This is a genomic window from Rathayibacter sp. Leaf185 (assembly GCF_001423885.1).
Taxonomy (GTDB): domain Bacteria; phylum Actinomycetota; class Actinomycetes; order Actinomycetales; family Microbacteriaceae; genus Rathayibacter.
In genome coordinates, this window is record NZ_LMPP01000004.1 from 339,502 (window position 1) to 389,974 (window position 50,473).

Here is a 50,473-nt window from a genome sequence, read left to right on the forward strand (position 1 = left end):
CCTCGGAGGCGGCGATGATCGCATCGGCGTCGGCCGCGGTCGGCACGAACGGCTTGTCGACGATCACCGCGACTCCGGCCGCGAGGACCGCCTCGGCCTGCGCGCGGTGCACAGCGGGAGGAGTGGCCAGCACCACGACATCGGGCTGCTCGGCGAGCACGCCGTCGAGGTCGGGCACGATCCGGGCCCCGGGGTGCGCGGAGGCGGCCCCCGCCACGCGTGCCGCATCGGAGGTGGCGATCGCCACGATCGAGAAAGCCGGATCGGCGGCCAGGAACGGCGCGTGGAAGACGCTGCCCGCGAGCCCGTAGCCGACGATGCCGACGCGGATCACGCCGACGCCCCCGGCACGTCGACCGCCCCGCCGAAGCGGCGGGTGCGCCCCGCGTAGTACTCGACCGCCTCCCACAGGTCGGTGCGGCTGAAGTCGGGCCACAGCCGGTCGAGGAACACCATCTCGGCGTAGGCGCTCTGCCAGAGCAGGAAGTTGCTGGTGCGCTGCTCGCCCGAGGAGCGCACGAAGAGGTCGACGTCGGGCATGTCGGGCACGTAGAGAGCACGCGCGATCGTCTTCTCGGTGATGCCGGAGGGCTTGAGCCTTCCCGCGGCGACCTCGGTCGCGAGCCGCTGGACCGCATCCGCGATCTCGGTGCGGCCCCCGTAGTTGACGCACATCGTCAGCGTCAGCACGTCATTGCCCGCCGTCAGTGTCTCGGCGAACTGCAGCTCGTTGATCACGGAGGCCCAGAGCCGCGGCTTCCGGCCCGCCCAGCGCACGCGCACGCCCCACTCGTTGAGCTGGTCGCGCCGGCGGTGCAGCACATCGCGGTTGAAGCCCATCAGGAAGCGCACCTCGTCGGGCGAGCGCTTCCAGTTCTCGGTCGAGAACGCGTAGACGCTGAGGTGCTTCACACCGATCTGGATCGCTCCGGCGACCACGTCGAGCAGCGCCGCCTCGCCGCGCTTGTGCCCCTCGACGCGGGTGAGGCCGCGGGAGTTGGCCCAGCGGCCGTTGCCGTCCATCACGATCGCGACGTGTCCGGGCACCGCCTTGCGCGGCAGCTCGGGCGGATGGACCCCCGTCCAGTCGAGGGGGCGGAAGGGCTCGGCGTCCTTGTGGGTGAAGGGCTTCATCGGGTGACGTGCTCCAGGGATCTGAGTCCGCGTTCGAGGTGGAACTGCGTGTAGGCGGCCACGACACCGCTGGCCCGCGATCGGGTCGACGGCTCGGTGGTCTCGGCGTGCGCCCAGTCTCCCGTGAGCAGCGCACCGAGCAGGACGACGACCTCGGGCGCGACCCTCGGAGCGCCGGGCGGGGTGCAGTCGGCGCAGACGACTCCGCCGAGCTGGATGACGACGGCGCCGTGCGGGCCCGGCGTGCCGCAGCGGGCGCAGTCGTCGAAGCTGGGGGCCCAGCCCGCGATCGACAGCGCGCGCAGGAGATAGGAGTCGAGGGTGAGCACGGCCTCGTGCTCGTGCCGCGAGAGCGAGCGCAGGGCACCGACGAGCAGCAGGTACTGCTGGAGGGAGGCGTCGGCGTCGGTCAGCCGATCGGCGGTCTCGACCATCGCGTTGGCGGCCGTGTAGCTGTCGTAGTCGGCCGCGATCAGCGCACCGTAGGCGCCGATGGACTCGGCCTGCGTGACGATGTCGAGACTCCGGCCCTCGTAGAGCTGGAGGTCGGCGACCATGAACGGCTCGAGCCGCGAGCCGAACTTGGAGCCCGTCTTGCGGACGCCCTTGGCGACGGCACGGATCTTGCCGTGCCCGCGCGAGAGCATCGTGACGATGCGGTCGGCCTCGCCCAGCTTGTGCGTGCGGAGCACGACGGCTTCGTCACGGTAGGTGGGCATGCCCCGATTATCCTCCCGACCACCGACACCCGCCTGGACGCGGAGCCGGGCGTGGAACGATGGACTCCGTGGCAGCGACCCTCTTCGTGATCCCGGCCTGGGCGGATCTGCTCGCGATCGCCATCGGCTGCCTGCAGGGCGCGATGTTCGCGGGCGAGTTCCGCGACCGCCGGATCGACCTGCTCGGCGTCACGATCATCGGTACCGCGACCGGGCTGGGCGGCGGCGTGCTGCGCGATCTGCTGCTGCAGACTCCGCTGGTCGCGCTGCACACGAACGCCTACCTGCTGGTGGCGGTCGCCGCCTCCCTGCTCGGGATGCTTCTGCAGCACGTGCTGAACCGGGTGGACGGCACCATCACGGCGCTCGACGCGCTCACCCTGGGCCTGTTCGGTGCGATCGGCACGACGAAGGCGCTGTCGCTGGGCGTTCCGGAGGTGCCCGCCGTGTTCGTGGGCACCGTCTCGGCGGTCGGCGGCTCGGTGGTGCGCGACATCCTGCTCAACCGGCCGATCGCGCTGATGCACGTCGGCTCGCTGTACGCGGTGGCCGCGACCGCGGGGACCGTGGTGCTGGTGACGGGGTTGCGCTTCGGCATGCTGATCGATTTCGCAGCACCGATGGCAGTGGGCGTCACCACCGTGATCCGGCTGCTGGCGGTGCGCTACGGCTGGAGCCTGCCGGAGCAGCGGGCTCTGAACCGCGTGCCGCGCCTGCGCTGGCGCCGCTCCACCTGACCCCCGCCGACCAGGGAACCCCGGCGCGTCGAGGGAGCCTCTGGTGAGTGGCTCCCTCGACGCTCCGGGGTTCCCTCGCGAGGGCCGGCGAGCGACGGGTCAGACGGAGGCGCCCGCCAGCTCGAGGGCCGGCGTGGTCTCGCGCAGAGCGCGGTTCACGGCCGACACGATCGCCTTGAGGGAGGCGGTCGAGATGTCGGCGTCGACGCCCACTCCCCAGAGGGTGCGGCCGTTCACCGAGCACTCGACGTACGACGCGGCGAGCGCGTCGCCGCCGGCGCTGAGAGCGTGCTCGACGTAGTCGAAGACGCGGACCTCGATGCCGTGCTGCGCCAGCACCGCCTCGAACGCGTTGATCGGGCCGTTGCCGGTCGCGCTCGCCGTGATCATCTCGTCGCCGACGCGCAGCACGGCGTCGAGGGCGATCGATCCGCCCAGGTCGCTCGACGTGCTGGTGCGGGTCAGCTCGAAGCGGCCCCACTTCTCGTCGGCGCGGTGGGCGGGCGCCGGCAGGTACTCGTCCTGGAAGATCGCCCAGATCTGCTCGCTGGTGACCTCGCCGCCCTCGGCGTCGGTCTTGGCCTGGACGACTCCGGAGAACTCGATCTGCAGGCGGCGCGGCAGGTCGAGCGCGTGGTCGGTCTTCAGCAGGTAGGCGACGCCGCCCTTGCCCGACTGCGAGTTGACGCGGATGACAGCCTCGTAGGAGCGACCGAGGTCCTTCGGGTCGACCGGCAGGTAGGGCACGGCCCAGGTCAGCTCGTCGACGCTGCGGCCGGTGCGCTCGGCCTCGGCCTCCATCGCCTCGAAGCCCTTCTTGATGGCGTCCTGGTGCGAGCCGCTGAACGCGGTGAAGACCAGGTCGCCCGCCCAGGGGCTCCGCTCGGGCACGGCCAGCTGGTTGCAGTACTCGGCCGTGCGCTTCACGGCGTCCATGTCGCTGAAGTCGATCTGCGGGTCGATGCCCTGCGTGAACAGGTTGACCCCCAGCGCGACCAGGTCGACGTTGCCGGTGCGCTCGCCGTTGCCGAAGAGGCAGCCCTCGATGCGGTCGGCGCCGGCCAGGTAGCCCAGCTCGGCGGCGGCGACGGCGGTGCCCCGGTCGTTGTGCGGGTGCAGCGACAGGATGATGTTCTCGCGCTGGGCCAGGTTGCGGCTCATCCACTCGATCGAGTCGGCGTAGACGTTGGGCGTGGCCATCTCGACCGTTGCGGGCAGGTTCAGGATGACCTTGCGCTCGGGAGTCGGCTCGAAGACCTCGACGACGCGGTCGCAGATCTCGCGGGCGAACTCCAGCTCGGTGCCGGTATAGCTCTCGGGCGAGTACTCGTAGTACACGGAGGTGCCGGGGACGGACGACTCCATCTCGCGGCACTTCCGCGCACCCGCCAGGGCGATGTCGATGATCCCCTGCTTGTCCTTGCGGAACACGACCTCGCGCTGCAGCACGCTGGTCGAGTTGTAGAGGTGCACGATCGCCTGGCGGGCTCCGCGGATCGACTCGTAGGTGCGCTCGATCAGGTGGTCGCGCGCCTGGGTCAGCACCTGGATGGTGACGTCCTCGGGGATCGCGCCCTCCTCGATGAGGCTGCGCACGAAGTCGAAGTCGGTCTGGCTCGCGCTCGGGAAACCGACCTCGATCTCCTTGTAGCCCATCGAGACGAGCAGGTCGAACATGATGCGCTTGCGCTCCGGGCTCATCGGATCGATGAGGGCCTGGTTGCCGTCGCGCAGGTCGACGGCGCACCAGCGCGGCGCCTGCGTGATGCGCTTGGTCGGCCACGTGCGGTCGGGCAGCTCGACGGTGATCTGCTCGTGGAAGGGCTTGTACTTGCCGATCGGCATGGGCGACGGCTTCTGGGTGTTCTTCATGGGGTGCTCTCCTGCGCGCACATGCGCGTCTCTCGTGTCGCGGGGATCCGGATGCGGATCAGACCACGCGGGTGGAACTCGGTTCAGCCGACGACGGACACCGCGACGAGGGAGGCCTGAGGATCAGATCTCGTCGCGGCGGCTAAGAAGGAGCAGACCGTAACGCACGGGGCCAGGGTAGCACTGCCCTCCCGGGCCGCGCGGTGTCAGGCGACGAGACCGTTCTCGTAGGCGTAGACCACGAGCTGCACCCGGTCGCGCAGGCCCAGCTTGCCGAGCGTGCGGCTGATGTGCGTCTTCACCGTCGCCTCGCTGAGGAACTCGGCTCGCGCGATCTCGGTGTTGCTGAGCCCGCGGGAGGCGAGGTGGAAGATCTCGCGCTCGCGATCGGTGAGCGTCTCGAACTCGGCCGGCGTCTCGCGGCCGCTGCCCGGCGCGCCGAAGTGCTCGAAGAGCTCACGGGTGGCGGAGGCGGCCACCACCGCGGTCCCGGCGTGGACCGTCCGCACCGACGCGAGCAGGAAGCCGGGCTCGGTGTCCTTGAGGAGGAAGCCGCTCGCGCCCGCGCGGATCGCACGCGCTGCCGCCTCGTCGAGATCGAAGGTCGTCAGCACCAGGATCCGCGGAGGTGCGACTCCCGCCTCGGCGGCGTGCGCGAGGATCCTCCGCGTCGACTCGATGCCGTCGACGCCGGGCATCCGGATGTCCATGAGCACGACGTCGGGTGCGACGCGGCCGACGAGCTCGGCACCCTCCGCACCGTCCGACGCCTCACCGACCACCTCGAGATCGGGCTGCGAGCTGAGGAGCATGCGGATGCCGGCGCGGAAGAGCGCCTGGTCGTCGACGAGGACGATGCGGATGGGATCGGTCATGCGGGGCTGCCTCCAGAGGCGAGGGGTCGGGTGAGGGGCGGCGGGTCGAGGGGGACCAGCGGGATCGGAGAGGTCGCGAGCGCGGGCAGGCGGGCGTCGACGACGAAGTGCTCACCGTCGGGGCCGGCGGTGAGGACGCCGCCGACGAGGGTGGCGCGCTCGTGCATGCCGACGAGGCCGTGGCCCTCCCCCGGCACCGTGACGGTCTCCTCATCCGAGCAGCGCGCGTTCCGCACGATCAGGACGACCTCGCCCGCCTCCCGCCGGAGCGAGACGTCCAGCGGGCTGCCGGGGCGGCCGTGGCGGAGTGCGTTCGTGGTCGCCTCCTGCGCGATCCGGTAGAGCGCCAGGCCGGTGGCGCGGGGGACGGAGTCGAGATCGACCTCGAGATCGGAGTGCACCCGCGCACCGGCACCCGAGACGCTGTCGAGCAGCGCGGGGAGATCGCGGGCCTCGGGCTGCGGGCCGTCGCTCTGGCTGTGCCGCAGCTGGGCGAGCAGCACCCGCACGTCTCCGAGCGCGTCTCGGGCGACACTCGAGATCGTCAGGAGGGCGGCATCGGTCTGCTCGGGGCTCGCCGCCCCGAGGTAGCGGGCTCCGTCGGCCTGCGCGATGACGACGGCGAGCGAGTGCGCCACGACGTCGTGCATGTCGCGCGCGATCCGGTTGCGCTCCTCGACCGTGTCGAGCTCGCGCTGCGCCCGGGCGCGCTCGCGCTCGGCCTCGGCACGGAGGCTCTGTCCCTCCCGCGCCCGGCGGACGGAGCGGGACAGCAGCCCGACGGTCCACGAGAGGCCGAGAGTCGCGAGGATCCCGCTGAAAGTCGCCCCCAGAGTGAGCACGGAGTCGACCGTGTTCGCGATCAGATCGAAGGCGAGGACCAGATAGGCGACCGCGACGACGGAGCCGGCGATCGCCGAGATCGCGCCGGCGGCTCGCACCCGGCGCGACGAGGCTGCTCCGGCGCCGAACAGCACGACGAGGATCGCGAGGTCCGCGGAGCCGGGAGCGAGGTGCAGCGCCATCTGCAGGGCGGCACCGATCCAGGCGATGGTGAGCGCGAGACCCGGGGAACGACCGTGGAGGACGAGCGCCACCGAGAGGACGCCGGCGACGAAGACGTCCAATGTGTCGTTGAGCGCCGTGATCGACAGGCCCGTCAGCGCCAGGAGGAGGACCGCCTGGCCCCCCGCAGCGCCGACCGCGAACGGATCCTGGGGTCCGGCGACGCGAGTCAGGAGTCGCTCGACCTGGTCGTCGGGGCCGACCGGGGAGCGTACTCCGAGCACGAAGGAGAGCACCTTCAGTCCGCACAGCACCGAGGCGACGAGGAGCGCGACGACGGCGCGGACCAGGAACTCGATGTTCGACGGCAGCGCGTCGAGCCCGGGCAGATCGAGGCCGGCCGAGAGGCCGCCGATCCCCGAGAGGAGCAGTGCGCCCGCGAGGGCGAGTGACCTCGTCCACGGTCCGAGCCTGCGAGCCGTCGACCAGAGCACGACCATGCCGACGAGGACGCCGTCGACCGGTACGCCGACGACGGTGAAGCCTCCGCCGGCGATCACCGCGAGCGCGATGAGCGTGGGGGCGAGGGCCGGCAGGAGAGCGGCGACCGCGAGAGCCAGACCGATCAGCAGTCCGGCCGGCACGGTCTCCATCGGCTCGACGGCGACGAGACCCGCGATCAGGTGCAGGGCGGCGAGGGCCGCCCCGGCGACCGGGAGCGCCGCCGGACGGTCGAGGAGGGCACGCATGCTTCTCACGCTAGGGGGCGGAGGGCGTGCTGTCGTCGTCCTGCGGGGTGATCGGCGTCACCCTCCGGCCGAGGGCGTGGATCAGAACCCGAGGCGCCCGAGCAGCTTCGGGTCGCGCTGCCACTCCTTCGCGACCTTCACCCTGATCGAGAGGAAGACGCGCTTGCCGAGGAGCCGCTCGATCTGCTCGCGCGACACCGCGCCGACCTCGCGGAGCCGCTGACCGCCCTTGCCGATGATGATGCCCTTCTGGCTGTCGCGCTCGACGAAGACGTTCGCGTAGATGTCGATCAGGGAGCCGTCCTCGCGCTCGACCATGTCGTCGAGCGTCACGGCGAGGGAGTGCGGGAGCTCGTCGGACACGCCCTCGAGCGCGGCCTCCCGGATGAACTCGGCGATGCGCGAGAAGAGGTCCTCGTCGGTCACCGCCTCCTTCGGGTAGAGAGCGGGTGACTCCGGCATCAGCGAGAGCAGCTCGGAGGCGAGGACGTCGAGCTGCTCGGCGGTCACGGCGGAGATGGGGACGATGGTGTCCCACTCGCGGAGCTCGGAGACGGCGAGCAGCTGCTTCGCCACGGACTTCTTCGACATCAGGTCGACCTTCGAGACGATCGCGACCTTGCGCGCCCGCGGGAAGGAGTCGAGCTGCTCGTTGATGAAGCGGTCGCCGGGGCCGATCGGCTCGTCGGCCGGGAAGAGCATCCCGATCACGTCGACGTCGCCCAGCGTCGAGGTGACGAGCGAGTTGAGACGCTCGCCCAGCAGGGTGCGGGGGCGGTGGATGCCGGGGGTGTCGACGACGATCAGCTGGCCCTCCTCGCGGTGCACGACTCCGCGGATCGCGCGCCGCGTCGTCTGCGGCTTCGAGCTGGTGATCGCGATCTTCTCGCCCACGAGCGCGTTGGTCAGCGTCGACTTGCCGACGTTGGGACGGCCGACGAACGACACGAATCCCGCCCGGAAGGGCGTCGTGGGAGGGGTGGTGTCGGTCATCGTGCGTCCTCGTTCGGTGCTGTCGTCGTCGGTGCTGCGGTGGTCGGTGCCGCGGTGGGCGCCGGTGCGGTGGTCATGGGGTGATCGCGTTCTCGGTGGTCGTCGTCGGGGACTCGTCGACCGGAGCCTTCTTCCGGTTCTTCCCGTCGTCGGCCCTCGGCTTCTTGGACTTCTTGGACCCGGAGGGCTTCGGCTTCTCCTGCGAGGGATCCGCGTGGTCGCTGCCGCCATCGGTGTCCCCTCCGTCGTCGGCGACGACGGGGATCGGGCCGGTACCGGGCTCGCGTGACGGATCGTAGTCCGGATCGCGGCGGACGATGACCGTCGAGATGGTGCCTCGGCGGGGATCCGCCTGCTCAGCCTCGAGGATCACGCCGTCGATGCGAGCGACGGCACCCCGTTCGGGCAGCCGGCCGTAGGCCTTGGTGAGCAGACCGCCGACGGAGTCGACGTCGTCGTCCTCGAGGTCGAGCTCGAACAGCTCGCCCAGCTCGTCGACCGGCAGCCGCGCCGAGACGCGGTAGACGCCGGGCTCGGTCTCCTCGAAGAGGTCGACCTCGCGGTCGTACTCGTCCGAGATGTCGCCGACGAGCTCCTCGATGAGGTCCTCGAGTGTGACGAGGCCGGCGATGCCTCCGTACTCGTCGACCACCATCGCTAGATGGTTCGACTCGAGCTGCATCTGGCGGAGGAGCTCGTCGGCCTTCTTCGACTCAGGCACGAAGAGCGCCGGCCGGGCCAGCTCCGAGACGGCGTCGGCGTCGTCGGGCCGCTCGTAGGTGTGCCGCGCGACGTCGCGGAGGTAGAGGACGCCGAGCACGTCGTCCACTCCGTCGCCGATCACGGGCAGTCGCGAGATCCCGCGGCTGAGCAGCAGGCCCATGCCCGCGCCGACCGAGGCGCTCGCCTCGATGGTCACCATGTCGGTCCTCGGGACCATGACCTCGCGGACGAGGGTGTCGTTGAACTCGAAGATCGAGTGGATGAGCTCGCGGTCGTCCTGCTCGAGGACGTCCTGCTCGGTGGCCTCGTCGACCATGCTGAGGAGCTGTTCCTCGGACGAGAAGCCGGCCGAGCGCCCGGTGCCCGGGGTGACCCGGTTGCCGAGGGCGACCAGCCCGTGCGCCACTGGGCCGAGGCCGACCCGCAGGACGTGGACGAGCGAGGCGCTCGTGCCGAGCACGGCGCGCGCGTGCGCTCGCCCGACGCTGCGGGGGCTCGATCCGACGAGCACGAACGAGACGGCCGCCATGATCAGGATCGCGAGCAGCAGCGCCAGCCAGAGCTGCTCGATGACGACGACGAGAACGGCGGTCACGAAGACGGCCGCCGTCGTCTCGGCGGCGATCCGCGAGAAGTTGACGACGTTGACGTGCGCGCTGAGGTCGCCGGCGATGGCCCGCAGCGACCGCGCGCTTCGGGAGTGGTTGGCCATGTCGAGCAGATCGCTCCGCGAGAGGACGCCGAGCGCGGCGTCGGTCGCCGCGAGCCAGCCGCCGACGGCGACGAGGGCGAGCGCGGCGACGAGCAGCTGGAGGGTCAGCACGAGGCGCCTATCGTCGTCGTTCGCTGATGTGGAAGCCCACGAGGATGTCGCGCTGGATGCCGAACATCTCGCGCTCCTCCTCGGCCTCGGCGTGGTCGAAGCCGAGCAGGTGCAGCAGCCCGTGCGCGGTGAGCAGCTGCAGCTCGTCGAGCACCGAGTGACCGGCCGCCTCGGCCTGCGTCTGGGCGACCTGCGGGCACAGCACGATGTCGCCGAGGAGTCCGGCGGGAGTCTGCTCGTCCTCGGTGCCCGGGCGCAGCTCGTCCATCGGGAAGCTCAGCACGTCGGTGGGCCCCGGCTCGTCCATCCACTGGACGTGCAGCTGCTCCATCGCCCCCTCGTCGACCAGCACGATCGCCAGCTCGGCGTCGGGGTGCACGTGGAGCGAGTCGAGCGCGTAGCCGGCGAGGCGCAGCAGTGCCGCCTCGTCGACGGGGACGCTCGACTCGTTGTTGATCTCGATGCTCACGGGGCGCGGAAGTCCTTCTGTCGGGCGGGGTCAGCCGCGGGGGCGCTGGGGCTGGCTGTCGCCGCCGGTGCGGGTGGATCCGCGCCGCTCGGCGCGGTTCGCGAACTCGCGCGCCTGCTCGCGCTCGAAGTTCTGCGCCTGCTTCAGCTGGTCGTACTCGGTGTACGCGTCGACGATGCGGCCGACGAGGTTGTGGCGCACCACGTCCTCGCTGCCCAGGCGCGAGAAGTGGATGTCGTCGATGTCGTCGAGCACCCGGGTGACGAGCCGGAGCCCGCTCGATCCGGTGGGCAGATCGACCTGGGTGATGTCGCCGGTGATCACCATCTTCGAGCCGAAGCCGAGGCGGGTGAGGAACATCTTCATCTGCTCGGGCGTGGTGTTCTGCGCCTCGTCGAGGACGACGAACGAGTTGTTCAGCGTCCGCCCGCGCATGTAGGCCAGGGGCGCGACCTCGATGACGCCCGCGGCCAGCAGCTTCGGGACGTTCTCGGGGTCCATCATCTCGTTCAGCGCGTCGTAGAGCGGGCGCAGGTACGGGTCGATCTTGTCGGTGAGCGAGCCGGGGAGGTAGCCGAGCCTCTCGCCCGCCTCGACGGCGGGACGGGTCAGGATGATCCGCTCGACCTCCTTGCGCTGGAGGGCCTGCACCGCCTTCGCCATCGCGAGATAGGTCTTGCCCGTGCCCGCCGGGCCGATGCCGAACACGATGGTGTTCTGGTCGACGGCGTCGACGTACTCGCGCTGACCGACGGTCTTGGGGCGGATGCTCTTGCCGCGCGCCGTGAGGATCGCCTGCCCGAACGCCTCCGCCGGCGACACCGGGCCGCCGTTCTCGAGGATCCGCGCGGACTCTCGCACGCCGTCGGGGTCGAGATCGTGGCCGCCTGCCGTCATGAGCACCAGTTCTTCCACCAGGCGCGCCGCAGCCGCAACCGGGGCGTGCTCGCCGTCGAGCGTCACCTCGTTGCCGCGCACGTGCACCCGGACGTCGGGGAATCGTCCTTCGACCGCCCGGATGAGGCGGTCCTGAGGTCCGAGGAGGCGCACCATGGCGACTCCGTCGACGGCGACGACGCGGTGCGCCGGGCCGGTGAGAGGCGGGGTGGTGAACTGCTCAGTGGCGGCGGTGCCGCCGGGGAGGTCGGGAGTCGGAGCTGCCGGGCTGTCGCCCGCGTGGTCAACCGGTGGCAAGAGAGCCTTCCGTCAGGTGTCCGCCCAGGACATGGGCGTGGACGTGGAACACGGTCTGGCCGGCCTCTTCGCCCGAGTTGAAGACGAGGCGGAACTGCCCGCCGGAGTGCGCATCGGCCAGGGTCTGCGCGACCTCGACCATCTCGGCGAGCAGGGAGGCGTCGGCGGCGGCGAGAGCGGCGACGGTCGCGTACTCCTGGGTCTTGGGGAAGACGAGGAAGTGGACCGGAGCCTTCGGCGCGATGTCGGTGATGGCGAGGATCCGCTCGTTCTCGAACACCACGTCGGCAGGGATCTCGCCCCGGACGATGCGGGTGAAGACGGTGGGTTCGCTCATACGACCATCGTAAAGGCGGCTACCCGCACTCGGGCGCGCCGTTCGCCGAGGGCGCGCGTCACCAGCGGCCGAGCCGGGCCGAGAGCACGGCGATCGCGGCGGGCCCGGCGGTCGAGGTGCGCAGGACGGAGTCGCCCAGCGCGACGGCCTCGGCCCCCGCCTCCTCGAGTGCTCGCAGCTCCTCCGGAGCGATACCGCCTTCGGGGCCGACGACCAGCACCAGGTCGCGCTCATCGGGCATCACGGCCGAGAGCCGGGAGGCGGCACCCGGCTCGAGGACGAGGATCCGGGCGGTCCCGGCCCGCTCGACGATCCCTCGCAGGACGGCCAGCGCCGACACCTCCGGCACCCGGGCGCGCAGCGACTGCTTGCTCGCCTCGCGGACGATGCTGCGCCAGCGCTCGCGGCCCTTCTCCTCCTTGCCGCCCGCCCAGCGCGAGACGGAGCGGTTCGCCTGCCAGGGGACGACCTCGTCGACGCCCAGCTCGGTCGCCGCCTGGATCGCGAGCTCGTCGCGGTCCCCCTTGGCGAGGGCCTGCACGAGCACGAGCCGGGGCGAGGGGGCGGCCAGCTCCTCGACCGAGTCGACGAGGAGCGAGACGCGGGACGCCTCCGCCGTCTCGACGGTCGCGGTGGCGACTCGCCCCCGGCCGTCGCCGATGCGCACCGACTCGCCGGCGCGGAGGCGGCTGACCGTGGCGGCGTGGCGCGCCTCCGCGCCGGTCAGCACGAGCCGCCCTCCCCGGACGAAGTCGCCGGAGTCGAGTGTCTCGTCGATGTAGTGGTGCGCCACGCCGGCCTAGCCGAGGAAACGGTCGCGGAGCTTCGAGAACAGCCCCTGCTGGAAGTGGGTGAGCGCCGGCTTCTGCGGCTTGTAGTGCTTGGCGAACTCCTGGACGAGCTCGCGTTCGCGGTGGCCGAGCTTGGTTGGTGTGACCACCTGGATGCCGATGCGCAGGTCGCCGCGACCGTTTCCGCGCAGCTTCGTGACTCCGCGGCCCTTGATCGTGACGATCTCGGTGCTCTGGGTGCCCGGCTTGATCTCGATCTCGATGTCGCCGTCGAGGGCGGCGAGCGTCGCGGTCGAGCCGAGGATCGCATCGGTCATCTGCACTTCGAGGGTGCAGAGCAGGTCGTCGCCGTTGCGGCTGAAGACGTCGTGGTGCTTGACCTTGATCTCGAGGTAGAGGTCGCCGTTCGGTCCGCCTGCGGGGCCGACCTCGCCGCTGCCCGGCATCTGCAGGCGGAGGCCCGTGTCGACCCCCGCGGGGACGTCGACGGGGATCGTGCGGCGCGCGCGGACGCGGCCCTGTCCCTGGCAGGTGGAGCACGGGGTCGCGATGACGGTGCCGTAGCCGCGGCAGGTGCCGCAGGGACTCGCGGTCATCACGTTGCCGAGGAGTGAGCGGACCGTGCGCTGGATCTGGCCCGAGCCGTGGCAGATGTCGCAGGTGACGGGCGAGGTGCCGGGCTGGCAGCACGAGCCGTTGCAGGTCTCGCAGAGCACGGCGGTGTCGACCTCGAGGTCGCGGTGGGTGCCGAAGATGACCTCGTCGAGCGACACCTCGACCCGCAGCAGCGCGTCCTGACCGCGCTCGCGGCGCGACCGGGGACCGCGGGACGACCCCTGCGCGCCCTGGCCGAAGAACGTCTCGAAGATGTCGCCGAAGCCACCGAAGCCCTGAGCGCCGCCCCCGAAGCCCTCCTGCGGGCCGCGGTCGTACTGCTGGCGCTGCTGCGCGTCGCTCAGGACGTCGTAAGCGTGCGTGACGAGCTTGAAGCGCTCGGAGGCGTCGGCGCTGGGATTGACGTCGGGGTGCAGTTCGCGCGCGAGCCGGCGGTACGCCTTCTTGATCTCGTCGTTGGAGGCGTCGCGGGCGACGCCCAGCACTTCGTAGTGATCGGCCACAGGTGGCTTCGTCCTTCGTTCGTGGGTCGGTGCGCCGGGCACGGCGGACCTGTCGGGAGCCGGAGGGACCGGCGGAGGTTCGGGGTCACTCCTCGCCGAGGAGGCGGGAGAGGTAGCGGGCGACGGCTCGGACCGCCGCGATGTTGCCGGAGTAGTCCATCCGGATCGGCCCGAGGACGCCGAGGCGCGAGACCTGGCCGCCCGAGGTGTTGTAGCCGCTCGTGAGCACGGACGTCTCCTGGAGGCCGAACGGCGCGTTCTCACGGCCGATGCGGACCGAGATGCCCCGCGGATCGGGCGTCATCTCGGCGAACAGGCGCAGGAGCTCGACCTGCTCCTCGATCGCTTCGAGGACCGGGTAGATGCTGCCCGAGAAGTCCTCCTCGGTGCGCACGAGGTTGGCCGCGCCCGCCATCACGAGGCGGTCCTGCCGGTTCGCGCCGACCTGCTCGAGCAGGGTCTGCACGATCGGGGTCAGCGTCTCGCGCCGCTCCGGAGCGAACCGCTCGGCAGCCGTCTGCAGGATCTCGGCGGCGGCCTGGAGGCCCAGACCGAGAACGGCGGTGTTGAGCTTGGCGCGGATCTCGCCGAGCAGCTCGTCGTCGACATCGGCCGGCGTCTCGAGCACGCGCTGATCGACCCGGCCGGTGTCGGTGATCAGCACCGACAGGAGGCGCCTGGGCGCCAGAGCCACCAGCTCCACGTGGCGGATGCGCGCGGCTCCGAACGACGGGTACTGCACGAGGGCGACGCTGTTGGTGAGCTGCGAGAGCAGACGCACCGTCTTCACGAGCACCTCGTCGAGATCGGGGCTCTGGCCCAGGAACGTCTCGATCGCCTGCCGCTGGGCCGCGGTCAGCGGGCGCAGATCGGTGAGCTGGTCGACGAAGAGGCGGTAGCCCTTGTCGGTGGGAACGCGGCCTGAGGAGGTGTGCGGGGCCGCGATCAGCTCCTCCTCCTCGAGCTGCGCCATCTCGTTGCGGATGGTGGCGGCAGAGACTCCGAACGCGTGGCGCTCGACGATCGACTTGGAGCCGACCGGCTCGCGGTGCGCGACGTAGTCCTGCACGATGACGCGCAGCACCTGGAGACCTCGCTCCGTCACCATGCGATCGACCTCCCGTCGGGCTCCGTGTGCACTTCATCGCGGACCTTGGCACTCCGCGGGAATGAGTGCCAATCATAACCGCGCGCGCGGAGAGAGGCCGGGGTTGCGTGCGGATCGGCGTGGTGCTCGCTCATTGCCCGCCGTCGGCGACGGCAGTACCGTGAGCGCGCGGTCGGAGGCGGTCGACGCGCGGCCGGCCGGTGCGCACGTCGATCGACGCGCGCCGGAGCGCGTCTTCTGAGAGGAACGACCATGTCACTTCCCGATGCAGGCGGCTCACCGGAGCCCACTCCCCGCCCCGCCGCCGCCCCGCTGACCGAGACCGAGGACCGCCAGTGGGCGTCGTTCGCGCACCTCGGCGGCATCCTGTCCTTCCTCCCGTCGCTGATCATCTGGCTCGTCTTCAAGGACCGCGGCCGCTTCACGGAGGCGGAGGCCAAGGAGGCGCTGAACTTCCAGATCACGCTCCTGATCGTCCACGTGATCGCCTGGATCCTCTCGGCGACGGTCGTCGGAGCGATCATCGGGATCCCGCTGGACCTCGCCGCGTGGGTCGTCTCGATCGTGTTCTCGATCCTCGGATTCCTCAAGGCGAAGGACGGGACCCCCTACCGGTACCCGTTCGCCGTCCGACTCATCAAGTAGGACGACTCGCTGGACGCCCGCGCATGCCACGATGGACGCCGAGCGCACGGGGGTCGCCCGGGGCGCAGACGTCGGAAACGGAGACTCTCATGTCGGCCACCCCTCCCCCGCCCCCCGCTTACGGCACGCCCGCTCCGCCGCTCAACCCGGCGGACGAGAAGACCTGGGCGATCGTGACGCACGTGCTCGGCATCTTCTTCAGCTTCCTGCCGTCGCTGATCGTGTTCCTCGTCTTCAAGGGCCGCGGACCGTTCCTCGAGGCCCACGCGAAGTCGGCCCTGAACTTCCACCTGACGACGCTGATCGCCTACGTCGCCGGCACGATCCTGACCTTCGTGTTCGTCGGCGTGATCGTGTTCTTCGTCGTGCCGATCCTGGTGATCATCTTCGGCATCATCGCCGCGGTACGCGCGAGTGCGGGCGAGTACTACACGTACCCGCTCAGCATCCCGTTCTTCAAGTAGGAACGTCCGCGCGAGTAAGGCCGGAAGCCCCCTTCTTCCCGAGATCTCGGGATCCGGGGATTCCGGCCTTACTGGTGAGACTCAGCCGTCGGTGAGGCGGCGCACGACCGCGTCGGCCAGCAGGCGCCCCCGCAGCGTCAGCACGACGCGTCCCTGCAGGGCGGCGCGGCCGTCCACGAGACCGTCGGCGATGAGACCCGCGACGTCGCGCCTGTGCTCCGGATCGACCGCGTCGATCGGCAGGCCGTCCGAGAGCCGGGATCGCAGCAGCACGTCCTCGACCCGGCGCGTGTCGGCGTCGAGCGTCTCGCGCCCGGCGGCGGGCGAGTCGCCGGCGCGGAGGCGGTCGGCGTAGGCCGCCGGGTGCTTCACGTTCCACCAGCGCACCCCGCCGACATGGCTGTGCGCACCCGGACCGACGCCCCACCAGTCGTGACCGAGCCAGTACGAGAGGTTGTGCCGCGAGCGGTGCGCGTCGTCGCGGGCCCAGTTGCTGACCTCGTACCACGAGTAGCCGGCAGCCGCGAGTCGCGCGTCGGCCAGCTCGTACATGTCCGCGGTGAGGTCGTCGTCCGGAGTCGCCACCTCGCCCCGGCGGATCTGCCGGGCGAGCTTGGTGCCGTCCTCGACGATCAGCGCGTAGGCGGACAGGTGGTCCGGTCGGTTCGCGAGCGCGGAGTCGAGCGAGCGCTCCCAGTCGGCCAGCGACTCTCCCGGCGTGCCGTAGATGAGGTCGAGGCTGACCTGCAGTCCGGCATCCCGAGCCCACTGCACCACGAGCGGCACGCGCTCGGGATCGTGCGTGCGCTCGAGCGTCGCGAGGACGTGCGGGACGGCCGACTGCATCCCGAAGCTGACGCGGGTGAAGCCGGCGTCGGCCAGCGTGCGCAGGTAGGCGGCGTCGACCGAGTCGGGGTTGGCCTCCGTCGTGATCTCGGCCCCCTCGGCGATGCCGAAGTTCGTGCGGAGCCCGTCGAGCATGCGCACGAGGTCGCCGGCCGGGAGCAGCGTGGGTGTGCCGCCTCCGAAGAACACCGTCGCCGCCGGGCGCCGCGGCAGGCCGGCGCGCTCGAGCACGGAGGCGCCGAGCACCATCTCGCCGATCGCCTGGTCGGCGTAGTCCTGCTGCTTCGCACCGCGCAGCTCGGTGGCGGTGTAGGTGTTGAAGTCGCAGTAGCCGCAGCGCACGCGGCAGAACGGCACGTGCACGTAGAGACCGAGGTCGCGCTGCTCGACGCCGTCGGCGACGGACGCGGGCAGGAGGCCGTCGAGCGGAGCGGGATCGGCGAGCGGGGGGGCGCTTCCCACGTCAGCTGACGCGCGCCGGCAGCAGTGCGCGCAGGTACTTCTTGACCTGCCGCTTCTGCACGGAGCGCAGCACCGGGGCACCCAGGCGGTAGAGAGCGGTGGAGGGGCGAGAGAAGACGCGGATGACGAGCCAGACCGAGTCGTCGGCGCGCTTCTCGACGACGAACGACTCCTCGCCGCTCTCGGGGTGGCCCTCGAGCGTGCCGTAGGCGAAGCCGACCTGGTCGGGCTCGTCTACGACGTAGACGACCCGCACCGGGGCGTCCACCGTGCGGCCGAGGAGGGTGACCTTGAGGACCGCGGTGACGCCGGCGGTGATGTAGGGCGTGCCGTCGGGAGCGAAGTGCTCCTCCGTCGGGCGGCTCGCGAGATCGATCGGGGTGCCGGCCGAGTCGAAGTTGACGCCGGTGTACTGCACGCCGCTGCCCGAGGTGATGTCGGAGACCGTGATGCCGCTGCCGCGCTGCACGCCCCAGGTCATCAGCGACGCGGTGGTGATGGCGAAGCGCTCGGCTCCCGAGCCGAGGCGGGCCTCGAAACGCTCGGCGGTGAATCCGTCGGGCGGGTACTCGAGCAGGTCGGGTGCGAGGGTCCCGCCGACCGCCGCGTAGGTGACCTGCGGCTGCCCCTCGAAGCTCGAGCGTCGGATGCTCACGGCGTGCTCCTGTTCTCGACTGCGGTGATCGGGTTCGCAGTGGTGCTCTCGGCGACGGACCGTGGTGGGCTCGTGCGCAAGGCTCCAGGGTATCGGATGCGTCCGGGGAGGAGCCGGATGGGGGTGCGGTCCGCCGCTAGTGTTCAGGAGGCTGCTCCTGCGCTCGCGGGAGGACCGCGGATCGTGGGGGTTCAGTGCGGATGAGGGCGACGACATCGGGGGCGTTCCGGCCTGCGGCGTGGGGCCTCGTGCTCCTGACCGTCGGAGGCGCACTCGCGGGATGCCAGGGCCGCGCCGACGCGGGGCAGGCCGCCGCTCTCGCGCCGTCGACGACGCCGGCGCCCGTGCAGACCACGGCCGAGCCGATCCCCGAGACCCCGGTCTCCGTCGAGCCGACCCTCGCGCCGACTCCGGCACTGCTCGAGACGCTGCCGCGCGAGGACGCCACGGGACAGCCGATCTACGACCTCGACTCCGACACCACGGCCTTCGTCTACCCCGCTTCGTTCGACGAGAGCGAGCGCGCGAACGCGACGATCTGGATCGAGCAGCAGCGGATCATCGCTCAGTGCATGCTCGACAAGGGCTTCGACTACACGTACACGCTCTGGTGGGAGCGTCCGAGCGGCCCGCGCCCGGCCGACGACCCGCTCTCCGCGTCGCTCTACCCTGCGGGGTCAGCGGGGTTCACCGCGCTGTACGGCGAGGAGACCGACCTGCCCTACGACTGGACGACCGCGGGCTGCCACGGGTACGCGGTGCACGTCACCGGCCAGGACGACGCGAACTGAGGCGGAGCTCGACCGCTACTTCTTGTCCTTGGTCTCGACGTCGCCCGAGAGCGCGGCGATGAACGCCTCCTGGGGGACCTCGACGCGGCCGACCATCTTCATGCGCTTCTTGCCCTCCTTCTGCTTCTCGAGGAGCTTGCGCTTGCGGGTGATGTCGCCGCCGTAGCACTTGGCGAGGACGTCCTTGCGCATCGCGCTGATCGACTCGCGCGCGATGATGCGGGCGCCGATCGCGGCCTGGATCGGCACCTCGAACTGCTGGCGCGGGATGAGCTTGCGCAGCCTTCCGGTCATCAGGACGCCGTAGGCGTAGGCCTTCTCGCGGTGCACGATCGCGCTGAACGCGTCGACCTGCTCGCCCTGCAGCAGGATGTCGACCTTGACCAGGTCGGACTCCTGCGAACCTGCGGGCTCGTAATCGAGGGAGGCGTAGCCGGCGGTCTTCGACTTGAGGTTGTCGAAGAAGTCGAAGACGATCTCGCCGAGGGGCATGTGGTAGCGGATCTCGACGCGGTCCTCGCCCAGGTACTCCATGCCGATCAGGGTGCCGCGGCGGCTCTGGCAGAGCTCCATGATCGTGCCGACGTAGTCCTTCGGGGCGAGGATGGCGGCCTTGACGATCGGCTCGGTGACGGAGGCGATCTTGCCGACCGGGAACTCGCTCGGGTTCGTGACGGTGACGGTCTTCTTGTCCTCCGTCGTCACCTCGTAGATGACCGAGGGCGCGGTGGTGATCAGGTCGAGGCCGAACTCGCGGTCGAGGCGCTCGGTCACGATCTCGAGGTGCAGGAGACCGAGGAATCCGCAGCGGAAGCCGAAGCCGAGCGCGACCGAGGTCTCGGGCTCGTAGACGAGCGCGGCGTCGGAGAGCTTGAGCTTGTCGAGCGCCTCACGGAGGTCGGGGTAGTCGCTGCCGTCGATCGGGTAGAGACCCGAGAAGACCATCGGCAGCGGCTCGGTGTAGCCGGGCAGAGCCTGGGTCGCGGGCTTCGACGCGGTCGTGACGGTGTCGCCGACCTTCGACTGGCGCACATCCTTCACGCCGGTGATCAGGTAGCCGACCTCGCCGACTCCGAGACCCTTGGTCACCGTCGGCTCGGGGCTCGACACTCCGATCTCGAGGATCTCGTGCGTAGCGCGGGTCGACATCATCTGGATCTTCTCGCGCGGCGAGAGCTGGCCGTCGATCATCCGCACGTAGGTGACGACGCCGCGGTAGGAGTCGTAGACCGAGTCGAAGATCATCGCGCGCGCCGGCGCGTTCGCGTCGCCGACCGGCGGGGGGACGAGCTCGGTGACGCGATCGAGCAGCGCCTCCACTCCGACGCCGGTCTTGCCCGACACTCGCAGCACGTCGGAGGGGTCGCCGCCGATCAGGCTCGCGAGCTCGGCCGCGTACTTCTCGGGGTCGGCCGCGGGGAGGTCGATCTTGTTGAGCACCGGAATGATCGCGAGGTCGTTCTCGAGCGCCAGGTAGAGGTTGGCGAGGGTCTGCGCCTCGATGCCCTGAGCGGCGTCGACCAGCAGGATCGCGCCCTCGCACGCGGCGAGCGAGCGGCTGACCTCGTACGAGAAGTCGACGTGTCCGGGGGTGTCGATCATGTTCAGCGCGAAGGTGCGGCCGTCGCGCTCCCACGGCATGCGGACCGCCTGCGACTTGATCGTGATGCCGCGCTCGCGCTCGATGTCCATCCGGTCGAGGTACTGCGCGCGCATCGCGCGATCCTCGACGACGCCCGTGATGCCGAGCATGCGGTCGGCGAGGGTCGACTTGCCGTGGTCGATGTGGGCGATGATGCAGAAGTTGCGGATCGACGCCGGGTCGGTCGCGGCGGGCTCGAGAGCGGTGAGGGCACGTGGAGACATTGTGCGACCAGTCTCCCATGCCCGTGGCACGGGCCGGTCTAGAGCTCGAGGCCGTAGGTGCGGGTGGGCTCGACGCCGGGCGGGTTCTCGCGCTCGGGCAGGCGGACGAAGCCCATGCTCTCGTAGAGGGCGTGAGCGGCGAGCATGTCGCTCCCGCTGTTCATCACGACGCGCTCGAGGCCGCGCTCGGTCGCGAGCATGACCACGAACTCGGTGAGGAGACGTCCGAGACCGCGGCCGCGCGCCTGGGGAGCCACGGCGAGCAGCCGCCAGTCGAGCTCGCCCGGCCGGCCGAGCTCGTAGAGCCTGCGCCCCTCGGCGGCGGTCGTGACGGTGGCGAGGAGGCGGCCGTCACGATCCTCCGCGACCCAGACCTGGCCCTCGCGGTCGTGCCGGGCGACGTCCGCGACATCGGCGGCGTACTCCTCCCCCAGCTCGTAGTCGTGCGCGTAGGCGGACACGCGCAGGCGCGAGACCTCGTCGTACTCGCTCGCCCGCACCCGGCGGACGAGGATGCCGTCGGCGCTCACGCGGGTGCGGGGAGGGTTCGGAGGCCGTGCTCGATGTCGGCGGGATCGGCGGCGAGGCAGATCCGGATCCAGCCCTCGCCGCTGCGCCCGAAGGCGCTGCCCGGAGCGACGGCCACGAGGGTCTCGAGGAGGAACGCCTCGGCCCAGCTCGCGACGTCGCCCTGGCTCGCGTGCGAGACGTCGACCCAGAGGTAGAACGCGCCCTCGGGCTCGCGGAAGCGGATGCCGCGCTCGTCGAGCAGGGCGGTGGCGAGCTTGAGGTTCGAGAGGTAGTGGGCGGAGGCGGCGGCGACCGCGTCCTGCGGCCCGGTCAGCGCCGCGAGGGCCGCGCGCTGATCGGGCGTCGCGACGCAGCTGATCGCCGCCTCCTGCATGGTGACCATCGTCTTCGTCATGCCGGGAGGAGTGACGAGGTAGCCGACGCGGACACCGGTCATCGCGTAGGTCTTCGAGAGCGAGAAGACGCTGAAGACGCGGTCGTCGTCGTGACCGAGCTCCTCCGCGATCGCCGCGAGGCTCACGTGCGGGCGGCCGTAGGTGAAGTACTCGTAGACCTCGTCGCTGATCACCCAGAGGTCGTGGCGGCGGGCGAACTCGAGGAGCCGCTCGAGGAGCGGACGCGGGTAGACGACTCCGAGCGGGTTGGACGGGCTGTTGACGATGATGACGCGGGTGCGGTCGGTGACGATGCGCTCGAGCTCGTCGAGGTCGGGGAAGAAGCCGTTCTCGGGGCGCAGCGTGTACGGCACCGGGACGGCCCCTATCATCCGCGCGTTCATGGTGAAGGTCGTGTAGCCGGGATCGGGCAGCAGGACCTCGTCACCCGCGGCCAGGGTCAGCGTCATCCCCTGGTAGAGCGCCTGAGTGCCGCCGATGGTGAGCCAGACCTGCTCGACGTCGGCGTGGATCCCGTTGTCGCGGGCGAGCTTCTCGACGATCGCTCGTCGCAGCTCGGGGATGCCGCCGTTCGGCCCGTAGTTCGTGTCGTCGGCGGCCCACGCGGCCCGAGCCGCCTCGATGATGTGCGGCGCGAGCGGCACATCCGGCTCGCCGACGGCGAGGAACGTGACCCCGTCGAGCCGGAGAGCGATCTCGAAGAGGCGGCGGATGCCCGAGGGCGGCACCGCGGGGATGTGATCGGCGAGACGTGGCATCGCTGCCCAGGGTATCGGCGCCCGGCGCCCGCTCTCGTCGATGACAGCCGTGCACACCTGGCGTGTCGCGAGCGCGCGGCGCAGTTGAACGGGGGCGGCGGGTGCGCTAAAGTTCCTTGTTGGCTTGCGCTCCCACCCGGACTACCGGAGTTGTGGAGTGATCACTGGCCGGCGACCTCCAGTCGCACCGCGCGGCGATCGCACTGACGCCCGCGGAAGGGGCACTCCGTCGAGTAGCCGGCTGCACACACGCACATCCGAGAAGAAGGTAATCCACGTGGCAAACATCAAGTCGCAGATCAAGCGCAACCTCACCAACAAGAAGGCGAACGACCGCAACAAGGCCGTCAAGAGCGAGCTGAAGACCGCCGTCCGCGCGGTCCACACCGCCATCGCCGCCGGCGACTCCGAGAAGGCCGCCACCGCGCTCGCCTTCGCCGCGAAGAAGCTCGACAAGGCCTCGAGCAAGGGCGTCATCCACAAGAACCAGGCCGCGAACCGCAAGTCGGCCATCGCGAAGCAGGTCGCTGCGCTGTAAGGCTGCGTCTCACTGCAACGATGAAAGGTCCGGCCTCTGGCCGGGCCTTTCGTCGTTTCCGCTCGCCGTCGACGGTCTCCTCGTTCCTCGTCGTCCGTCGCGCAGTCGGCCCTCGTAGGTGGTTGCGGTCGAGGAGCGGCGAGCGCTCCGGGAACGACGATCCGCTCGAACGCGGATCGCCGGTGACCCTGCGGGGTGGGCGGCTGGTTCGGCGAGTCGGACTCAATCCATAGGGCTGCGTCACCCTGATGGTCGACGATCGGCCTCCGGATCGATGTTCAGGGAGAGGTAGGCATCCCGCTGCCAGCATGCTGGTCGAGTAGCCCCGCAGGGGCGTATCGAGACCCACCGTCGCCGGCAGGTCGGCGTTCGGCGCCGGCCTTCTGATGGTGGTGGATCTCGATACGCGCGCTGTGCGGGCTACTCGATCAGCAGGCGGTGGCCACGGTCACCAAGGACGTGCGGCCCGAAAAGGCAGCGTCAGGCGCGGCCCTTGAGGATGAGGTTCCAGTAGACCCACGGGAGGATGTAGCGGTCGGCGAGGTACGTGACGCGGCGCTCCTTGGCGAGGCCCTTCCAGAAGGGGATCGTGGGCTTCGGGCGGTAGCGGTCGTCGAACTCGGCGAACACGACCGTCGAGCGGGAGACGACGAACGGGCAGACGGAGTAGCCGTTGTAGACCTGCGGCAGCGGCTTGCTCTTGCGGGCGGCGACCATGTTCTTCGCGAGAGCCTTCACCTGGGGACGAAGGGCTCCTCCGGACTTCGAGTTGGTCGTGGCGGCGGCGTCGCCCAGCGCCCACACGTCGGGGTATCGCGGGTGGCGGAGCGTCAGCGGGTCCACGTCGACGAATCCGTCCGGCGCGGTGAGCCCCGTACCGGCGAGCCAGTCCGGTGCCGACTGCGGGGGGACGGCGTGCAGCACGTCGTAGGAGAGCGTCTCGCGGTGGCCGTGGCCCACCGACCCGGAGTCGTGATCCGCACCGAGATGCGCGCTGCGACGGTCGTCGCCGGCGATGACGATGCTCCGCGCCTCTGAATCGACCTCGACCAGCTCGCGGCTGTAGCGCACGTCGATGCCGTACTCGTGCACCTTGCGCTCGAGCTCGGCGTCGATCATCGGCATGCCGAACAGCGTCGGCGTCGGCACCACCAGCACCACGTGGATGTCGGCGAGCACGCCCGTCGCGCGCCAGTAGTCGCACGCCAGATACATCGGCTTCTGCGAGGCGCCCGCGCAGGTGGCGGGCCCGCTGGGCTGCGTGAAGACCACGGTGCCGCTCCGGACATCGCTGAGCACGCTCGACGCCTTGCGCGCGTAGTCGTACTCGTAGTTGGAGACGCCCACGGGCGACTCCATCGCCTCGGTCAGGCCGGGGACCGACGCCCAGTCCTTCTGGATGCCCGGGCAGACGACGAGCTGGCCGTAGCCGATGCGGCGACCTGAGGAGAGGGTGACCGTCTTCGCGACGGGATCGATGGTCCGCATGCGATCCTTGATCAAGGTCACGCCCTTCGGCATCACCGAGGCCTGCGACCGGGTCGCCATCGACGCCGGAGCGTTCCCGCCCGCGACGTGCGAGAACATCGGCTGGTAGAAGTGGGTGTCGCGCGGCTCGATCACCGCGACGTCCGAGACTCCGTACCGGCGGAGACGGCCCGCGGCCGAGAGGCCGGCGTTGCCTCCGCCGACGATGAGGACATCGTGTCGATCGGCGTCTGCGGGCAGAGCTGGTTGAGTCATCTCCCCACCGTATGGGCGCGGATCGACTCGAGAACGGGCTGGACAGAGCGGCTCGATCCACTCGCCTGAGTGGGCGGAACGTCAGACGCCGCGGGCCGACACGATCGAGACCATGCGCTCGAGGGCGTAGACGGGATCGCGGGTGGCGCCCTTGACGTTCGCGTCGGCGTCGGCGACGGTGACGATCGCGGTTCCGAGGCCGTCGCCGGTCCAGCCCTGGAGGTCGCGGCGGGCCCGATCGACCTGCCAGGGGGCGAGGCCGAGGCGGGAGGCGATCTGGCCGGAGCCCTCGCGGGAGCCGGCGACCTTCGCCATGGCGCGGAGCTTGCTCGCGAAGGCGGCGACGATGGGGACGGGATCAGCGCCGGAAGCGAGCGCGTGGCGGAGGCCGAGGAGCGCCTCCCCGTGGCGTCCCGCGATGGCGGAGTCGGCGACCGTGAAGGCGGTGGTCTCGACGCGGCCGCCGTAGTACTTCGCGACGGTCGCCTCCGTGATCTCGCCCGGGGAGTCGGAGATGAGCTGCTGGCACGCGGACGCGAGCTCGTCGAGGTCGTCGGAGAAGGCTGAGACGAGCGCGCGGATCGCTCCCGTCGTCGCCGTGCGGCCCGACGTGCGGAACTCGGCGACCGTGAAGTCGACCTTGTCGCTCTCGCGCTTGAGCTCGGCGCAGACGATCTCGACGCCTCCCCCGGTGCCCGACCGGATCGCGTCCAGCAGCTTCTTGCCGCGGTTGCCACCGGCATGCCGGAGGACGAGCGTGGTGCCGTCGGCGGGAGCGTCGAGGTACGCGAGGGTCTCGAGGAGGAAGGCGTCGGTGCACTTCTCGACGCCGGAGACACGGATCAGGCGCGGCTCGTCGAAGAGCGACGGGCTGGCGAGCGTGATCAGCTCGCCGGGCGCGTAGCCGGCGGCATCGATGTCGCTGACCTCGAGACTCGGATCCTCCGCCCGGAGGAAGTCGCGGAGGAATCGGACCGCGCGGTCGGCGAGGAACTGCTCGGGACCGGTGATGAGGACGATGGGTGCGGGCCGCGTCTGGTTCCATGCGAGCTGCGGGATCGCCGCCTTAGACGGTGCCGCCTTCGCGCGCGCCGGTGCCCTGCCTGCCATGCCGTCGTCCTTCCGTGACCGTCCAACCCTAGGGTCTGCTCGCCCGCCGACCGTATCGTCGACCTCCGACATCCTCCTCACCTCGGATGCTCGGAGGAGCTCGAGTCGCGCCGATCCGAGCTGAACGCGCGCAGGCCCACGGCTGTCTCCGATCCCTGACCTGCCGTGCCGCGGCCGCGCTCGCCACGCCGGAGCCGAGCCGCTCGGCCGACACGGAGACCGACGCGCCGCTCGACCACAGCGCCACTCCGTCGGCGCGTGACGAGAGCACGACCGTGCCGTCGAGGTCGGTCCGCAGCGCCTCGGTGCCGCGCTCGGCGAGCAGGGCCAGCAGCGACGGGGTCGGGTGGCCGTAGTCGTTGCCGAGGCCGACCGAGATGAGGCCGATCCGGGCACTGAGCGCGTCGTAGAGGGCCGGTGACTGGTCGGCGGAGCCGTGGTGCGCCACCTTCACCACATCGACGCGGCCGACGCCGAGCCGCGCGACCCTCCCCTGCTCCTCCTCGCCCAGATCGCCGAGCATCGCGACCGAGAGGGGCGCACCGATCGCATCCGCGCCGATGTCGACCCGGAGGGTGACGCTCGCCGGGTTGCCGCGCAGCGAGCTCTCCCGCTCGGGCCAGACCACCTGCCAGCGGAGAGAGCCGAGGGCACCGGAGTCGCCGCGGACGGCCACGCGGACGCTCGCGCCTCCGTTCTCGAGAGCGCGGTGATCCCGCTCGTCGTCGGCGCGGTCGGCGGGGCCGACCAGCGCGGCGTCGACGCGACCGACCACCGCCTCCAGCCCGCCGACGTGGTCGAGGTCGTAGTGGGTGAGGACGAGCAGCGCGATGCGGTCGACGCCGAGCAGATCGAGGCAGGCGTCGAGCGGCTCCGGGAGTGGGCCGGTGTCGACGAGGAGCACGCCGGCGTCGCCACGGAGCAGCACGGCGTCGCCCTGGCCGATGTCGCACATCGCGATGCGCCAGTCGGCGGGAATCGCGGCTGAGCGGAGCAGCGGAGTCGCGACGGTCGACGCACCGGCCGCCACGAGGGCTCCGGTCAGCACCAGTGCCGAGAGGCGCCGCAGCACCGCGAGTCGGGCGGAGCGCGTCACGACCAGCAGCCCGAGGACGGTCAGGGTCGTCAGCGCCACGACTCCGCCGACGCCCGGCCACCAGGCGAGCCGCGGTGAGGGCCAGGTGGCGACGGCCCGGGCGATCGAGGCGATCCACCAGGCGGGTACCGCTGCGAAGCCGATGGCCGCATCGGCCGCCGCCGGCCACCACGGTGCCAGCAGGCAGCCGATCAGCCCGAGCCCGGTGGCGGCCGGCGCTGCGGGCTCGGCGAGCAGATTCGCGAGCACGCCGTAGACCGGCACGGACGGATCCACCAGCAGCACCACGGGCTGGCAGGCGATCTGAGCCGCGATCGGGACCGCGAGCACGAGGGCCAGCGGGCGGGGCAGCAGCTCGCCGAGCCGCCGCGCGATCGGCTCGGCGAAGAGGAGGAGGCCCGCCGTCGCGAGGACGGACAGCACGAATCCCAGTTGGCCGGCGATGCTCGGATCCAGGACCACGAGGACGATCACGCTCGCGAGGAGCGAGGGGACGGCGGCCCCGGAGCGGCGTCCGAGCCGTGCGAGCAGGACGACCGTCGCCATCGCTGCCGCGCGCACGACGCTCGGCTCCGGCGTGACGAGGACGACGAACGCGGCCAGGGTCGCCAGCGCCGCAATGGTCCGGAGGCGGCGTCCCGCTCCGAGCAGCGCGGCGACCGTCCACCCCGCGATGACGACGACCGCGCAGTTCGCCCCCGACACCGCGGTGAGGTGCGTCAGCGACGCCGTCTGCATGTCGTCCTCGAGTCCGGGGTCGAGCGCCGAGGTGTCGCCGGTGGCGAGCCCGGGCAGGAGGCCCGCGACATCGCCTCCGAGCCGGCCGGCCCGCTCGAGGAAGGTCGACCGGAGGAGCTCGGCCACGGCGGCGACGCCGGTCGGTGCGCTCCGCTCGATGACAGCCGAGGCAGTGAGGAGGGTGTCGTCGCCGACCGCTCCCTCTCCCCCGTCGGCCCGGCCCTCGAGCACGAGCTCGGAGGCGACGGGCAGCCGTCCGCCCGGCTCGGCGAGGAAGACGCGCACCGGCGCCGAGACGTCCTCCTCGTCGAGACGCAGAGCAGTCGCGTCGAACCAGACACCGCCGGTCGCGAGCGGACGGGCCGCCGTGTCGACCCTGACCCGCAGGGAGACCGCGGCGCGCGACTCCGCGGCCGCGACCAGCGCCGGCGGGTGCCGCTGCGGCGCGGAGACCACGACCGAGGTGACCGCCAGCGCCGCTCCGGCCAGCGCGACGACGATGACACCTGCGACGACCGCTCCCCGCCTGTGCCGCACAGCGATCGCCAGAGCGAGTCCGAGAGCCGCGACCACCCAGGCCAGCGCGACGACCGCGCCTCCCCACTCGAGAACACCGGCGATCGGGAGACGCCCCGTGAGCGCCCCCGCCGCCCAGACCGCGAGGGCACCCGGGAGCAGCCGCAGGTCGTGCCCTCTGGTGCCGATCACGGTGCGACCCTCTCGCGGAACGCCTCGAGTGTCTTCTCGCCGATGCCGGGCACCTCGAGCAGCTGATCGACGGAGGTGAACGGGCCGTTCGCCTCCCGGTACGCGACGATCTTCGCTGCGGTCGAGGGCCCGATCTCGGGCAGCTCCTCGAGCTGCGCGGCCGTCGCGGTGCTGAGGCTGACGACCCCGCCGCTCGCCGGCGCGCCTCCTGCCGCAGGAGCCCCGACCGGAGCCGCGCCCTGCGCCGGCACCAGGAGCTGCTCGCCGTCGACCAGGCGCCGCGCGAGATTGACCGCCGCACGATCGGCGACGTCGGTGAACCCTCCCGCCGCCGCGAGTGCATCCGCCACCCGCGCTCCCGTATCGAGGAGGTAGAGCCCTGGCTCGGCCACCTCTCCCGCGACGTGCACGTAGACCATCTCGACGGAGACGGCCGTCGTCGGCGCGACGCTCTCGGCCGGCGGGAGCACCCGTGTGCGCCCGGCGGCCTGAGCCCCCGCGAGCAGGACCGCCACCACCGCCGCGGCGATCACCAGCACGACCGCCGCACCGAGCCCGACACGCCACCGGGGCCGCGTGCGTCGCGGTCGTCGCAGCAGCGCCGACAGCTCCTCCTCGTCGGTCTCCTCGGTCTGCTGCATCCGCCGACGGTAGGTCCGCAGGTGCGACCCCCGCGGGCCGGGTCCCCGGATCCGTGGAACGACGAAGGGGCCCGTCCGCTGTGGAGGAGCCCCTTCGGGACGAGTTACGCCGGCTTGGTCACCAGGTTCACCAGACGCGGGGCCCGGACGATCGCCTTCACGACCTCGCGACCGGCCAGAGCACGAGCGACACCCGCGGTGGACCGCGCCTTCGCCTCGAGCTCGTCCGACGAGATCTTCGGCGACACCTCGAGGCGGTCGCGGACCTTGCCGTCGACCTGCAGGATCGCGGTGACCTTCTCCTCGACGAGGAGCGTCGGGTCGGCCTTGCGCCACAGCACGTGCGCGATCGGCGCCTGGTAGCCCAGGCGGCTCCACATGTCCTCGGCCGTGTACGGCGCGAACAGGTTGAGCGCCATCGCGACGACCTCGGTCGCCTCGCGGACGGCGGGGTCGCCCGCGCCGGGCCCGGAGTCGATCGTCTTGCGGGTGGCGTTGACGAGCTCCATCAGGCGCGCGACGACGACGTTGAACTTGAACGCCTCGATCAGGCCCGGGGCCTCGGCGAGGAAGCGGTGCGTCTGGCGGCGGAGCGCGGCGTCTCCGCCCTTCCACTCGACGTCGGGCTTCGTCGTGACGTCCTTCGCGAGGCGCCAGGCGCGCGCGAGGAACTTCGCGCTGCCCGACGGCGACACGTCGGCCCAGTCGATGTCGTCCTCCGGCGGGCCGGCGAACGCCATCGTGAGGCGCACCGCGTCGACGCCGAACTCGTCCAGCTGGTCCGACAGGCGGACGATGTTGCCCTTGGACTTCGACATCGCGGCGCCGTCCATCTGCACCATGCCCTGGTTGAGCAGCGCCGTGAACGGCTCGGTGAACGAGACGTAGCCGAGGTCGAAGAGCACCTTGGTGATGAACCGCGCGTAGAGCAGGTGCAGGATCGCGTGGGTGACGCCTCCGACGTACTGGTCGACCGGCGCCCACTTCTCGGCGAGCTTCGGGTCGAACGCCTGGGTGGAGTCGTTCGGCGAGAGGAAGCGGAGGAAGTACCACGACGAGTCGACGAAGGTGTCCATCGTGTCGGGGTCGCGGCGTGCGGGCGTGCCGTCGACCGGGTTCGGGACGTTCACCCAGTCCTCCGCGGCGCCCAGCGGCGAGGAGCCCTTGGGCTGCAGGTCGAGCCCGTCGGTGGACGGCAGGACGACGGGCAGCTGGTCCTCGGGGACGGGGATCAGCTCGCCGTTCTCGCCGTGGATGATCGGGATCGGCGTGCCCCAGTAGCGCTGGCGCGAGATCAGCCAGTCGCGGAGGCGGTAGTTCTTGGCCGAGCGGCCGCGTCCGCGCTCCTCCAGCAGCTTGATGACGCGCTCGATCGCGGTGCGCTTCGAGAGCCCGTCGAGCGGCCCCGAGTTCATCAGACGGCCGTCTCCGGTCAGCGCCTCGCCGGTGACGACGGGGTCGACGGAGTAGCGCTTCTCGAGCTCGGCGAGCTCGTCCGGGTCCTCCGGGATGACCGGGATCGCACCGGTGACGGGAGCGGTCGTATCGACGACGACCCGCACGGGCAGGTCGAAGGCGCGGGCGAAGTCGAGGTCGCGCTGGTCGTGCGCGGGGACGGCCATCACCGCGCCGTGGCCGTAGTCGGAGAGCACGTAGTCGGCGGCCCAGATCGGCAGGCGCTCGCCGTTGACGGGATTCACCGCGTAGCGGCCGAGGAACACGCCGGTCTTGGGGCGGTCGACGGTGAGACGCTCGATCTCGCTCGACTTCTGCACCTTCTCGAGGTAGCTGCGGAACGACTCGCGCACCTCGGGCTCGGCGCTCTCGACGAGCTCGGCCGCGAGGTCGGAGTCGGGGGCGACGACCATGAAGGTCGCTCCCCACAGGGTGTCGGGGCGGGTCGTGAAGACGGTGACCCGCTCGTCTCGGCCCTCGATCTCGAACTCGACGTCGGCGCCGATCGAGCGGCCGATCCAGTTGCGCTGCATGGCGATGACCTTCGAGGGCCACGAGCCCTCGAGCTGGTTGAGGTCGTCGAGCAGGCGGTCGGCGTAGTCGGTGATCTTGAAGTACCACTGCGTGAGCTTCTTCTTGACCACGACCGCGCCCGAGCGCTCGGAGGTGCCGTCGGCGAGGACCTGCTCGTTCGCGAGCACGGTCTGGTCGACCGGGTCCCAGTTGACCCAGCTGTCCTTGCGGTAGGCGAGCCCCTTCTCGTACATCTTGAGGAACAGCCACTGGTTCCACTTGTAGTACTCGGGGTCGGAGGTGTGGATGACGCGTTCCCAGTCGAACGAGGCCGCGTAGCGCTTCATCGAGCGCTTCTGCTGCTCGATGTTGTCGTAGGTCCACGTGACGGGGTTGAGGCCGCGCTTGATGGCCGCGTTCTCGGCGGGCAGGCCGAAGCTGTCCCAGCCGATCGGGTGCAGCACGGTGAAGCCCTGCTGGCGCCAGTAGCGGGCGATGACGTCGCCGAGCGCGTACGCCTCGGCGTGACCCATGTGCAGGTCGCCGGAGGGGTACGGGAACATGTCGAGCACGTACTTGCGCGGGCGCTTGTCGCCCTCGGCGTCGGTCGCGAACGGGCGCGACTCCTCCCAGATCGGGAGCCACTTGTCTTGGAGGGCGCGGAAGTCGTAGCGGTCCTCGTCGTGGGGGCCGGTGTGCGCGGAGGTGTCTTCTGCCACGGGTGTGTCTCACTTCTGAAGGGTGGGGAGGACGCGCGCGACCACGCGCCGGCGTCCGACGAACCACCCTACTGGCCTCTAGTGGCCGGGCGACGAATCCTCCGCGGCCTCGGTGTCGACTCCGAGGACGGCGAGCAGCGCCCGGGCTTTGAGGCGCGTCTCCTCGACCTCCTCGGCCGGCACGGACAGCGCGGTGATGCCTCCGCCGGTGCCGATCCGAGCCGAACGGGCGTCGAGGACGAGGGTGCGGATGGTCATCGCGAGGTCGAGCGAGCCGTCGGAGCCGAAGCGGCCGAAGGCGCCCGAGTAGACGCCGCGCGGTCCGCCCTCGAGCTCGCGGAGGAGCTGCACCGCCCGGCGCTTGGGCGCCCCCGTCATCGATCCGGCGGGGAACGTCGCCTCGAGCAGCTGCGCGACGCCCACTCCCCAGGCGGGCCGCGCCGAGACCTCGCTGACGAGCTGGTGCACGTGCGGGTAGCTCTCGACCTCGAGGAGCCGGTCGACCCGGACCGAGGCCGGCTCGGCGATGCGGGCGAGATCGTTGCGGACGAGATCGACGATCATGACGTTCTCGGCACGCTCCTTGACGCTCGCGAGCAGCTCGTCGCGCAGCCGGGCGTCCTCGGCCGGGTCGCTCGAGCGGGGCCGGGTGCCCTTGATCGGATGCGTCGCCACCCGCCCGGTGATGTCGCCGGTGAGGAAGCGCTCGGGCGACGCGCTGACGAGGGCGCGGTCGCCGACGCGGATCAGGCCGCCGTGGTGGCTGGGGCTCGATCGGCGGAGCCTCCGATAGCACTCGACCGGGTCGAAGCGGCCCTCGACCACGACCTCGTTGGTGAGGCACAGCTGGTACGCGTCTCCCGCGCGGATCGCGGCCTGGCAGCGCTCGATCAGCGCGAGGTAGTGGGCGGAATCGTGCCGCCAGCGGATCGCGCCCGCGGGCTCAGAGGGGCGCACGACCTCCGCCGCGGTCGAGGCGGCGAGCGCCTCCGCGAGCCGCTCCGCCTCGGCCCGGCGCTCCTCGGTGAAGACGACGGCGAGACTGTGGGCGGAGTGGTCGAACTCGAGCACGGGGTCTCCGCGCAGCAGGACGGAGCCGGGCGGAGCCTCCGGGTCGGCGGGGAGCGCGACGAACGGCGCACCCGCCTCGTACGTGATCCAGCCGTAGCGGCCGAGCGCCCGATCTCCCGCACCTTCGAGCCTGGGCCACTCGTCCCCGACGAGCACCTCGTCGAGAGCGCACGCCCCCTGGTACGAGCGGCCCGTGGCTGCGTCGATCCCGGAGTCGAGCCAGAAGGAGGCGGGCGCGTCGCGGAACAGGGCGAGGTAGGCCCGTTCGGGGTCGACCCACGGCAGCGCGAGACGGTGGGCGGCACCGTGCGGAGGTGCGGTGCCGATCACTCGGATAGCGTAGGCCGTCGTGGACGACGACAGCGTGCTGAGGTGGGACGGGAGCGCTCTCGGACCGGCACCGGCCGGCTCGTCCCCACTCGATGCGGCGGACTCCTGGCTCGTCGTCGACGGGCGTGTACGCGGGCTCGACCTGCACCGCGAGCGGTTCGTCCAGGCCGCGGCCGGCTCGGCGGACGCCTCCGACTTCTTCGACGCCGCGATCGCCGCACTCCCCCGCACCGGCGAGCACTTCCCCCGCGTGGAGCTCACCGCGGGCGTCCTCCAGCTGCGCCTGCGCCCGGCTCCCCCGCGGGGCCGGTCCGTCGTCCTCTGGACCAGCCCCGTGGATCCACGGCGCACCCCTGAACGCAAGGGACCGGACATCGGCCGCCTGGCCCTCCTGCGCAAGCGGGCGGCCGCCGCCGGTGCCGACGAGGCCGTGATCCTCGGACCCGACGGCGCGATCGTCGACGGCGCCTCGAGCGCCGTGATCTGGTGGCTCGGCGACGCCCTGGTCCTTCCTCCTGCCGACTCCCCCCGCGTGTGGAGCGTGACCGCGCGCACGCTCTCGGTGCTCGCGGGCGCACTCGGAGTCGACGTCATCGAGGCTCCGGCCGAGCCCGCCTCGCTCGACGGCCGAGAGGTCTGGACCGCGAACGCGCTGCACGGCCTCCGGCTCGCCACCTCCTGGGTCGACGGGCCGGCGCTCGCCGCAGAACCGGGCCGCCTCGACACCTGGCAGCGGCGCCTCGATGCTCTGAGGCGGCCTCTGCCCTGAGCGACGGCCTCTGCGCAGGCGGTCCGCGCCGACTCCGCTCGATCGCCGCGCACCGTGAGAGCATTCGAGCGGTGCTGGTCGGCGGTGCCGATCCCCCCTCTCGAGAAAGCCCAGCGATGACGCCTCCCCTTCTCCGTTCTCCCGCCGCAGCGCTCGTCGCGCTGATCGCGTCGGGTGCACTCCTCCTCGGCGCGACTCCCGCCCTGGCCGCCGAGAGCGAGGGACCGCTGTCGTACTCGCACGACGCTCCCGCTGCCGAGGCGCCGACCGACTCGGCGCCGGTCGCGGCTGCCGAGGCGGCCCGAGCCGCCGACACCTACTACAACGCGCTGTCGGGCGGCGAGGAGCTGACGGCGGGCGAGAGCATCGTCTCGACCAACGGCGCCTACACCTTCGTGCTGCAGGCCGACGGCAACGCCGTCACCTACGACTCGAACGGCCGACCCACCTGGAACACCGGGACGCAGGGGCGCGGCGACCACCTCGCCATGCAGACCGATGGCAACGTCGTCGTCTACGACGCGCAGGACCGCCCCGTCTGGTTCACCGGGACCGGAGGCGAGCCGGGCGCCGTGATCACCATCCAGGACGACGGCAATCTGGTCGTCTACCGCGCCGACGGCTCGCCGGCCTGGGCCAGCAGCGTCGGTGGCCGCATCGCTCCTCCCGCCGTCTCGGAGCTGCGCCCCGGACAGACCCTCGCACCGGGGCGTCAGCTCGATTCCGTCAGCGGAGGCAACCGTGCCGTGATGCAGCAGGACGGCAACTTCGTCGTCTACGGGCCCGGAGGTGCGCTCTGGTCGACGGGGACGAGCGGCCCTGGAAACCGACTGGTTATGCAGTCCGACGGGAACGCGGTGATCTACGGAGCAGGGAACAGCGTCCGATGGGCGTCGGGAACGGCGGGCAACCTCGGCGCGACGATGGTGCTGAGGAACGACGGCTCGCTCGTCATCGCGGTCGACTCCGGCGTCATCTGGAGGAGCGTGCCCCTGGCGAACCAGGACACGCTCGGCCAGGGCGACAGCCTGAGTCCCGACGGTTCGCTCACCTCGAGCAGCGGATCCTGGCGCGCGACGATGCAGCGCGACGGCAACTTCGTCGTCTACGGCCCTCGCGGAGCGGACTTCGCGACCCGGACCTCCGTGCCCGGCAGCCGATTCACGCTCTCCCGCGACGGTGTGCTCTCGGTGGCAGCCTTCCAGACGTCCTGGACCGCTTTCCCGAGGACCTACTTCGGCATCGGTCAGCCTGGGATCGTCACGCCGTACCGCCTCGTCATGCAGAACGACGGCAACCTGGTGGAGTACGACGGCATCGGACGCCCTGTCTGGGCGAGCCGCGGGCTCTGAGCCGACGCGCAGCAGTGCGCTCGCGGCCGGCACGTCCCGGTCGAACGGCCCTCTCGCGGAGCTCGACCGCCACCTCAGCTGAACTCGACCGCCGTCCGCGCTGCATGATGGAGGGATGAGCGACGCCGGCGACTTCATCCGCGCCGCGCTCGAGTACGAGGGCGACGTCTGGCGGGCCGAGGACGTCCGCGACCGGCTCGGTCTCGACGGCACCGGAGCGTCGGTCGGAGCCGTCCGCGGGACGGTGCGCGACGCCCTGAAGAAGTTCCCCGACCTCGGCCACGACGAGATCACCGCACTGTCGTCCGAGCTCTGGACGGCACCGGTGTTCGAGCCGAGGCTGGCGGCCGTCGTGCTGCTGCAGTCGCGCGCCGCTCTGCTCCGCGCCTCCGACCTGACGCGGCTCGAGGGCTTTGTCCGAGACTCCCGCGTCGACGCCCTGACCGACCCGCTCGCGCACGACGTCGTCCGCCCGTTGCGTGAGGCTCTCGACGGCCAGGCCCGCTCGCGCACCGAGGCCGTCCTCGACCGCTGGGCCACCGAAGGGGGACGCCTGGCGCGAGCCGAGCGGATCGTCAGACGCTGACGGCCGTGCCACCTCCGACGACGATTCTGCGGTCGAAGGCGAGCGACGGCTCCACGCGGTGCGCGATCAGGACGACCGTGCGGCCGTCCGCGGCCCGCAGCAGATCGGCGAGCAGCGCATCCGCGACAGGTGCGTCAACCGACGCCGTCGGCTCGTCGAGGATCAGGACGTCGAAGTCGGCGAGCAGTGCGCGCGCGAGCCCGAGCCGCTGGGCCTGACCGCCCGAGACGAGGGCCCCGCGCTCGCCGACCCGCGCGTCGAGTCCTCCGCGCGCGGCGGCCCAGGAGGCGAGACCCACCCGGCCGAGGACCTCCTCGAGGACCGCGTCGTCCGCCTCCGGCCGTGCGAACAGCAGATTCTGGCGGATCGTGTCGTCGAAGAGGTAGGGCTGCTGCTCGACGAGGCCGACGACGCGGCGGACCTCGGCCTGGGGCAGGGTCCTCGCCTCCACTCCCCCGATCCGGTAGGAGCCGGAGTACTCGAGGAAGCGCACGAGCACGTGGGCGAGCGTGGTCTTGCCCGAGCCGCTGCCTCCGGTCACGAGGACGCGGGACCCGGCCAGGAGGTCGAGGGAGACCCCCGCCAGCGCCGGCGCCGGAGAGCCGGGCCAGCCGGCGGAGAGATCGCGGAGGAGGATGTCGCGCCCGCCGGGAACTCGCGCGCCGGGGTCCACCGCGGCGTCGGTCGCCAGAGCGGGCGAGGACGCCTCCCGGTCGAGGTCGGCCAGGCGCTGGGCACCCGAGAGAGCGGTGCGCGCCGACTGCACGGCGAGCGGAGCCGCGGCCATCACCTCGAAGACCGCGAGCGGCACCAGCACGATCACGCCGAGGGCAGGCCCGCCGAGGTCGGCGAAGGACGGAGTCCCGAGTGCGAGAGCGGCCCAGACCGCGCCACCCGAGCACAGGGCGAGCACCGCCGCCGTGAGACCTGCCGAGGCCGCCCGACGCCGTGCCGCGCGGGTGAGCGCCGCCTCCGCCTCCTCGATGCCGGCGACGGCATGCTCGGCCGCGTCGAACGCGATCAGCACGTCGAGCCGCGTCACGAGCAGGTTCACGCGCTCGGCCAGCTCGCCGCGCAGTGGTGCCAGCTCACGGTCGGCCCGCGCCGACAGGAGGCCCGCCCCTGCGGCCGATCCCGCGAAGCCCAGCACCAGCAGCGCGAGCAGCACCAGCCCCATCGCGGGCAGGAGGAGCCACACCCCGACCACCGCGGCCGTCGCGACGACAGCAGAGACGATCAGCGGTTGCACCACACGCAGCGGTACGTCCTGCTGCGAGTCGACATCGGCGATCACCCGCGAGACGAGGTCACCGCGCCGCACGCGACCCAGACCGTCGGGCGCGATCGGCACGAGTCGCTCGTACACTCCTGCCCGCAGCTCGGCGAGGGCTCGGAAGGCGGCGTCGTGCCCGCTGAGTCGCTCCAGGTAGCGGAAGAACGCGCGCGCCAGAGCGAACGCCCGGACGCCGACGACCGCCATCGAGAGGAAGAGGATCGGCGGCTGCTCGGCGGCGCGCACGATCAGCCAGGCCGAGCAGGCGAGCAGCGCCACGACGGAGGCGGAGGAGAGCAGCCCGAACGAGAGGCCCGGGAGGAAGCGGCGCGCGGGCGGCATCGCGGCGCGGAGGATGTCGGCGCGCCTCATCGGAGCACCACCCTCGCCGGCGCGAGAGCGAGCACCGCATCGGCGGCGGCGAGGGTCGCCGGCCGGTGGCTCGCGACTATCACGATCACTCCGCCGTCGGCCAGGGTGCGCAGCCCCTCGAGCACGGCGTGCTCGGACTCGGCATCCAGTGCGGCGGTCGGCTCGTCGAGCACGAGGACGCGGCAGCCGTGCTCGAGCACGCGATGGATCGCTCGGGCCGCCGCGACGCGTGCGCTCTGGCCGCCGGAGAGGCCCGTCCCCTCCGCATCGACCCGGCGGTCGGCGTCGACATCGGCGCCGGCGAGCTCGAGGGCGTGGCTCACACGGGCGGGGTCGGGCGCGCGGGTGCCCAGCTCGACGTTCGACGCCACGGTGCCCGGCAGGAGGTCGGCTCGCTGACCCGCCCAGGCGAGCCAGGGCCGGTCGGAGCGGGGCAGGACGACCTCTCCTCCGAGGGTCACGGTGCCGGTCGCCTCGACGAAGCCCGCGAGAGCGGCGAGGAGGGTCGACTTGCCCGATCCGCTCGGCCCGGCGACCGCCGTGATGGTCCCCGGCGAGAACACCGCGTCAGTGGGGGCGAGCACGCGCCCGGCGCCGTCGTCGACCGCGAGGGCACGCAGCTCGAGCGGGCCGACACCCGAGGATGCCGGAGTCGCCGCGGGAAGCTCCGTCGCGCGCTCGATGACCGCGAACGCCTCCTCCGCCGCCTGAACACCGTCGGCCGCCGCGTGGAACTCGGCGCCGACCTGGCGCACCGGCAGGAACACGTCCGGCGCGAGCACGAGCACGAACAGCCCGATCGCGAGCCCCAGCGAGCCGTCGACCAGCCGCAGACCGATCGAGACCGCGACCAGGGCGACCGAGAGCGAACCGGCCAGCTCGAGCACGAACCCGCTGACGAACGTGACCCGAAGCACCTTCATGGTGTGCACCCGGTACTCCTCGGTCAGCGCCCGGATGCGCGCGCCCTGGCGCTCGGCGCGCCCGAAGATCTTCAGCGTCGCCAGCCCGCCGACCGTGTCGACGAAACCGGAGGCGAGGGCCTGCAGCCGTGCCCACTGCCGCCTCTGCACGGCCTGCGTCGCCCAGCCGATCAGCACCATGAAGACGGGTATCAACGGCAGCGTCACGATCAGGAACAGGGCGCTCAGCGGATCCGCGAGGAACACGACGAGAGTCAGCAGCGGAGTGGCGACAGCGGTCGCGATCAACTGCGGCAGATAGCGGGCGAAGTAGCCGTCGAGAGCCTCGAGGCCGCCGCCCAGCAGCGCGACGACTCCGCCCGATCCCCCGCCCGCTCGACCCGACGGACCGAGCGCGACCAGCGCCTCCAGGACGGCGTGCCGCAGCTGGGCCTTCGCGCCGACACCGCCGCGGACCGCGTTGACCTCTGTCGCCCACGCCAGCCCCGCCCGAGCGACCACGACGGCGAGCAGCGCCGCGAGGAGAGGGGCGAGCTCTGCGACCGGACGCCCGTCGATCGCCCCCGCCACCAGCTGCGCGACCAGCCAGGCGAAGGCGACGATCGCCAGCGTCCGCGCCAGCGCCAGCGCGCCGCCCAGCACCAGGAACAGGCGTGCCGAGCGGGCGTAGCGGAGCAGTCGCGGATCGAGGGGCTTCACGTCAGAGCGTCACGTCAGTGGGCGTCGACCGGGATGTGCGTCCGGGTGATGCGCTTGCGGAAGACCCAGTAGGTGAAGGCCTGGTAGCCGACGATGAGCGGCACGAACACCAGGGCGGTCCAACTCATGACGGTCAGCGTATAGGGAGTGCTCGAGGCGTTCTCGATGGTGAGGCTGTTCGCGATGTCGTTCGACGCCGGCATGACCGCGGGGAACAGCGTCGTGAACAGAGTCAGCACCGCGAGCGCGATCGTGCCCGCGAGCAGAGCGAAGGCGCGCCCCTCGCGACCCCGCACGTTCGCGAGCCATGCCAGGATCAGCGTGGCCGCCGCGGCGACCGAGAGCAGCCAGGAGGCGGCGCTCCCCTGCGCCAGGTTCGTCCAGGCGAGGAACAGCGCGGCGACCACGATCGTGACGAGCCCGGAGCGCGAGGCGAGCCTCCTGGCACGCTCGCGGATCTCGCCGTCGGTCTTGAGCGAGACGAAGACCACGCCGTGCGTGAAGAACAGCAGCAGGGTCGTCGCCCCGCCGAGCAGGGCGTACGGGTTCAGCAGGTCGAGCACGGTGCCGACGTAGTTGTGGTCGGCGTCCAGCGGCACGCCCTGCACGATGTTGGCGAAGGCGACGCCCCAGAGGAACGCGGGGACGGCCGAGCCGATGACGATCATCGTGTCGAACCGCTTCTTCCACGCCGTCTCGGGCCGCTGGTGCCGGTACTCGAACGACACTCCGCGGAGGATGAGGGCCAGCAGGATCGCGAGCAGCGGCAGGTAGAAGCCGCTGAACAGCGTCGCGTACCACTCCGGGAACGCCGCGAACAGCGCGGCTCCGGCCACGATCACCCAGGTCTCGTTGAGATCCCAGACCGGGCCGATCGTGTTGATCAGGACCCGGCGGTCGGTGTCGTCCCTCCCGAGGAACGGCAGCGACATCCCGACCCCGAAGTCGAAGCCGTCGAGCACGAAGTAGCCGATGAAGAACACGGCGACGATCCAGAACCACATCGTGGGCAGATCGAGCTGCGCGAGATCCATGTGCGTGCCTTCCTCAGTAGACGGTGCCGACGAGCTGCGGGCGACCGCTCTCCTCGTCGATCTCGGGGGCGTCGTCGGGGCCGGCCTGCGCCGCCTTCAGGATGAGTCGGAACTCGACGACCGCGAGGGTCCCGTAGATCGCGGTGAACGCGAGCAGTGAGATCAGGACCTCGAGTCCGCTGACCCCGGGAGAGACGCCGTCCTCGGTCTTGAGCAGCCCGAAGACGAGCCACGGCTGGCGGCCCATCTCGGTGAAGATCCAGCCGACGATCATGGCCAGCAGCGGCAGCGGAGCGGCCCAGGTCGCGACCTTCCACATCCACTTCTTCGGCTCGCGGCCCTTGCGGGTGAACCAGAGTCCGGCGGCAGCGACGCCGATGGCGAGCACGCCGAGCGCCATCATCCAGCGGAACGACCAGTAGGTGACCCAGATGATCGGCGTGTAGTCGCCGGGGCCGTAGACCTGCACGTACTGCGCCTGGAGGTCGTTGATGCCCTCGACGGTGCCCGTGAAGGTGTGGGTGGAGAGGAACGACAGGAGGTAGGGGATGCGGATCGAGAACAGCTCGCTCGAGCCGTCGGGCGTGCCCCAGGTGAAGATCGAGAACGAGGCGTCCGCGCCGGTCGACGTCTTGTAGAGCGCCTCCGCCGCCGCCATCTTCATCGGCTGCGTGTCGACCATGGCGAGACCGAGCGAGTCGCCCGTGAAGAGGGTGAGACCGCCGCTGATGAGCATCATCCACGCGCCGAACTTCAGCGCCGGACGCATGGTCTCGAGGTGCTGGTTCCGCGACAGGTGGTAGGCGGCGACGCTGATGATCACGGCCGCCGAGACCATGAAGCACGCGAAGATCGTGTGCGGGAAGGCGGCGAGCGCGACCTTGTTCGTGAGCAGCGCCCAGATGTCGGTGAGCTCGGCGCGCCCCTTGGTCTCGTTGATCTCGAAGCCGACCGGGTTCTGCATGAACGCGTTCGCGGCGATGATGAAGTAGGCCGACAGGGTCGTCCCGAGGGTCGTGAGCCAGATGGTGGCGAGGTGCAGCTTCTCGGGCAGCTTGTCCCAGCCGAAGATCCACAGGCCGATGAACGTCGCCTCGAGGAAGAACGCGAGCAGGCCCTCGAACGCGAGGGGTGCGCCGAAGACGTCGCCGACGAAGCGGGAGTAGTCGCTCCAGTTCATGCCGAACTGGAACTCCTGGACGATGCCGGTGACGACGCCCATCGCGAAGTTGATCAGGAAGATCTTCCCGAAGAACTTCGTCAGCTGCAGGTAGTGGATGCGGCCGGTGCGCACCCAGCAGGTCTGGAAGATCGCGACGGTGAGCGCCATGCCGATCGTGAGCGGCACGAACAGGAAGTGGTAGATCGTCGTCAGGCCGAACTGCCACCTCGACAGCAGGAGTGGATCCAGGAGTTCGTTCACGACCCCGAGCCTAGGTCGGCGCCGGGCGCGCAACGGCCCCGGATCCCAGTACTGGGGCGGATGTGCGGGCCGGCGCGGCCTCGCGGCGACACCCTTTCCGGGGTGCTTCCGCGGCGCCTCCTCCCACCCCTCGGAGACGAGTCACTCGACGTCGAGACAGTACGTCTCGACGTCGAGCGACCGCCCCGCGAGGGTCGGGCCGAGAAGGGCCCTCTCTCGACGGAGGCGCTCTCGGGACCCTCTCGACGACGAGCGATCGCGGACGAGCTCCGATCCTCCAGAACCTGCTGGAGGATCTTCAGCACATTGTCAGCGAACGGCGGGCCGAGTGCGCCGGTGAGAATCCGTCCGCACGGCGCGCGTTGGACGCTCACGCGGCGCCACTGCTCAGCCGCGGCACCGTACGATCGACCCATGCCGAGCAAGGGGAGCTACGCCAAGGGTGTCGCCAAGCGCGAGGAGATCCTGCAGACCGCACTCGAGGTGTTCTCCCGCCAGGGGTACCGCCGAGCGTCGCTGCGCGAGATCTCGGAGGCAGTCGGGCTGACGCAGGCCGGCCTCCTGCACTACTTCGACTCCAAGGAGGAGCTCTTCGCCGAGGTCCTCCGCAAGCGCGACGACGTCGACCGGGTCGCCTACGACCTCGACGAGAGCGGCGATCCCGCGATCGCCGGTCTGGTCCGCCTGATCCGGCACAACAGCGAGGTCCCCGGTCTCGTGCACCTGTACGCGACGCTGTCGGCCGAGGGGACGGACGAATCGCACCCCGCGCACGACTTCTTCGTCGACCGCTACCGGACGACCACCGAGGTGCTCGCCGAGAGCGTCCGTGCCGATCAGCGCGAGGGGCTCATCGCGGGCGACATCGATCCCGAGGTCGCCGCTCGAATGATGACCGCGCTGGCCGATGGCCTGCAGATCCAGTGGCTGCTCGACGACGATGTCGACATGGGCGGCATCGTCGAGACCTTCTGGGCGCTGCTCAAGCGCGTCCGCTGACAGGCTCCTGGCGTGAACGACCTGCTGACCGGGATCCTCGCCTTCGTGGTGAGCGTGCCGCCCGTCTGGCGGACGCTGCTCGCGGGGCTCGCCATCTTCTTCGAGACGACGATCCTCGCCGGCCTGATCGTGCCGGGCGACACCATCGTGATCGTCAGCGCCACCGGAGTCACGACTCCGCTGCAGTTCGTCGCCCTCGCCCTGACCGTGATCATGGGTGCCCTCTGCGGCGAGTCGGTCGGGTTCTACCTCGGCCGCTGGTTCGGCCCGCGGATCCGGGCCTCGAGACTCGGGCGCCGGCTCGGCGAGAAGAACTGGGTGCGCGCCGAGCGCTACCTTGCCCGGCGCGGCGGGATCGCGGTGTTCCTCTCCCGCTTCCTGCCCGTGCTGCACTCGCTCATCCCCCTCACGGTGGGCATGAGCGGGATGCGCTACCGCACGTTCATGGCCTGGACGACGCCCGCGTGCATCCTCTGGTCCTTCGCCTACGTCGGAGTCGGCGCCGCGGCCGCGGGCGGCTACCGCGAGCTGTCGGACAGCCTGCACTACGCCGGCTACCTCTTCGTCGGCGCGATCGTGCTCTTCGCGCTGATCGTGCTGGGCGCCAAGAAGCTCCTGAAACGAGCGGAGGCGCGTCACCTCGACGAGTGACGCGCCCCGCGCGGTGGTGCAGGAGCCGATCAGTCGACGAGACCGGCCGACTGCAGCCACTCGGTCGCGATCGACGCGGCCGACTTCTCGTCGTTCACGCTCTCGGCGTTGAGCGACACGAGGTCCTCGGCGGTCAGCTTCGCGCTGACCGCATTGAGCACCTCGGCAGCGTCGTCGTCGACCTTGTCCGAGACGATCGGCACAACGTTGTCGGCGACGAACAGACCGTCCGGGTCCTCGAGGGCCACGAGGTCGTTCGACTGGATGTTCGGGTCGGCGGTGTAGATGTTCGCCATCTGGATCTGGTTGCTGGTCAGCGCGTCGACCGTCGTCGATCCGCCGCTGTCCTCGATCGCCTGGAACGTGGTGTCGATGCCGTACTTCGACTTGAGTGCCTCCGGCCCGTAGGGGCGCGTCTGCAGCTCCGAGTTGCCGCCCAGCACGATGGGGTCGGTGACGTCCGCGAGCGAGGCGATGTCGGTGAGGCTCCACTTGTCGGCGAAGGCCTTCGTGACCGTGTACGAGTTCTGGTCGCTCGCGTCGGCGGCGTCGAGGGCCCGGAGACCGTCGGGCAGCGCCTCGGTCAGAGCGGAGTAGACGTCGTCGGCGGTCGTGGCCGTCGTGTCGGGCTCGAGGGCCTGGAGCAGGCTGCCGTCGTACTCGGGGAAGACGTCGATCGATCCGCTCTCGATCTCGGGCAGGTAGATCTCGCGCTGGCCGATCCGGAGCTGCCTGTCGACGGTGAAGCCGTCGTTCTCCAGTGCCTGGGCGTAGATCTCGGCGATGATCTCGTTCGAGTAGTAGTCCTGCGAGCCGACGACGATGGTCTCGCCGCCCTCGGAGGAGCCGGAACCCGATCCCGAATCGAGCGGATCGCTGGACGAGCACCCTGCCAGTGCCACCACGGCACCGACCGCGAGTGCGCTGAGCGCGACACGGCCCTTCTTGGTTGCTGTGAACATGTCTATTTCCCTTCGTCGATGGGCATTCCCACCACCGCGCGTCGTCGGGTCGACGAGGCGCGGACACTTGTGCGGCCGGAGGCCAGGCCGAGCACGACACCGCGCGGGACGGCGACCCGCTGCAGGACGGCGAACAGGATCTCGCTCAACAGCGTCAGAGCGATCACGATGATCGAGCCCGCGAGCATCTGCGGGTAGTCGCCCGCCTTCACGCCCTGGAAGATGTAGCGCCCGAGACCGCCGGCTCCGATGTAGTCGGCGAGAGTCGCGGTCGCGATGATCTGGAGGGCCGCCACCCGGAGTCCGCCGAGGAGCAGCGGGAGCCCGAGCGGGATCTCGACCTTGGCGAGGATCTGCCACTCGGTCATGCCGACCGAGCGCGCGGCGTCGACCGTCCGCCGGTCCACGGCCTCGAGGCCGGAGTACGCACCGGCGAGCACGGACGGGATCGCGAGGATCACCAGTGCGATCAGCGGAGCGCCGAGCCCGAGGCCGAGGCTCATCGCGGCGAGCACGAGCACACCGAGCGTTGGCAGGGCGCGGAGCCCGCCGGCGACCGGCACCGCGATGCCCTTGCCGCGGCCGGTGTGCCCGATCAGGTAGCCGAGCGGGATGGCGACAGCGGAGGCGATCACCAGGACGAGGAGGCTGATGCCGAGGTGCTGCGCGACCCGCGTAGGGATCCCCTCGAGACCCGTCCAGTGCGACGGGTCGGCGATCCAGGCGAAGGCCTCGATGATCAGGTTCATGCGGTCACCGCCTTCTCGACGCGCGCGGCGCGCCGCTTCGAGCGAGCGCGGTCGACGGCGGTCCAGGGCATCAGGAGGCGCCCGAGCAGCACCAGGATCCCGTCGAGCACCAGGGCGAGCGCGATCGTCAGGACGATGCCCGTGATGATCTCGCCCGAGATGCCGCGTTGGAACCCGTCGGTGAAGAGCAGGCCGAGGCTCTGGATCCCGAGGACCGCGCCCACTGTCACGAGCGAGACCGTGCTCACCGTCACGACGCGAAGACCCGAGAGCAGCACCGGACCGGCGAGTGGGAACTCGACCCGCCAGAAGCGCGCCCAGGCCGAGTAGCCCATCGCGGTCGCCGACTGCGTCACGTCCTCCGAGACAGCGCCCAGCGCATCGGCCGTGGTCCGCACCATGAGGGCGATGCCGTAGAGCGTGAGGCCGATGATGACGTTGGCGGTCGAGCGCAACGGGATGCCGAGGATCGCCGGGAGCAGGATGAACATCGCCAGCGACGGGATCGCGTACAGCACGCCCAGAGCGGTGAGGACCGTCCCGCGGCTCCAGCGGTAGCGGTTCGCGAACCAGCCGAACGGCAGCGAGATCACGAAGCTGAGGATGATCGGAGGCACCGACAGGAGGAGGTGCGCGATCAGGTTCGTGATGATCGAGTCGGTGTTGTTGACGACCCAGTTCACGCGCCCGCGCCGTCCTGTCCTCGGAGCACGCCGGTCGGGCGACCGTCGCCGTCGACGACGATCCTCGCTCCGTCGCGCTCCTCGATGCGGAGCGAGCGCTTGCCGCGGTCGGCGCCGATGAACCCGGCGACGAAGTCGCTGGCCGGAGCCGCGAGGATCTCGGCCGGCGAGCCCTTCTGCGCGATCCGGCCGCCCTTCTCGAGGATGACGACCTGGTCGCCGAGCAGGAACGCCTCGTCGATGTCGTGCGTGACGAAGACGACGGTCTTGTCGAGCTCGCGCTGGAGGCGGAGCGTCTCGCGCTGGAGGTCGGCGCGAACGAGAGGATCGACGGCGCCGAACGGCTCGTCCATCAGGAGGATGTTCGGGTCGACCGCGAGTCCGCGGGCGACTCCGACGCGCTGCTGCTGACCACCCGAGAGCTGGCTCGGGTAACGGGTGGCGAGGGCCCGGTCGAGACCGACGGTGTCCATCAGCTCGAGGGCGCGGTCGTGCGCGGGCTTCTTCGCGACTCCGTTGAGCCGCGGCACGGTCGCGATGTTGTCGATGACCCGGCGGTGCGGCAGCAGACCCGAGTTCTGCATCACGTAGCCGATACGGCGCCGGAGCGAGACGGCCGGGAGCTTCGAGATGTCCTCGCCGTCGATCTCGATGGTGCCGCCGGTCGGCTCGATCATGCGGTTGATCATCCGGAGGATCGTGGTCTTGCCGCAGCCGGACGAGCCGACGAAGACGGTCGTCTCCCGCGACGGCAGCACGAGCGAGAAGTCGTCGACCGCTCGGGTGCCGTCCGGGTACTGCTTGCTGACTCCGCGGAACTCGATCACGACGTCTCTCACCCTCGTTGCGCGGTCCCGTGCAGAACCTCTGCGACAGCCAAACACCATTCGGAGACCGCTGCCAACCTGGATGGCACAGTGTTGCGCCCGAGCCCCCGGCCGACTAGGGGCCGTATGCGGGCCTGTTCCGCCACGCGCGGCCGACCTCGTCGACGGGGTGGGGTCTCCCCGCGCCCCTGCGGGGCTACTCGACCGGCGAGCGGGTGGCCAGGTAGGCGCTGTTCCACCTCGAAGCGTTCGGCTTCGGTCCCTGGACAGCCGAGGCGGACGGGTGATTCGCGTGCGAGCGAATCGGCCTAGCCGTTCGCAATACGCTCCACCCGCGCAACCACCTCGACGAGCCGACCGCGCCACGCCGCGCGGGGAGCAGCGCGGACGACGAAGGGGCGGGCCCGCGGGCCCGCCCCTTCGTCGCAGCTCACACAGCTCCGTAGTGCATCGACAGGTAGTTGCGCAGCAGCGCACGGCTCTCGTCGATGAAACGCTGGTCGCCGTTCGGGTCCATCAGGAAGGCTCGCGTGAGCATGGCGTCGGCGACCTCGACGGTCACCTCGAGGCGGAACGACAGCTGCGCGCCGCCGGGCAGTCCGTACTCGGAGGCGAGGATCTCGGCGAAGCGCCGCGCGAAGAAGCCCGCCTCGAAGGCCTCGCCCGCCACCTCCGGGGCGTGGATCGTGTCGACGAAGCGGATGGAGCGGAAGCCGGGCTCTGTGCGGTGCATCTCGCAGAACGCGTCGACGGCGCAGTCGACCGCACCCCACCAGTTGGCGGGGTGCGTCTCGCGGATCTCGGTGATGACCTTCTTGCGGAAGCGCTCGAGCGCGCGCTCGCGGAGAGCCTGCAGGACGGCGATGCGGTCCGGGAAGTAGCGGTACACCGTGCCGATCGCGGCGCCCGCGCGCTCGGCGACCATGGCCGTCGTCAGGCGGTCGAAGCCGACCTCGTCGACGACGGCGGCGGCGGCGTCGAGCAGGGAGGCGAGGCGCGCGGCACTGCGGACCTGCACGGGCTCGTTGCGGACCTGAGGGGATTCACCGAAGGGTCGGTCGACGAGATTTCCAAGAGGCACGGCAGGCTCCTTCGGTGACGGTTCCTACAATCGTACGCAGGCGAACGCGACCTCCGCGTCCATTCGCCGAACGTCTCTCGCGTTTCGTGCCCCCGGAAGGGCGGCGGACGCGCCGACCCCCCACCGTGCCAGGAGGACCCATGTGCGGACGCTTCGTCCTCTCGCAGACCACCGCAGATCTCGTCGCGCTGTTCGACATCGACGACCAGGGGCCGGACCTGCCGGAGCCGTCCTGGAACATCGCTCCGACCCAGCGGATCGCCGTCGTCGCCGAGTCGATGAAGGGCGTCGAGGAGGGAGAGCCTCCCCGCCGGCGCCTGGCCGCCGCGCGCTGGGGTCTCGTGCCCCGGTCGGCCGCCGGCCCGTCGGCAGGGGCTCCGCTGTTCAACGCGCGCATCGAGTCCGTCGCCGAGAAGCCCTCGTTCCGGGAGTCGTACGCCGCTCGCCGGGCGATCGTGCCCGCGTCGGGCTGGTACGAGTGGCGCGTCGGTTCCGACGGCGCCAGGTCGCCGGTCTTCATCGCCCCCGAGGGCGGGTCGCTCGTGCTGTTCGCGGGCATCTACGAGTGGTGGCGCTCGTCCGAGCCCGGGGCGCCCTGGCTGCTCTCCGCGACGATCCTGACCAGGCCGTCGGCGGGGGCGGTGGCGGGCGTGCACGAGCGGATGCCCGTGCTGCTGCAGCCCGAGCTCATCGAGGACTGGCTCGACCCGAACACCGAGGCCGACGGCTCCCTGCTGCGTGCCGCCTCCGACGGTGCGGGCGAGCTGGCCGAGGAGCTCGACATCACGCCCGTCGGCGATGCGGTGGGATCCGTCCGCAGCAACGGCCCGGAGCTGATCGAGCCGCTCGCCTCCTGACCCGGCGGGTGGTCGCGGGCGAGGAACGACCGGCGACAGCGAGACATCGGCGAGCCTTCAGGTCGCCGCGAGCCGACAGGGTTCTGACAGACTGTGCGGATGCCGCTGACGCCTGAGAGCAAGCCCATGAGCGCCGGGGCGGCCGAGGTCCTGCACCGCGCCGCCCGCCTCGAGGACCGTCTCCATGCGTTCCGGATGGGCCGGGTGAAGCGCAAGGGCTATGTCGCCCGCGTGATCCCGTACACCGGCTACGGCACGACCGTGCAGCTGCGGGTGCTGGCCCGCGTCCTCTACACCCGGCCGACCCCGCCAGGGGCCGAGGAGGTCCGCCCCGTCGAGGGCGTCCGCGGCTGGAGGAGCTTCACGAGCGTCTTCGTCAGCGCGGCGAAGGTGTCGGTTCAGGTCGACGGGCAGCGCCACGAGGTCGTCGCCGACCGCGGCGGAGTGGTGGACGCCGACATCCCGATCGCACTCGAGCCGGGATGGCACACGATCACGTTCACCACCGCGGGCGCGACTCCCGTCGAGGCCCCCGTGTTCATCGCGAGCCCGGAGGCACGCATCGGCCTGGTCTCGGACGTCGACGACACCGTGATGGTCACCGCCCTCCCCCGGCCCTTCATCGCCTTCTGGAACACGTTCGTCCTCGACGAGCACGCCCGGATGCCCACCCCGGGCATGGCCGTGTTCCTGGACCGCTTCGCGCGCCGCAACGAGGGCTCGCCGGTGATCTACCTCTCGACCGGGGCCTGGAACGTGGCGCCGGCGCTCACGCGGTTCCTCTCACGGCACCTGTACCCCTCCGGAGCGCTGCTGCTCACCGACTGGGGCCCGACGCACGACCGCTGGTTCCGCAGCGGCAAGCAGCACAAGGAGGAGAACCTCCGCCGTCTCGCAGCCGAGTTCCCGGACGTGAAGTGGCTGCTGGTCGGCGACGACGGCCAGCACGACGAGGAGATCTACTCGGACTTCGCGCACGAGCACCCCGACAAGGTCGCGGCGATCGCGATCCGCCAGCTCTCGACCGGTGAGGCGGTGCTCGCGGGGGGACGCTCGAAGGCGGCCGACCGCTCCGAGACGAGCGGCACGACCTGGGTCTACGCGCCCGACGGTGCGGGCATCTCGGAGCAGCTGACGGAGCTCGGCGTCCTCTGACGCACCTTCGGGCTGGTCCGGCTCGCAGGAACACGTTCGGCTCGCAGGAATCCGCGGATTCGGCGAGCCGAACTGGATTCTGCGAGCCGGAGGTGCTTCGGAGGGGTGGCACGACGACGCCGCCCGGCCCCGGAGGGAACGGACGGCGTCGGCGCGGACGGAGCGGACTACGCCTGGTGCGCGGCCTGCAGGTCGAGGGTGATGGTGACCTTCTCGCCGATGAGCACGCCACCGGTCTCGAGGGCGGCGTTGTAGGTGAGACCGAAGTCGGTGCGGTCGATGGTCGCCTTGGCGGTCAGACCGGCCTTGTAGTTGCCGTAGGGGTCGGAGCCGAAGCCGCCGAACTCGACCTCGAACGTGACGGGCTTGGTGACGTCCTTGATGGTCAGCTCGCCGTCGACGAGGAAGTCGTCGCCGTTCGCGCGGACCGCGGTCGAGACGAAGTGGATCTCGGGGTACTTCTCGGCCTCGAAGAAGTCGCCGGTGCGGAGGTGACCGTCGCGGTTGGGCTCGTTGGTGTTGACGGAGGCGACCTCGGCGGTCGCCTCGACCTTGGAGTCGAGCGGGTTCTCACCGGTGGTGAACGTCGCGGTGAAACGCTCGAACTTGCCCTTGACCTTGCTGATCATGAGGTGACGGACACTGAAGCCGACCTCGCTGTGCGTGGGGTCGATGACCCAGGTGCCGGCCTTGTAACCGGGAATGGTGATCGTGTCCGTCATGATGTCTCCTCGAGAGTCGTCGTCGTGGGGAGTGCTCCCCGTCCGATACATGCAAGCGTATCGACGATCCTGATTATTCCATGTAGCGACAACCTTTTTTGTGAACTCTTCGCGAAGCGGAGGGAGCGCCGCAGATCCTCTAGGCGCCGGTGATCCTCGAGCCGGAGTGTGGGGCGGCGCGAGTCGTCCGGTTCTGGCGCAGTTGCCGGTCCCGTGTCGGTACTCGCTGGTTCGATCTCCGTATGGCAGTTGCAGCAGAAATGAGACCCGCGGAGGCGTCACTCGACGCGATCCGCGAGGGCGCCGACGAGGTCGGCCGGCTCGCCCGCAACGCGTCGCCGGCTCTGCTCGCGGCTGCCGAGAAGCTCTACAAGGTGTACCGGGCAGCGCTCTCGATCCCGCTCGCGTTCGCCCGGGGCGGCCTGTCGAGCAGCGAGTCCCACGACCTCGTCGAGCGCTCGATCCGCGCCGAGCTCGCGGTCGGATCGGGGGTCTCCGAGCGGGAGCTGTCGCGCGAACTCGAACGCGCCCATCTGCTCGTCGAGGACCTGCCGCTGACCCGGGCGGCGCTCGCGGCCGCGCGGATCAGGTGGCGGGCGGCCGAGGTGATCTGCTCGGTCGCCGCGCTGCTGCC

General features: G+C 70.9%; 48 protein-coding genes (1 of these 48 cut by a window edge). 13 read left to right on the forward strand and 35 right to left on the reverse strand.

Translation table 11 applies throughout. The features are described from left to right. The 3 genes in view from ASG06_RS15820 to recO are tightly spaced (each overlapping or abutting the next) and all read right to left on the reverse strand, a layout consistent with a single transcriptional unit that may run on beyond the window. Positions 1-334: the start of a Gfo/Idh/MocA family protein gene (locus tag ASG06_RS15820; protein ID WP_056044287.1), read on the reverse strand. It extends 689 nt beyond the left edge of the window; the window shows 334 of its 1,023 coding nt (coding positions 1-334); it begins with the start codon at positions 332-334; the stop codon falls past the left edge of the window. Further along, positions 331-1,134 carry an isoprenyl transferase gene (locus ASG06_RS15825; protein ID WP_056044289.1) on the reverse strand — a complete coding sequence of 268 codons (804 nt, stop codon included), beginning with the start codon at positions 1,132-1,134 and terminating at the stop codon, positions 331-333. The genes ASG06_RS15820 and ASG06_RS15825 overlap by 4 nt, the downstream gene beginning before the upstream one ends. Next, entirely contained in the window at positions 1,131-1,853 is a 723-nt protein-coding gene (gene recO, locus ASG06_RS15830) for a DNA repair protein RecO (RefSeq protein WP_056044291.1), read from the reverse strand. The genes ASG06_RS15825 and recO overlap by 4 nt, the downstream gene beginning before the upstream one ends. A 59-nt stretch (positions 1,854-1,912) precedes the next feature. Here recO and ASG06_RS15835 point away from each other — a divergent pair, with 59 nt between their 5' ends. Beyond that, positions 1,913-2,590 (forward strand): trimeric intracellular cation channel family protein, encoded by a 678-nt coding sequence (locus tag ASG06_RS15835; RefSeq protein WP_056044293.1) that lies wholly within the window; start codon positions 1,913-1,915, stop codon positions 2,588-2,590. A gap of 99 nt (positions 2,591-2,689) precedes the next feature. Here the strand turns inward: ASG06_RS15835 and leuA are convergent, their stop codons facing one another. The 11 genes from leuA to hrcA all read right to left on the reverse strand — a co-directional run bounded on the left by leuA (position 2,690) and on the right by hrcA (position 14,647). Then, positions 2,690-4,462 (reverse strand): 2-isopropylmalate synthase, encoded by a 1,773-nt coding sequence (gene leuA, locus ASG06_RS15840; RefSeq protein ID WP_056044295.1) that lies wholly within the window; start codon positions 4,460-4,462, stop codon positions 2,690-2,692. A 206-nt stretch (positions 4,463-4,668) separates the two neighbouring features. Beyond that, on the reverse strand, positions 4,669-5,337 hold the full coding sequence (locus ASG06_RS15845) for a response regulator (protein ID WP_056044297.1): 669 nt from the start codon (positions 5,335-5,337) through the stop codon (positions 4,669-4,671). Then, entirely contained in the window at positions 5,334-7,091 is a 1,758-nt protein-coding gene (locus ASG06_RS15850) for a sensor histidine kinase (protein WP_056044298.1), read from the reverse strand. Before ASG06_RS15850 ends, ASG06_RS15845 begins: the two co-directional genes overlap by 4 nt. Before the next feature lie 81 nt (positions 7,092-7,172). Continuing rightward, entirely contained in the window at positions 7,173-8,084 is a 912-nt protein-coding gene (gene era / locus ASG06_RS15855; RefSeq protein WP_056044300.1) for a GTPase Era, read from the reverse strand. A gap of 73 nt (positions 8,085-8,157) precedes the next feature. Further along, positions 8,158-9,630, reverse strand: a complete 1,473-nt coding sequence (locus ASG06_RS15860) for a hemolysin family protein (RefSeq protein WP_231727783.1) — start codon at positions 9,628-9,630, stop codon at positions 8,158-8,160. Between the two features lie 7 nt (positions 9,631-9,637). Next, positions 9,638-10,099 (reverse strand): rRNA maturation RNase YbeY, encoded by a 462-nt coding sequence (ybeY, locus tag ASG06_RS15865; protein WP_056044301.1) that lies wholly within the window; start codon positions 10,097-10,099, stop codon positions 9,638-9,640. Positions 10,100-10,129: 30 nt separating this feature from the next. Next, positions 10,130-11,152, reverse strand: a complete 1,023-nt coding sequence (locus tag ASG06_RS15870) for a PhoH family protein (RefSeq protein ID WP_056044629.1) — start codon at positions 11,150-11,152, stop codon at positions 10,130-10,132. Between the two features lie 127 nt (positions 11,153-11,279). Continuing rightward, positions 11,280-11,630, reverse strand: a complete 351-nt coding sequence (locus ASG06_RS15875; RefSeq protein WP_056044304.1) for an HIT domain-containing protein — start codon at positions 11,628-11,630, stop codon at positions 11,280-11,282. Between the two features lie 58 nt (positions 11,631-11,688). Then, positions 11,689-12,423 carry a 16S rRNA (uracil(1498)-N(3))-methyltransferase gene (locus ASG06_RS15880; RefSeq protein WP_056044306.1) on the reverse strand — a complete coding sequence of 245 codons (735 nt, stop codon included), beginning with the start codon at positions 12,421-12,423 and terminating at the stop codon, positions 11,689-11,691. A 6-nt stretch (positions 12,424-12,429) separates the two neighbouring features. After that, positions 12,430-13,539, reverse strand: a complete 1,110-nt coding sequence (dnaJ, locus tag ASG06_RS15885) for a molecular chaperone DnaJ (protein ID WP_056044307.1) — start codon at positions 13,537-13,539, stop codon at positions 12,430-12,432. Positions 13,540-13,624: 85 nt separating this feature from the next. Further along, positions 13,625-14,647 carry a heat-inducible transcriptional repressor HrcA gene (gene hrcA / locus ASG06_RS15890; RefSeq protein WP_056044309.1) on the reverse strand — a complete coding sequence of 341 codons (1,023 nt, stop codon included), beginning with the start codon at positions 14,645-14,647 and terminating at the stop codon, positions 13,625-13,627. A 252-nt stretch (positions 14,648-14,899) separates the two neighbouring features. Here hrcA and ASG06_RS15895 point away from each other — a divergent pair, with 252 nt between their 5' ends. Further along, positions 14,900-15,292, forward strand: coding sequence for a DUF4870 domain-containing protein (locus ASG06_RS15895; protein WP_056044311.1), 393 nt, complete (start codon positions 14,900-14,902; stop codon positions 15,290-15,292). 89 nt (positions 15,293-15,381) lie between these two features. After that, a complete protein-coding gene (locus ASG06_RS15900; RefSeq protein ID WP_056044312.1) occupies positions 15,382-15,756 on the forward strand; it encodes a DUF4870 domain-containing protein in 375 nt (124 codons plus the stop codon). 81 nt (positions 15,757-15,837) lie between these two features. Here ASG06_RS15900 and hemW read toward each other — a convergent pair whose 3' ends face one another. Further along, on the reverse strand, positions 15,838-17,064 hold the full coding sequence (gene hemW, locus ASG06_RS15905) for a radical SAM family heme chaperone HemW (RefSeq protein WP_056044314.1): 1,227 nt from the start codon (positions 17,062-17,064) through the stop codon (positions 15,838-15,840). 1 nt (position 17,065) lies between these two features. Beyond that, positions 17,066-17,719 carry a DUF1990 family protein gene (locus tag ASG06_RS15910; protein WP_231727784.1) on the reverse strand — a complete coding sequence of 218 codons (654 nt, stop codon included), beginning with the start codon at positions 17,717-17,719 and terminating at the stop codon, positions 17,066-17,068. 200 nt (positions 17,720-17,919) lie between these two features. On the opposite strand from ASG06_RS15910, the gene ASG06_RS15915 reads away from it, so the two are divergent. Next, positions 17,920-18,510, forward strand: a complete 591-nt coding sequence (locus ASG06_RS15915) for a hypothetical protein (RefSeq protein WP_156466012.1) — start codon at positions 17,920-17,922, stop codon at positions 18,508-18,510. A 15-nt stretch (positions 18,511-18,525) separates the two neighbouring features. Here the strand turns inward: ASG06_RS15915 and lepA are convergent, their stop codons facing one another. The 3 genes from lepA to ASG06_RS15930 are packed head-to-tail and all read right to left on the reverse strand — an operon-like array spanning position 18,526 to position 22,060. Beyond that, positions 18,526-20,376, reverse strand: coding sequence for a translation elongation factor 4 (gene lepA, locus ASG06_RS15920; RefSeq protein WP_056044316.1), 1,851 nt, complete (start codon positions 20,374-20,376; stop codon positions 18,526-18,528). A 38-nt stretch (positions 20,377-20,414) separates the two neighbouring features. Further along, positions 20,415-20,906, reverse strand: coding sequence for a GNAT family N-acetyltransferase (locus tag ASG06_RS15925; RefSeq protein ID WP_056044318.1), 492 nt, complete (start codon positions 20,904-20,906; stop codon positions 20,415-20,417). Beyond that, positions 20,903-22,060 carry a pyridoxal phosphate-dependent aminotransferase gene (locus ASG06_RS15930; RefSeq protein WP_056044320.1) on the reverse strand — a complete coding sequence of 386 codons (1,158 nt, stop codon included), beginning with the start codon at positions 22,058-22,060 and terminating at the stop codon, positions 20,903-20,905. Before ASG06_RS15930 ends, ASG06_RS15925 begins: the two co-directional genes overlap by 4 nt. 277 nt (positions 22,061-22,337) lie before the next feature. Here ASG06_RS15930 and rpsT point away from each other — a divergent pair, with 277 nt between their 5' ends. Then, positions 22,338-22,598, forward strand: a complete 261-nt coding sequence (gene rpsT / locus ASG06_RS15935; protein ID WP_056044322.1) for a 30S ribosomal protein S20 — start codon at positions 22,338-22,340, stop codon at positions 22,596-22,598. A 480-nt stretch (positions 22,599-23,078) separates the two neighbouring features. Here the strand turns inward: rpsT and ASG06_RS15940 are convergent, their stop codons facing one another. From ASG06_RS15940 to ASG06_RS15965, 6 genes are all read right to left on the reverse strand, one after another. After that, positions 23,079-24,341: an NAD(P)/FAD-dependent oxidoreductase gene (locus tag ASG06_RS15940; protein WP_056044324.1), complete on the reverse strand. Its 1,263-nt coding sequence runs from the start codon at positions 24,339-24,341 to the stop codon at positions 23,079-23,081. Positions 24,342-24,422: 81 nt separating this feature from the next. Further along, the gene (holA, locus tag ASG06_RS15945) at positions 24,423-25,451 is read right to left on the reverse strand and encodes a DNA polymerase III subunit delta (protein ID WP_056044325.1); all 1,029 of its coding nucleotides are present in this window, start codon (positions 25,449-25,451) and stop codon (positions 24,423-24,425) included. Between the two features lie 28 nt (positions 25,452-25,479). Continuing rightward, positions 25,480-27,993, reverse strand: coding sequence for a ComEC/Rec2 family competence protein (locus ASG06_RS15950; protein WP_056044327.1), 2,514 nt, complete (start codon positions 27,991-27,993; stop codon positions 25,480-25,482). After that, positions 27,990-28,634 carry a ComEA family DNA-binding protein gene (locus ASG06_RS15955; protein WP_082499297.1) on the reverse strand — a complete coding sequence of 215 codons (645 nt, stop codon included), beginning with the start codon at positions 28,632-28,634 and terminating at the stop codon, positions 27,990-27,992. Before ASG06_RS15955 ends, ASG06_RS15950 begins: the two co-directional genes overlap by 4 nt. Positions 28,635-28,738: 104 nt before the next feature. Continuing rightward, a complete protein-coding gene (leuS, locus tag ASG06_RS15960) occupies positions 28,739-31,321 on the reverse strand; it encodes a leucine--tRNA ligase (RefSeq protein ID WP_056044328.1) in 2,583 nt (860 codons plus the stop codon). A 78-nt stretch (positions 31,322-31,399) separates the two neighbouring features. Further along, on the reverse strand, positions 31,400-32,722 hold the full coding sequence (locus tag ASG06_RS15965; RefSeq protein WP_231727786.1) for an anthranilate synthase component I family protein: 1,323 nt from the start codon (positions 32,720-32,722) through the stop codon (positions 31,400-31,402). Between the two features lie 19 nt (positions 32,723-32,741). Here ASG06_RS15965 and ASG06_RS15970 point away from each other — a divergent pair, with 19 nt between their 5' ends. The 3 genes from ASG06_RS15970 to ASG06_RS15980 all read left to right on the forward strand — a co-directional run bounded on the left by ASG06_RS15970 (position 32,742) and on the right by ASG06_RS15980 (position 35,429). After that, complete coding sequence (locus tag ASG06_RS15970; RefSeq protein ID WP_082499298.1) at positions 32,742-33,491, forward strand: aminotransferase class IV; 750 nt, start codon at positions 32,742-32,744, stop codon at positions 33,489-33,491. 116 nt (positions 33,492-33,607) lie between these two features. Beyond that, positions 33,608-34,843 carry a hypothetical protein gene (locus tag ASG06_RS15975; RefSeq protein ID WP_056044330.1) on the forward strand — a complete coding sequence of 412 codons (1,236 nt, stop codon included), beginning with the start codon at positions 33,608-33,610 and terminating at the stop codon, positions 34,841-34,843. Positions 34,844-34,958: 115 nt separating this feature from the next. Further along, positions 34,959-35,429, forward strand: a complete 471-nt coding sequence (locus tag ASG06_RS15980; protein WP_056044331.1) for a DNA alkylation repair protein — start codon at positions 34,959-34,961, stop codon at positions 35,427-35,429. Here ASG06_RS15980 and cydC read toward each other — a convergent pair. The 4 genes from cydC to ASG06_RS16000 are packed head-to-tail and all read right to left on the reverse strand — an operon-like array spanning position 35,419 to position 41,153. After that, positions 35,419-37,074 carry a thiol reductant ABC exporter subunit CydC gene (gene cydC, locus ASG06_RS15985; protein WP_056044333.1) on the reverse strand — a complete coding sequence of 552 codons (1,656 nt, stop codon included), beginning with the start codon at positions 37,072-37,074 and terminating at the stop codon, positions 35,419-35,421. The genes ASG06_RS15980 and cydC overlap by 11 nt on opposite strands. Beyond that, positions 37,071-38,696: a thiol reductant ABC exporter subunit CydD gene (gene cydD / locus ASG06_RS15990; RefSeq protein ID WP_056044334.1), complete on the reverse strand. Its 1,626-nt coding sequence runs from the start codon at positions 38,694-38,696 to the stop codon at positions 37,071-37,073. The genes cydC and cydD overlap by 4 nt, the downstream gene beginning before the upstream one ends. 14 nt (positions 38,697-38,710) lie before the next feature. Continuing rightward, a complete protein-coding gene (cydB, locus tag ASG06_RS15995; RefSeq protein WP_056044336.1) occupies positions 38,711-39,730 on the reverse strand; it encodes a cytochrome d ubiquinol oxidase subunit II in 1,020 nt (339 codons plus the stop codon). Positions 39,731-39,743: 13 nt separating this feature from the next. Beyond that, a complete protein-coding gene (locus ASG06_RS16000; RefSeq protein WP_056044338.1) occupies positions 39,744-41,153 on the reverse strand; it encodes a cytochrome ubiquinol oxidase subunit I in 1,410 nt (469 codons plus the stop codon). A gap of 414 nt (positions 41,154-41,567) precedes the next feature. On the opposite strand from ASG06_RS16000, the gene ASG06_RS16005 reads away from it, so the two are divergent. Together ASG06_RS16005 and ASG06_RS16010 are read left to right on the forward strand one after the other, a co-directional pair. Further along, positions 41,568-42,152: a TetR/AcrR family transcriptional regulator gene (locus ASG06_RS16005; protein WP_056044340.1), complete on the forward strand. Its 585-nt coding sequence runs from the start codon at positions 41,568-41,570 to the stop codon at positions 42,150-42,152. Positions 42,153-42,164: 12 nt separating this feature from the next. Continuing rightward, a complete protein-coding gene (locus ASG06_RS16010) occupies positions 42,165-42,803 on the forward strand; it encodes a DedA family protein (RefSeq protein ID WP_056044342.1) in 639 nt (212 codons plus the stop codon). A gap of 29 nt (positions 42,804-42,832) precedes the next feature. Here the strand turns inward: ASG06_RS16010 and ASG06_RS16015 are convergent, their stop codons facing one another. The 5 genes from ASG06_RS16015 to ASG06_RS16035 all read right to left on the reverse strand — a co-directional run bounded on the left by ASG06_RS16015 (position 42,833) and on the right by ASG06_RS16035 (position 47,105). Then, positions 42,833-43,765: an ABC transporter substrate-binding protein gene (locus ASG06_RS16015; RefSeq protein WP_056044344.1), complete on the reverse strand. Its 933-nt coding sequence runs from the start codon at positions 43,763-43,765 to the stop codon at positions 42,833-42,835. 2 nt (positions 43,766-43,767) lie between these two features. Continuing rightward, positions 43,768-44,514 carry an ABC transporter permease gene (locus tag ASG06_RS16020; RefSeq protein WP_056044347.1) on the reverse strand — a complete coding sequence of 249 codons (747 nt, stop codon included), beginning with the start codon at positions 44,512-44,514 and terminating at the stop codon, positions 43,768-43,770. After that, positions 44,511-45,197, reverse strand: a complete 687-nt coding sequence (locus ASG06_RS16025; protein ID WP_056044349.1) for an ABC transporter permease — start codon at positions 45,195-45,197, stop codon at positions 44,511-44,513. The genes ASG06_RS16020 and ASG06_RS16025 overlap by 4 nt, the downstream gene beginning before the upstream one ends. Then, positions 45,194-46,024 (reverse strand): ABC transporter ATP-binding protein, encoded by an 831-nt coding sequence (locus ASG06_RS16030; RefSeq protein WP_056044352.1) that lies wholly within the window; start codon positions 46,022-46,024, stop codon positions 45,194-45,196. Before ASG06_RS16030 ends, ASG06_RS16025 begins: the two co-directional genes overlap by 4 nt. A gap of 430 nt (positions 46,025-46,454) precedes the next feature. Next, the gene (locus tag ASG06_RS16035; RefSeq protein WP_056044354.1) at positions 46,455-47,105 is read right to left on the reverse strand and encodes a TetR/AcrR family transcriptional regulator; all 651 of its coding nucleotides are present in this window, start codon (positions 47,103-47,105) and stop codon (positions 46,455-46,457) included. A gap of 140 nt (positions 47,106-47,245) precedes the next feature. On the opposite strand from ASG06_RS16035, the gene ASG06_RS16040 reads away from it, so the two are divergent. Both ASG06_RS16040 and ASG06_RS16045 read left to right on the forward strand, forming a co-directional pair. Continuing rightward, positions 47,246-47,962, forward strand: a complete 717-nt coding sequence (locus tag ASG06_RS16040) for an SOS response-associated peptidase (protein WP_056044356.1) — start codon at positions 47,246-47,248, stop codon at positions 47,960-47,962. A gap of 99 nt (positions 47,963-48,061) precedes the next feature. Then, positions 48,062-49,117 (forward strand): App1 family protein, encoded by a 1,056-nt coding sequence (locus ASG06_RS16045; protein WP_056044359.1) that lies wholly within the window; start codon positions 48,062-48,064, stop codon positions 49,115-49,117. A gap of 167 nt (positions 49,118-49,284) precedes the next feature. Here ASG06_RS16045 and ASG06_RS16050 read toward each other — a convergent pair whose 3' ends face one another. Further along, positions 49,285-49,839, reverse strand: a complete 555-nt coding sequence (locus ASG06_RS16050) for a YceI family protein (RefSeq protein ID WP_056044361.1) — start codon at positions 49,837-49,839, stop codon at positions 49,285-49,287. 242 nt (positions 49,840-50,081) lie between these two features. Between ASG06_RS16050 and ASG06_RS16055 the strand changes: the two genes are divergently transcribed. Then, a partial coding sequence (locus ASG06_RS16055) for a hypothetical protein (RefSeq protein ID WP_156697665.1) occupies positions 50,082-50,473 on the forward strand: 392 nt, incomplete at its 3' end.

Bases quoted from the DNA above. Each gene is read 5' to 3' on its own strand.
- ASG06_RS15980 (WP_056044331.1), top strand. From the start codon at position 34,959: ATGAGCGACGCCGGCGACTTCATCCGCGCCGCGCTCGAGTACGAGGGC.
- ASG06_RS15870 (WP_056044629.1), bottom strand. From the start codon at position 11,152: ATGGTGCGCCTCCTCGGACCTCAGGACCGCCTCATCCGGGCGGTCGAA.
- holA (WP_056044325.1), bottom strand. From the start codon at position 25,451: ATGGCAGGCAGGGCACCGGCGCGCGCGAAGGCGGCACCGTCTAAGGCG.
- ASG06_RS15850 (WP_056044298.1), bottom strand. From the start codon at position 7,091: ATGCGTGCCCTCCTCGACCGTCCGGCGGCGCTCCCGGTCGCCGGGGCG.
- ASG06_RS15875 (WP_056044304.1), bottom strand. From the start codon at position 11,630: ATGAGCGAACCCACCGTCTTCACCCGCATCGTCCGGGGCGAGATCCCT.
- lepA (WP_056044316.1), bottom strand. From the start codon at position 20,376: ATGTCTCCACGTGCCCTCACCGCTCTCGAGCCCGCCGCGACCGACCCG.
- recO (WP_056044291.1), bottom strand. From the start codon at position 1,853: ATGCCCACCTACCGTGACGAAGCCGTCGTGCTCCGCACGCACAAGCTG.
- ASG06_RS16005 (WP_056044340.1), top strand. From the start codon at position 41,568: ATGCCGAGCAAGGGGAGCTACGCCAAGGGTGTCGCCAAGCGCGAGGAG.
- ASG06_RS15895 (WP_056044311.1), top strand. From the start codon at position 14,900: ATGTCACTTCCCGATGCAGGCGGCTCACCGGAGCCCACTCCCCGCCCC.
- ASG06_RS16045 (WP_056044359.1), top strand. From the start codon at position 48,062: ATGCCGCTGACGCCTGAGAGCAAGCCCATGAGCGCCGGGGCGGCCGAG.
- ASG06_RS16020 (WP_056044347.1), bottom strand. From the start codon at position 44,514: ATGAACCTGATCATCGAGGCCTTCGCCTGGATCGCCGACCCGTCGCAC.
- ASG06_RS15940 (WP_056044324.1), bottom strand. From the start codon at position 24,341: ATGACTCAACCAGCTCTGCCCGCAGACGCCGATCGACACGATGTCCTC.
- hrcA (WP_056044309.1), bottom strand. From the start codon at position 14,647: ATGGTGACGGAGCGAGGTCTCCAGGTGCTGCGCGTCATCGTGCAGGAC.
- leuA (WP_056044295.1), bottom strand. From the start codon at position 4,462: ATGAAGAACACCCAGAAGCCGTCGCCCATGCCGATCGGCAAGTACAAG.
- ASG06_RS15975 (WP_056044330.1), top strand. From the start codon at position 33,608: ATGACGCCTCCCCTTCTCCGTTCTCCCGCCGCAGCGCTCGTCGCGCTG.
- ASG06_RS15915 (WP_156466012.1), top strand. From the start codon at position 17,920: ATGAGGGCGACGACATCGGGGGCGTTCCGGCCTGCGGCGTGGGGCCTC.
- ASG06_RS15955 (WP_082499297.1), bottom strand. From the start codon at position 28,634: ATGCAGCAGACCGAGGAGACCGACGAGGAGGAGCTGTCGGCGCTGCTG.
- ASG06_RS15825 (WP_056044289.1), bottom strand. From the start codon at position 1,134: ATGAAGCCCTTCACCCACAAGGACGCCGAGCCCTTCCGCCCCCTCGAC.
- ASG06_RS15845 (WP_056044297.1), bottom strand. From the start codon at position 5,337: ATGACCGATCCCATCCGCATCGTCCTCGTCGACGACCAGGCGCTCTTC.
- ASG06_RS15930 (WP_056044320.1), bottom strand. From the start codon at position 22,060: ATGCCACGTCTCGCCGATCACATCCCCGCGGTGCCGCCCTCGGGCATC.
- ASG06_RS15835 (WP_056044293.1), top strand. From the start codon at position 1,913: ATGGACTCCGTGGCAGCGACCCTCTTCGTGATCCCGGCCTGGGCGGAT.
- ASG06_RS16050 (WP_056044361.1), bottom strand. From the start codon at position 49,839: ATGACGGACACGATCACCATTCCCGGTTACAAGGCCGGCACCTGGGTC.
- ASG06_RS16015 (WP_056044344.1), bottom strand. From the start codon at position 43,765: ATGTTCACAGCAACCAAGAAGGGCCGTGTCGCGCTCAGCGCACTCGCG.
- ASG06_RS15900 (WP_056044312.1), top strand. From the start codon at position 15,382: ATGTCGGCCACCCCTCCCCCGCCCCCCGCTTACGGCACGCCCGCTCCG.
- era (WP_056044300.1), bottom strand. From the start codon at position 8,084: ATGACCGACACCACCCCTCCCACGACGCCCTTCCGGGCGGGATTCGTG.
- cydC (WP_056044333.1), bottom strand. From the start codon at position 37,074: ATGAGGCGCGCCGACATCCTCCGCGCCGCGATGCCGCCCGCGCGCCGC.
- ASG06_RS16040 (WP_056044356.1), top strand. From the start codon at position 47,246: ATGTGCGGACGCTTCGTCCTCTCGCAGACCACCGCAGATCTCGTCGCG.
- cydB (WP_056044336.1), bottom strand. From the start codon at position 39,730: ATGGATCTCGCGCAGCTCGATCTGCCCACGATGTGGTTCTGGATCGTC.